The sequence below is a fragment of the Umezawaea tangerina genome (assembly GCF_003002815.1).
GTDB classification, from domain to species: Bacteria; Actinomycetota; Actinomycetes; order Mycobacteriales; family Pseudonocardiaceae; genus Umezawaea; species Umezawaea tangerina.
Window position 1 is genome coordinate 115343 of record NZ_PVTF01000017.1, and the last position, 56208, is coordinate 171550.

At 71.0% G+C, this 56208-nt stretch carries 57 protein-coding genes (2 of these 57 only partly in view); 40 read left to right on the forward strand and 17 right to left on the reverse strand.

Features of this window, described 5'->3' with window-relative positions; genetic code table 11:
- From CLV43_RS40645 to CLV43_RS40655, 3 genes are all read left to right on the forward strand, one after another.
- Nucleotides 1-399, forward strand: the 3' portion of a protein-coding gene (locus CLV43_RS40645) for a DNA glycosylase AlkZ-like family protein (RefSeq protein WP_342749853.1). The gene continues 609 nt to the left of window position 1, outside the view; the window shows 399 of its 1008 coding nt (coding positions 610-1008); its start codon lies off the left edge, out of view; it ends in the stop codon at nt 397-399.
- Nucleotides 400-532: 133 nt separating this feature from the next.
- Entirely contained in the window at nt 533-850 is a 318-nt protein-coding gene (locus tag CLV43_RS40650) for a MazG nucleotide pyrophosphohydrolase domain-containing protein (RefSeq protein WP_106195171.1), read from the forward strand.
- Nucleotides 851-998: 148 nt separating this feature from the next.
- Nucleotides 999-2993 (forward strand): protein meaA, encoded by a 1995-nt coding sequence (locus tag CLV43_RS40655; RefSeq protein WP_106195175.1) that lies wholly within the window; start codon nt 999-1001, stop codon nt 2991-2993.
- Here the strand turns inward: CLV43_RS40655 and CLV43_RS40660 are convergent.
- On the reverse strand, nt 2990-3520 hold the full coding sequence (locus tag CLV43_RS40660) for a cysteine hydrolase family protein (protein WP_106195177.1): 531 nt from the start codon (nt 3518-3520) through the stop codon (nt 2990-2992). The genes CLV43_RS40655 and CLV43_RS40660 overlap by 4 nt on opposite strands.
- A 71-nt stretch (nt 3521-3591) precedes the next feature.
- On the opposite strand from CLV43_RS40660, the gene CLV43_RS40665 reads away from it, so the two are divergent.
- Both CLV43_RS40665 and CLV43_RS40670 read left to right on the forward strand, forming a co-directional pair.
- Nucleotides 3592-4536, forward strand: coding sequence for a GlxA family transcriptional regulator (locus tag CLV43_RS40665; RefSeq protein ID WP_106195180.1), 945 nt, complete (start codon nt 3592-3594; stop codon nt 4534-4536).
- Between the two features lie 52 nt (nt 4537-4588).
- The gene (locus CLV43_RS40670) at nt 4589-5362 is read left to right on the forward strand and encodes an enoyl-CoA hydratase-related protein (protein ID WP_106195183.1); all 774 of its coding nucleotides are present in this window, start codon (nt 4589-4591) and stop codon (nt 5360-5362) included.
- A gap of 22 nt (nt 5363-5384) precedes the next feature.
- On the opposite strand, the gene CLV43_RS40675 is transcribed toward CLV43_RS40670, so the two are convergent.
- On the reverse strand, nt 5385-6053 hold the full coding sequence (locus CLV43_RS40675) for a Type 1 glutamine amidotransferase-like domain-containing protein (protein WP_106195186.1): 669 nt from the start codon (nt 6051-6053) through the stop codon (nt 5385-5387).
- 112 nt (nt 6054-6165) lie between these two features.
- On the opposite strand from CLV43_RS40675, the gene CLV43_RS40680 reads away from it, so the two are divergent.
- Together CLV43_RS40680 and CLV43_RS40685 are read left to right on the forward strand one after the other, a co-directional pair.
- Nucleotides 6166-6654 carry a MarR family winged helix-turn-helix transcriptional regulator gene (locus CLV43_RS40680; protein WP_211304798.1) on the forward strand — a complete coding sequence of 163 codons (489 nt, stop codon included), beginning with the start codon at nt 6166-6168 and terminating at the stop codon, nt 6652-6654.
- A 1-nt stretch (nt 6655) separates the two neighbouring features.
- Nucleotides 6656-7903, forward strand: coding sequence for an MFS transporter (locus tag CLV43_RS40685; protein WP_245887366.1), 1248 nt, complete (start codon nt 6656-6658; stop codon nt 7901-7903).
- Here the strand turns inward: CLV43_RS40685 and CLV43_RS40690 are convergent.
- Complete coding sequence (locus CLV43_RS40690; RefSeq protein WP_106195189.1) at nt 7900-8400, reverse strand: GNAT family N-acetyltransferase; 501 nt, start codon at nt 8398-8400, stop codon at nt 7900-7902. The genes CLV43_RS40685 and CLV43_RS40690 overlap by 4 nt on opposite strands.
- Nucleotides 8397-8933 (reverse strand): NUDIX domain-containing protein, encoded by a 537-nt coding sequence (locus CLV43_RS40695; protein ID WP_106195192.1) that lies wholly within the window; start codon nt 8931-8933, stop codon nt 8397-8399. Before CLV43_RS40695 ends, CLV43_RS40690 begins: the two co-directional genes overlap by 4 nt.
- Before the next feature lie 128 nt (nt 8934-9061).
- Between CLV43_RS40695 and nucS the strand changes: the two genes are divergently transcribed.
- Nucleotides 9062-9721, forward strand: a complete 660-nt coding sequence (nucS, locus tag CLV43_RS40700) for an endonuclease NucS (RefSeq protein WP_106195195.1) — start codon at nt 9062-9064, stop codon at nt 9719-9721.
- Nucleotides 9722-9739: 18 nt separating this feature from the next.
- Here the strand turns inward: nucS and CLV43_RS40705 are convergent, their stop codons facing one another.
- The 4 genes from CLV43_RS40705 to CLV43_RS40720 all read right to left on the reverse strand — a co-directional run bounded on the left by CLV43_RS40705 (nt 9740) and on the right by CLV43_RS40720 (nt 13207).
- The gene (locus CLV43_RS40705; RefSeq protein ID WP_106195199.1) at nt 9740-10864 is read right to left on the reverse strand and encodes a DUF4236 domain-containing protein; all 1125 of its coding nucleotides are present in this window, start codon (nt 10862-10864) and stop codon (nt 9740-9742) included.
- Nucleotides 10865-11018: 154 nt separating this feature from the next.
- Nucleotides 11019-11690, reverse strand: a complete 672-nt coding sequence (locus CLV43_RS40710; protein ID WP_106195201.1) for a TetR/AcrR family transcriptional regulator — start codon at nt 11688-11690, stop codon at nt 11019-11021.
- A 224-nt stretch (nt 11691-11914) separates the two neighbouring features.
- Nucleotides 11915-12115, reverse strand: coding sequence for a hypothetical protein (locus tag CLV43_RS40715; protein ID WP_106195204.1), 201 nt, complete (start codon nt 12113-12115; stop codon nt 11915-11917).
- A gap of 48 nt (nt 12116-12163) precedes the next feature.
- Entirely contained in the window at nt 12164-13207 is a 1044-nt protein-coding gene (locus tag CLV43_RS40720) for a hypothetical protein (protein WP_146175109.1), read from the reverse strand.
- Between the two features lie 220 nt (nt 13208-13427).
- Here CLV43_RS40720 and CLV43_RS40725 point away from each other — a divergent pair, with 220 nt between their 5' ends.
- Both CLV43_RS40725 and CLV43_RS40730 read left to right on the forward strand, forming a co-directional pair.
- The gene (locus CLV43_RS40725) at nt 13428-15119 is read left to right on the forward strand and encodes a sodium:solute symporter family protein (protein WP_106195210.1); all 1692 of its coding nucleotides are present in this window, start codon (nt 13428-13430) and stop codon (nt 15117-15119) included.
- Nucleotides 15120-15129: 10 nt separating this feature from the next.
- Entirely contained in the window at nt 15130-15396 is a 267-nt protein-coding gene (locus CLV43_RS40730) for a hypothetical protein (protein ID WP_106195213.1), read from the forward strand.
- A 90-nt stretch (nt 15397-15486) separates the two neighbouring features.
- Here CLV43_RS40730 and CLV43_RS50255 read toward each other — a convergent pair whose 3' ends face one another.
- The gene (locus CLV43_RS50255; RefSeq protein ID WP_281262203.1) at nt 15487-15615 is read right to left on the reverse strand and encodes a hypothetical protein; all 129 of its coding nucleotides are present in this window, start codon (nt 15613-15615) and stop codon (nt 15487-15489) included.
- A 163-nt stretch (nt 15616-15778) separates the two neighbouring features.
- Here CLV43_RS50255 and CLV43_RS40735 point away from each other — a divergent pair, with 163 nt between their 5' ends.
- The 7 genes from CLV43_RS40735 (at nt 15779) to CLV43_RS40765 (ending at nt 23662) form a co-directional block, all read left to right on the forward strand.
- The gene (locus CLV43_RS40735) at nt 15779-16792 is read left to right on the forward strand and encodes a DUF3558 domain-containing protein (RefSeq protein WP_170156238.1); all 1014 of its coding nucleotides are present in this window, start codon (nt 15779-15781) and stop codon (nt 16790-16792) included.
- A gap of 71 nt (nt 16793-16863) precedes the next feature.
- On the forward strand, nt 16864-18384 hold the full coding sequence (locus CLV43_RS40740; protein WP_106195218.1) for an aldehyde dehydrogenase family protein: 1521 nt from the start codon (nt 16864-16866) through the stop codon (nt 18382-18384).
- Nucleotides 18385-18771: 387 nt separating this feature from the next.
- Nucleotides 18772-19773, forward strand: coding sequence for a dihydroxyacetone kinase subunit DhaK (gene dhaK / locus CLV43_RS40745; RefSeq protein WP_106195221.1), 1002 nt, complete (start codon nt 18772-18774; stop codon nt 19771-19773).
- Between the two features lie 5 nt (nt 19774-19778).
- Nucleotides 19779-20417 (forward strand): dihydroxyacetone kinase subunit DhaL, encoded by a 639-nt coding sequence (dhaL, locus tag CLV43_RS40750; protein ID WP_106195362.1) that lies wholly within the window; start codon nt 19779-19781, stop codon nt 20415-20417.
- On the forward strand, nt 20414-21100 hold the full coding sequence (gene dhaM, locus CLV43_RS40755; protein WP_245887369.1) for a dihydroxyacetone kinase phosphoryl donor subunit DhaM: 687 nt from the start codon (nt 20414-20416) through the stop codon (nt 21098-21100). Before dhaL ends, dhaM begins: the two co-directional genes overlap by 4 nt.
- Before the next feature lie 108 nt (nt 21101-21208).
- Nucleotides 21209-22984, forward strand: a complete 1776-nt coding sequence (locus tag CLV43_RS40760; protein WP_106195224.1) for a 3-hydroxyacyl-CoA dehydrogenase family protein — start codon at nt 21209-21211, stop codon at nt 22982-22984.
- Nucleotides 22985-23029: 45 nt separating this feature from the next.
- Nucleotides 23030-23662, forward strand: coding sequence for a DUF3558 family protein (locus CLV43_RS40765; protein ID WP_106195227.1), 633 nt, complete (start codon nt 23030-23032; stop codon nt 23660-23662).
- Here the strand turns inward: CLV43_RS40765 and CLV43_RS40770 are convergent, their stop codons facing one another.
- Entirely contained in the window at nt 23663-23872 is a 210-nt protein-coding gene (locus tag CLV43_RS40770; protein ID WP_106195230.1) for an FmdB family zinc ribbon protein, read from the reverse strand.
- Between the two features lie 61 nt (nt 23873-23933).
- On the opposite strand from CLV43_RS40770, the gene CLV43_RS40775 reads away from it, so the two are divergent.
- Nucleotides 23934-24242, forward strand: a complete 309-nt coding sequence (locus tag CLV43_RS40775; protein ID WP_106195233.1) for a hypothetical protein — start codon at nt 23934-23936, stop codon at nt 24240-24242.
- Nucleotides 24243-24244: 2 nt separating this feature from the next.
- Complete coding sequence (locus tag CLV43_RS40780; RefSeq protein ID WP_106195365.1) at nt 24245-24991, forward strand: alpha/beta hydrolase; 747 nt, start codon at nt 24245-24247, stop codon at nt 24989-24991.
- Nucleotides 24992-25012: 21 nt separating this feature from the next.
- On the opposite strand, the gene CLV43_RS40785 is transcribed toward CLV43_RS40780, so the two are convergent.
- Nucleotides 25013-26308: a chromosome segregation protein gene (locus tag CLV43_RS40785; protein ID WP_106195236.1), complete on the reverse strand. Its 1296-nt coding sequence runs from the start codon at nt 26306-26308 to the stop codon at nt 25013-25015.
- A gap of 53 nt (nt 26309-26361) precedes the next feature.
- On the reverse strand, nt 26362-27708 hold the full coding sequence (gene ccrA / locus CLV43_RS40790) for a crotonyl-CoA carboxylase/reductase (RefSeq protein ID WP_106195239.1): 1347 nt from the start codon (nt 27706-27708) through the stop codon (nt 26362-26364).
- 168 nt (nt 27709-27876) lie between these two features.
- Between ccrA and CLV43_RS40795 the strand changes: the two genes are divergently transcribed.
- On the forward strand, nt 27877-28236 hold the full coding sequence (locus CLV43_RS40795) for an SPW repeat protein (protein ID WP_106195242.1): 360 nt from the start codon (nt 27877-27879) through the stop codon (nt 28234-28236).
- A 67-nt stretch (nt 28237-28303) separates the two neighbouring features.
- On the forward strand, nt 28304-28858 hold the full coding sequence (locus CLV43_RS40800) for a TetR/AcrR family transcriptional regulator (protein WP_106195368.1): 555 nt from the start codon (nt 28304-28306) through the stop codon (nt 28856-28858).
- Here the strand turns inward: CLV43_RS40800 and mce are convergent.
- The gene (gene mce / locus CLV43_RS40805) at nt 28842-29291 is read right to left on the reverse strand and encodes a methylmalonyl-CoA epimerase (protein ID WP_106195245.1); all 450 of its coding nucleotides are present in this window, start codon (nt 29289-29291) and stop codon (nt 28842-28844) included. The genes CLV43_RS40800 and mce overlap by 17 nt on opposite strands.
- A 119-nt stretch (nt 29292-29410) precedes the next feature.
- On the opposite strand from mce, the gene CLV43_RS40810 reads away from it, so the two are divergent.
- The 6 genes from CLV43_RS40810 (at nt 29411) to CLV43_RS50260 (ending at nt 38062) form a co-directional block, all read left to right on the forward strand.
- A complete protein-coding gene (locus CLV43_RS40810) occupies nt 29411-30598 on the forward strand; it encodes an acetyl-CoA C-acetyltransferase (RefSeq protein WP_106195248.1) in 1188 nt (395 codons plus the stop codon).
- Between the two features lie 3 nt (nt 30599-30601).
- A complete protein-coding gene (meaB, locus tag CLV43_RS40815) occupies nt 30602-31567 on the forward strand; it encodes a methylmalonyl Co-A mutase-associated GTPase MeaB (protein ID WP_106195250.1) in 966 nt (321 codons plus the stop codon).
- Nucleotides 31568-31653: 86 nt separating this feature from the next.
- Nucleotides 31654-32079 carry a pyridoxamine 5'-phosphate oxidase family protein gene (locus CLV43_RS40820; protein WP_211304799.1) on the forward strand — a complete coding sequence of 142 codons (426 nt, stop codon included), beginning with the start codon at nt 31654-31656 and terminating at the stop codon, nt 32077-32079.
- Between the two features lie 484 nt (nt 32080-32563).
- Complete coding sequence (locus CLV43_RS40825; protein WP_245887370.1) at nt 32564-34210, forward strand: GAF domain-containing sensor histidine kinase; 1647 nt, start codon at nt 32564-32566, stop codon at nt 34208-34210.
- Nucleotides 34207-34863: a response regulator gene (locus CLV43_RS40830; protein ID WP_106195259.1), complete on the forward strand. Its 657-nt coding sequence runs from the start codon at nt 34207-34209 to the stop codon at nt 34861-34863. Before CLV43_RS40825 ends, CLV43_RS40830 begins: the two co-directional genes overlap by 4 nt.
- A gap of 67 nt (nt 34864-34930) precedes the next feature.
- The gene (locus CLV43_RS50260) at nt 34931-38062 is read left to right on the forward strand and encodes an amidohydrolase family protein (protein ID WP_106195262.1); all 3132 of its coding nucleotides are present in this window, start codon (nt 34931-34933) and stop codon (nt 38060-38062) included.
- A gap of 388 nt (nt 38063-38450) precedes the next feature.
- On the opposite strand, the gene CLV43_RS40840 is transcribed toward CLV43_RS50260, so the two are convergent.
- The gene (locus CLV43_RS40840) at nt 38451-40031 is read right to left on the reverse strand and encodes an alpha/beta hydrolase (RefSeq protein WP_106195265.1); all 1581 of its coding nucleotides are present in this window, start codon (nt 40029-40031) and stop codon (nt 38451-38453) included.
- A gap of 152 nt (nt 40032-40183) precedes the next feature.
- Here CLV43_RS40840 and CLV43_RS40845 point away from each other — a divergent pair, with 152 nt between their 5' ends.
- The gene (locus CLV43_RS40845) at nt 40184-41182 is read left to right on the forward strand and encodes a hypothetical protein (RefSeq protein WP_245887372.1); all 999 of its coding nucleotides are present in this window, start codon (nt 40184-40186) and stop codon (nt 41180-41182) included.
- On the opposite strand, the gene CLV43_RS40850 is transcribed toward CLV43_RS40845, so the two are convergent.
- Nucleotides 41179-43377, reverse strand: a complete 2199-nt coding sequence (locus CLV43_RS40850; RefSeq protein WP_245887374.1) for a GH92 family glycosyl hydrolase — start codon at nt 43375-43377, stop codon at nt 41179-41181. The two genes, CLV43_RS40845 and CLV43_RS40850, sit on opposite strands and share 4 nt — an antisense overlap.
- A 248-nt stretch (nt 43378-43625) precedes the next feature.
- Here CLV43_RS40850 and CLV43_RS40855 point away from each other — a divergent pair, with 248 nt between their 5' ends.
- The 8 genes from CLV43_RS40855 to CLV43_RS40890 all read left to right on the forward strand — a co-directional run bounded on the left by CLV43_RS40855 (nt 43626) and on the right by CLV43_RS40890 (nt 50884).
- Nucleotides 43626-44609: a LacI family DNA-binding transcriptional regulator gene (locus CLV43_RS40855; RefSeq protein WP_106195374.1), complete on the forward strand. Its 984-nt coding sequence runs from the start codon at nt 43626-43628 to the stop codon at nt 44607-44609.
- On the forward strand, nt 44606-45613 hold the full coding sequence (locus tag CLV43_RS40860; RefSeq protein WP_106195270.1) for a class I mannose-6-phosphate isomerase: 1008 nt from the start codon (nt 44606-44608) through the stop codon (nt 45611-45613). The genes CLV43_RS40855 and CLV43_RS40860 overlap by 4 nt, the downstream gene beginning before the upstream one ends.
- Before the next feature lie 20 nt (nt 45614-45633).
- Complete coding sequence (locus CLV43_RS40865) at nt 45634-46398, forward strand: ATP-binding cassette domain-containing protein (RefSeq protein WP_106195377.1); 765 nt, start codon at nt 45634-45636, stop codon at nt 46396-46398.
- Nucleotides 46395-47396, forward strand: a complete 1002-nt coding sequence (locus tag CLV43_RS40870; protein ID WP_106195273.1) for an ABC transporter permease — start codon at nt 46395-46397, stop codon at nt 47394-47396. The genes CLV43_RS40865 and CLV43_RS40870 overlap by 4 nt, the downstream gene beginning before the upstream one ends.
- Nucleotides 47397-47405: 9 nt before the next feature.
- Nucleotides 47406-48383 (forward strand): ABC transporter substrate-binding protein, encoded by a 978-nt coding sequence (locus CLV43_RS40875; protein ID WP_106195276.1) that lies wholly within the window; start codon nt 47406-47408, stop codon nt 48381-48383.
- Between the two features lie 169 nt (nt 48384-48552).
- Nucleotides 48553-49467 (forward strand): ABC transporter ATP-binding protein, encoded by a 915-nt coding sequence (locus CLV43_RS40880; RefSeq protein WP_106195279.1) that lies wholly within the window; start codon nt 48553-48555, stop codon nt 49465-49467.
- Nucleotides 49464-50510 carry an ABC transporter permease gene (locus CLV43_RS40885; RefSeq protein ID WP_106195282.1) on the forward strand — a complete coding sequence of 349 codons (1047 nt, stop codon included), beginning with the start codon at nt 49464-49466 and terminating at the stop codon, nt 50508-50510. The genes CLV43_RS40880 and CLV43_RS40885 overlap by 4 nt, the downstream gene beginning before the upstream one ends.
- 44 nt (nt 50511-50554) lie before the next feature.
- Nucleotides 50555-50884, forward strand: coding sequence for a DUF3817 domain-containing protein (locus CLV43_RS40890; RefSeq protein WP_106195380.1), 330 nt, complete (start codon nt 50555-50557; stop codon nt 50882-50884).
- Here CLV43_RS40890 and CLV43_RS40895 read toward each other — a convergent pair.
- Together CLV43_RS40895 and CLV43_RS40900 are read right to left on the reverse strand one after the other, a co-directional pair.
- Nucleotides 50854-51957: an aminoglycoside phosphotransferase family protein gene (locus CLV43_RS40895; RefSeq protein WP_106195285.1), complete on the reverse strand. Its 1104-nt coding sequence runs from the start codon at nt 51955-51957 to the stop codon at nt 50854-50856. The genes CLV43_RS40890 and CLV43_RS40895 overlap by 31 nt on opposite strands.
- Before the next feature lie 41 nt (nt 51958-51998).
- Nucleotides 51999-52502 (reverse strand): MarR family winged helix-turn-helix transcriptional regulator, encoded by a 504-nt coding sequence (locus CLV43_RS40900; protein WP_106195288.1) that lies wholly within the window; start codon nt 52500-52502, stop codon nt 51999-52001.
- A gap of 48 nt (nt 52503-52550) precedes the next feature.
- Here CLV43_RS40900 and CLV43_RS40905 point away from each other — a divergent pair, with 48 nt between their 5' ends.
- The 4 genes from CLV43_RS40905 to CLV43_RS40920 form a co-directional block, all read left to right on the forward strand.
- Complete coding sequence (locus CLV43_RS40905; RefSeq protein ID WP_106195291.1) at nt 52551-52856, forward strand: MTH1187 family thiamine-binding protein; 306 nt, start codon at nt 52551-52553, stop codon at nt 52854-52856.
- Between the two features lie 427 nt (nt 52857-53283).
- Nucleotides 53284-55017 (forward strand): coenzyme B12-dependent isobutyryl-CoA mutase large subunit, encoded by a 1734-nt coding sequence (gene icmA / locus CLV43_RS40910; RefSeq protein ID WP_106195294.1) that lies wholly within the window; start codon nt 53284-53286, stop codon nt 55015-55017.
- 55 nt (nt 55018-55072) lie between these two features.
- Nucleotides 55073-55570 carry a hypothetical protein gene (locus tag CLV43_RS40915; RefSeq protein ID WP_106195297.1) on the forward strand — a complete coding sequence of 166 codons (498 nt, stop codon included), beginning with the start codon at nt 55073-55075 and terminating at the stop codon, nt 55568-55570.
- A 515-nt stretch (nt 55571-56085) separates the two neighbouring features.
- On the forward strand, nt 56086-56208 hold the start of the coding sequence (locus CLV43_RS40920; RefSeq protein ID WP_425445799.1) for a tetratricopeptide repeat protein. Its footprint extends 843 nt past the window's final position; 123 of the gene's 966 nt are visible here — the first part of the coding sequence; it begins with the start codon at nt 56086-56088; its stop codon lies off the right edge, out of view.

A 56208-nucleotide genomic window follows, 5' to 3' on the forward strand; every position in this document is an offset into this window, starting at 1 on the left:
GCGGACGTGCCGTTGTACATGCACCAGTGGCGTTTCGACGAGTTTCGTACGACTAGCGCGGCAGATCACCACACCGGTCTCAACTTCCTTGCGCACGAGGACGTAGCGCTCAAAGCCTACTTCGAGACGCGGCGGCGCTACCTGGGAGGGTTGGCGCCGCGGCGGGCGTTTAACCAGATTGGTGAGGTACTGCCGACGATCCTGTTCGAGGGGCAGGTGGTCGGTACGTGGACCTGGAACACGGTGACCAAAGCGATTGCCTGTGACGTGGTCCGTGGCGCTGTCCCGCCTTTCGTGCGAGCGGACGTCGGACGGCGAGCTCGCCACTTGTCGGAAGCTCTTCGACGAGGGTGGGCGCCCGTCTCGGCGAGGCGTCAGGCCTTCTCTGCGGTGCTGTGAAGTGAGGGCGGGGGATCGAGCGGCGTGTCGTCGGCGTGTCGGTGACGAGGTTGGAGTGGGAAGCGTTGGCCCGCCTGAACCAGTGCTAGTGTGCCCGCTTGGCCGCACCGTCCAGTATTCGCGAGGTTGGTAAATGCTTCCCCTGAAGCAAGCGTCAGCTCTTGACGACGTGCAGCGCTATGTCGCTGAGATGGAAGTGGAGCGCGGCTTTTCCGACAGTACCGTCCTAGAGCAAGGGCTCAAGCTCGGGGAAGAAGTCGGGGAACTGTTCAAGGCTATTCGCAAGCATGAGCAGATGTCGATTGATGCCACTGCGGTGACCGGTACCGTGGATGAGGAACTGGCCGACGTCCTGATCTACGTGTGCGCCATTGCCAATCGATTCGGCATCAGCCTGGATGAAGCGCTCCGGAACAAGGAAGCGCTCAACGAAACTCGTACCTGGGTGTAGCACGGCGTCATCGCTGTCCAGGGCCCAGCTACTCGGGTGCGTTTGCGGTCCTCCCGGACCGATTCAGTGAGCAACGGCACGTGGACGCGGTGTTACCGGTCAGTACGCTACGGGCAACAACGTCGTCACCGGCCTCCGGGAGGTTGTCTTGCCGTACCCGGCCGACCGCGAGCGCGACCGCCCGTGGGTCATGAGGACCTACGCGGGGCATTCGTCCGCCGCCGCGTCGAACGAGCTGTACCGGCGGAACCTCGCCAAGGGGCAGACCGGGCTGTCGGTGGCCTTCGACCTGCCGACGCAGACCGGGTACGACCCCGACGACGAGCTGGCCAAGGGCGAGGTGGGCAAGGTCGGGGTGCCGATCGGCCACATCGGCGACATGCGGCGGCTGTTCGACGGGATCCCGTTCGACGGCGCGAACACGTCGATGACGATCAACGCCACCGCGATGTGGCTGCTGGCGCTGTACGTGAGCGTGGCCGAGGAGCACGGGGCCGACCCGAACCAGCTCGCGGGCACCACGCAGAACGACATCATCAAGGAGTACCTGTCGCGCGGGACCTACGTGTTCCCGCCCGGCCCGAGTCTGCGGCTGATCACCGACGTGGTGGCGTGGACCGTGTCGAACGTGCCGAAGTGGAACCCGATCAACATCTGCAGCTACCACCTCCAGGAGGTGGGCGCGACGCCCGCCCAGGAGGTCGCGTACGCGATGTCGACGGCGATCGCGGTGCTGGACTCCGTGCGCGACTCGGGGCAGGTGCCGCCGGAGCGGTTCGGCGACGTGGTGCAGCGCATCTCGTTCTTCGTGAACGCCGGCGTGCGGTTCGTCGAGGAGATGTGCAAGATGCGGGCGTTCACCCGGCTCTGGGACGAGATCACCCGCGAGCGGTACGGGATCACCGACCCGAAGCAGCGGCGGTTCCGCTACGGCGTGCAGGTCAACTCGCTGGGGCTGACCGAGGCGCAGCCGGAGAACAACGTCCAGCGGATCGTGCTGGAGATGCTGGCGGTGTCGCTGTCGCGCGACGCCCGCGCCCGCGCGATCCAGCTGCCCGCGTGGAACGAGGCGCTCGGCCTGCCGCGGCCGTGGGACCAGCAGTGGGCGCTGCGGATGCAGCAGGTGCTGGCCTACGAGACGGACCTGCTGGAGTACCAGGACCTATTCGAGGGCTCGGTGGTCGTCGAGGCGAAGGTGGCCGAGATCGTCGCCGGGGCGCGCGAGGAGATCGACCGCGTGCAGGCGATGGGCGGCGCGGTGGCCGCCGTCGAGAGCGGGTACATGAAGTCCGCGCTGGTGGGCTCGCTGGCGGGCCGCCGCCGTCGGGTCGAGTCCGGCGAGGACGTGGTGGTGGGCGTGAACAGGTTCGCCACCAGCGAGCCGTCGCCGTTGCAGGCCGAAGGCGCGAAGGCGATCGAGACCATCGACCCGATGGTCGAGCTCCAGGCCGTCGAGGCGATCCGCGAGTGGCGGGCGAACCGCGACGGGTCGCTGGTGGACTCGGCGTTGACGGCGCTGCGGGCGGCGGCGAAGACGGACGCGAACCTGGTCGAGGTGACCATCGCGTGCGCCAAGGCCGGGGTGACGACGGGCGAGTGGTCGCAGGCGCTGCGCGAGACGTTCGGCGAGTACCGGGCGCCCACCGGGGTGTCAGCCGCGTCCGCGTCCGGCGAGGCGGGCACCGAGATCGCGCGGGTGCGCGACCGGGTGCGGGCCACGGGCGAGGAGATCGGCGAACGGCTGCGGATCCTGGTCGGCAAACCCGGCCTGGACGGGCACTCCAACGGTGCCGAGCAGGTCGCCGTGCGGGCCCGCGACGTCGGGTTCGAGGTGGTGTACCAGGGGATCCGGCTCACGCCCGCGCAGATCACCGCCGCGGCCGTGCAGGAGGACGTGCACGTGGTCGGGCTGTCGATCCTGTCCGGCTCGCACCTGGAGGTCGTGCCCGCCGTGGTCGACGGGCTCCGGGCCGCGGGCGCGGGCGACATCCCGGTCATCGTCGGGGGGATCATCCCGCCCGACGACGCCGGGAAGCTCCGGGACCGCGGTGTGGCGCGGGTCTTCACGCCGAAGGACTACGAGCTGACGCAGATCATGGACGAGATCGTCACCGTCGTCCGCGAGGCCCACGGCCTGTCCTAGAGCCCGGCCAGGACCTCCTTGGTGCTGGTGATCTCGGCGAAGCCGCCGCCGCGCAGGTTCGTGGCGGTGGCGGCGGTGAGCTGGTCGGCGGTGAGGTCCTCCAGGTCGAACGTGTAGGTGGCGTCGATCGGGACGACGACCCGGTAGCCGAGGTTGCCGCCGACGCGCGCGGTGGTCTCGACGCAGTGGTTGGTGGAGATGCCGACCACGGTGATGTCGGTGATGCCGCGGTCGGTCAGCCACGCGTGCAGGTCGGTCTCGCCGTGGAACGCGGAGTTGACCGTCTTGCCGAACAGCAGGTCCGGCACGAGGTCGTCCAGCTCGGGCTTGAACGCGTTGCCGGGCGTGCCCGGTGCGAGGGGGGACCCCGGCTTCACGGAGTCGTGGCGGACCGCCACGACCGGGCCCGGCCACGCCTTCACCAGAGCGGCGATGTTCGCCTCGGCGTCGGGGTTGTTGCGCGGACCCCAGAACTCCAGGTCGTCGAAGCCGCGCTGGACGTCGATCAGGACGAGTGCTGTTGTCATGGGACCACTCTCGCGGGTCGGGGACCGTTCGGGGAAGTGGCAGGAGCTGCGCCATGCGGTACTTTCCTGCCATGCGCACAGTGGGTGTCCTGGTGCTGCCGGGCAGTCGGGTGTTCGACATCGCGGTGGCCGGCGAGGTGTGGGGGATCGACCGCCGCGACTCCGGCGTGCCCCTGTTCGAGCTGCGGCTGTGCTCGCCGGGGAAGGTGACCACGGCGCTGGCGCCGATCGGCGCGATGCCCGCGACGCACGGCCTGGCCGGGTTGGCGGACTGCGACCTGGTGATCGTGCCGGGGCGCGGCGACCCGCGTGCGCCGGTGCCCGCCGCGGCCGTGAAAGCCCTGCGGGCCGGCCGTGGCACGGTGGCCGGGTTGTGCTCGGGCGCGTTCACGTTGGCCGCGGCCGGGTTGTTGGACGGGCGGGCGGCCACGACGCACTGGCGGCTGTTCGACGACCTGGCCGCGGCGGCGCCGAAAGCGCTGGTGCGCAAGGACGTGCTGTTCACGGAGGACGGTCCGGTCTACACGTCGGCCGGTGTCCTCGGCTGCGCGGACCTGTGCCTGCACCTGGTGCGCCGCGACCACGGGGCCGAGGTCGCGGCGGCGATCGCGCGGCGGATGGTGATGCCGCCCGCGCGGGAGGGCGGGCAGCGGCAGTACGTCGAGCCGCTGATGCCGGTCCGCGCGGCCAAGTCCGGGGTGGCGTCCACTGTGGACTGGGCGGTCGCCAGGCTGGCGGAGCCGATCGGCGTGGCCGACCTGGCCGAGCACTCGGGGCTGAGCGGGCGCACGTTCCACCGGACGTTCCTGGCGGCCACGGGGAGCACGCCGGGGCGGTGGTTGCAGACGCGGCGGGTGGAGCTGGCGCAGCGGCTGCTGGAGACCACGGACCTGACGGTGGACCGGGTCGCCGAGCGGTCCGGGCTCGGCACGGCCGCCAACCTGCGGCGGAGGCTGCGGGCGGAGCTGGGGGTCGGGCCGGACGCCTACCGGCGGACCTTCCGGGTGGCGGGCTAGTTCGGGCGGGGAGGGGGCTGCTCGGGCGTGCCGGTCAGGCTAACGTCGGGGCATGGCCGACTACCAGCACGTGCTCGTGGCGCATTCCGAGGACGTCGTGCGGATCACGATGAACCGTCCCCAGCGGCGCAACTCGCTGTCGTTCGAGCACCTGACCGAGCTGTTGGGCGCGTTCCACGAGGCCGCCGCGTCCGGGGCGTCGGGGATCGTGCTGGCCGCCGAGGGGCCGGTGTTCTCGGCCGGGCACGACTTCGGCGACGTGTCCTCGCGCGACCTGGACGGGGTGCGCGAGCTGCTGACGCTGTGCACGGACCTGATGCGGACGATCGAGTCGGTGCCGCAGGTCGTCGTCGCGAGGGTGCACGGGCTGGCCACGGCCGCGGGGTGCCAGCTGGTCGCGTCCTGCGACCTGGCCGTGGCGGCCGAGGAAGCCGGGTTCGCGTTGCCGGGAGGCAAGGCGGGGTGGTTCTGCCACACGCCCGCGGTGCCGGTGGCGCGGGTGATCGGGCGGAAGCGGTTGATGGAGATGGCGTTGACGGGGGACGTGGTGGACGCCCGCACCGCCGCGGAGTGGGGGCTGGTGAACCGGGTCGTGCCCGCCGCCGAGCTGGACTCCGCCGTCGACGACCTGCTGGCGCGGGCCACCCGCGGCAGCAGGTCCAGCAAGGCGGTCGGGAAGCAGACGCTGTACGCGCAGCTCGACCGGCCGGAGGCGGACGCCTACGCGATCGCGGTCGAGGTGATGGCGGCGGCCTCGCAGACGCCCGCCGCGCAGGAGGGGATGGCTTCCTTCCTGGGGAAGCGGGCGCCGGTCTGGACCGACTGACCGCCGCGCGGGCGGTCCCGCGTCACGGGTGGAACCGCCACCGGCCCTCGGAGACGACGTCCACCTCGTCGTCGACGACGCGGACGGCCGTGTCGTCGTCGATGAGGTAGAGCGGGAAGTCGGCCCGCTCGGCGAGGCGGTCGGCCCAGGCGTCGTCCCGCTCCGGGAAGCCGGGCGAGTGCAGGTGCGGCTTCAGGTACCAGTCGAACAGGCCGAAGGGCGGCCGCACGGTCGTCGCGCCGAGCACGTGGAGGTCCGCCACGTCCCCGATGACCTCAGCGGAGTGCTCCGTCAGGTTCCGACTGAAGATCATCGACCCGGCGCTGACCCCCACGTAGACGCGGTCTTCCAGCGCTTCCAGGAAGCCGTCGGCCAGGTCGTTGCCGGTGATGCTGCGCGCGAGGTGGTAGTGGTTGCCGCCGCCGACGTGGACGACGTCGGCGCGCAGCAGCCGGTCGAGCACCAGCCGCCTCGGCAGGCCGTTCAGCTCCAGGACGTCGAACTCGCGCCACCCCAGGCCGTGCACGCCGGTCATGTCCGCCAGCGACCACCCGTGGTCGCCGGGCTCGGCGACGGAGGCCGTCGGGACGTAGACGACGTTCGCCGACCCGAACGGCTTCCCCAGCAGGTCCCGCAGCCCGTCCCGCAGGGTGTCGTTGCGCAGGCCGCTGGAGGTCAGCAGGAGGTTCACCGGGCGAGCCAACCACGGTCGGCCGGGCCCTCGCAACGCACCCGTCGACCTGGTGCCAGGGGTGCGGGAAAAAATGTAACAGCACTTGTATAAGTGCTGTTACGATTCCCGGATGACCCAGGACCCCACAGAGGTGAGCCACTGGCGGCCGTTGCGGCTGCTCCAGGCGGCGATGGAAGCGGACATCGCGCGGCTCTACGCCGAGGCGGAGATCGACGGGCTGAAGCCGAGCTACGTGATGGAGCTGATCCGGCTGCACCTGCGCGGGCCGATGACGATCACGGAGCTGGCCGAGTCGGTGGAGCGGACGCACTCGGCGATGAGCCAGAAGGTGGCCGCGATGAGGAAGGCCGGGTTCGTGCGGACCACGGCGGGCGTGGACGCGCGCAGCAAGAAGGTCGAGCTGACGGAGAAGGCGGCGGGGATCGTCGACCGGCTGGCGGCGGAGTGGCGGGCCACCGAGGCGGTGACGGCCGAGATCGACGCGGAGATCCCGTACCCGTTGAGCAGGTTGGTCAAGGACATGGAGGAGGCGTTGCGGCGCAAGAGCTTCCACGACCGGATCGCCGAGAAGCTCGCGGAGGACGAGACGTGGCGGTGAGGTGCGGTCGGCGCTCCCCGTGCGGCGGTGCGCGGTGAGGCGGGCGCTGCTGGACGTGGCGCCGTTGCGGGAGTCGGTGGCGTTCCGGCGGTTGTGGGTCGGCCGGGTGTTCTCCGGGTTCGGCTCGCAGATGACCCTGGTGGCGGTGATGTTCCAGGTCTGGAGCGCGACCGGCAGCACCGTCTGGACCGGTGCGGTGGGGCTGGCGCAAGCCGTGCCGGTGATCGCGTTCGGGCTGTTCGCCGGGTCGCTGGTGGATCGGGTGGACCGGCGGAGGTTCTACCTGGTCACGTTGGTGGGGCAGGCTTCCTGCTCCGCGCTCCTCGCGGTGCAGGGGTTCCTCGGCGGGACACCGGTGGTCCTGGTGCTGGCGCTGGTGGCCGTGCAGTCCTGCTTCGTCGCGGGTGGTGGACCGGCGTCGCGGACGTTCATCCCGCGGTTGTTGCCCAAGGGGCAGCTCGCGGCCGGGTTGGCGTTGAACCGGATCGCGTTCCAGGGGGCGATGCTGCTGGGCCCCGCGCTGGGCGGGGTCGTGGTGGGGTGGCTGGGGGTCGGCGGGTGCTACCTCGTCGACGCGGTGACGTTCGGGGTGGCGTTCTACGGCGCTTTCGGGCTGCCGGCGATGGTGCCGGAAGGCGAGCTGTCGCGGCCGGGCCTGCGCGGGGTGGGGGACGGGTTGGCGTTCCTGGTGCGCAACCCCGTGGTGCGCGGGGCTTTGCTGACCGATCTGGCCGCGACCGTGCTGTCGATGCCCATCAGCCTGTTCCCCCTCGTCAACGAGGAGCGGTTCGGCGGGGATCCGCGCACCTTCGGGCTGTTCCTGACGGCCATCGCGGTGGGAGGCGTGGTGGCGTCGGTGTTCTCGGGGGTGTTCACGCGGTCGCCGCGGCCGGGGGTGGTGATGCTGGTCGCGTCGGCGGGGTGGGGTGTCACCTTGGCGCTGTTCGGGATGTCGGTGAACCCGTGGCTTGGCTTGGGTTTCCTGGTGCTGGCCGGTGTCGCGGACACGGTGTCGGTGGTGTCGCGCGGGGCGCTGGTGCAGTCGCACACGCCGGACGCGCTGCTGGGGCGGGTGTCGGCCGCCGAGCAGATCGTGGGGCAGGCGGGGCCGGACGTGGGGAACCTGCGGGGCGGGCTGGTGGCGAGCGCCACGTCCGGGGTGACCTCGCTGGTCGGTGGTGGGGTGCTGTGCGTGGTGGCGGTGGTGCTGGTCGGTGCCACCACGCCCGGCCTGCGACGCGCTGCTTAGGGGATCCGCTTGTAGAAGATGGTGGTGGGCCTGGGTTTCGCCTCGGGGTCGAGGGCGTAGTCGGGGATGGTGCCGACCTCGGTCCAGCCGAGGTGGGCGTAGACGGAGTGCGCGGGGCTGCCGGTCTCGGTGTCCAGGACCAGCAGGGTGACGCCCGCGGCGGCCGCTTCCCGCTCGGCGGCCCGGACCAGCGCCCTGGCGACACCCCGGCCGCGGGCGGAGCGGTGGACCAGGAGCTTGGCCAGTTCACCGCGGTGGCGGGCGTTGGGCAGGGTGGCCAGGCGGACCTGGACGGTGCCGACGACCTCCCCGTCCACCCGTGCGACCCAGAGCAGCAGCGAGCCGTCGGCGACGGCCGGGGCCAGGCCCTCCCACCAGGACACGGCGTCGGCGCGGTCCAGCGGCAGCACGAAACCGACGGAGGCACCGCCCTCGACGGCGTCGACGAGGACGTCCGCCAGGTCCTCGGCGGGCGGTGCCGCGACGCGTTCGATCACGGCTGCGCGTGCTCGTGCAGCAAGAGCATCGTGTACGCGGCGATCGACTGGGCGTCGGTGATCTCGCCGCGGGTGATCATCGCCTCGAACTCGCCGCGCGGGAACCACGCCGAGCGCATGTCCTGCTCCTCGTGCTCGCGCTCGTGGAAGCCCTCGACCAGCTGCGTCGCCAGGAACACGCGGCCGCGCTGGCTGGTCATGCCGGGTGCCACGTCGAGGACGCCGAGCTCGACCATCCTCCCGGCGCGCAGGCCGGTCTCCTCGCGCAGCTCCCTGGTCGCGAGCACCAGCGGGACCTCGTCGTTGCGGTCGGGCGCGGTGCCCTGCGGGAACTCCCAGCGGCGCATGCCGATCGGGTACCGGTACTGCTCGACCAGCCGCATCCGCTCGCCGTCCAACGGGATGATCAGCGCGAAGTCCGGCTTGTCCACCACGCCGTAGATGCCGGTGCTGCCGTCCGCGCGGCGGATCGGGTCCTCGCGGACCGTCATCCACGCGTTCGAGTACACCTCGCGGGATCCGAGCGTGTCCAAGTCACTCTCCCTCTGCCGGGGCCGTAGTCGTCCGCCCGAAGTACACCACCACGGCCCCCACCGGGGTTTCCCCGAGGGGAACGACACCTGCCTGTTGATCTCCCCGTGGACCCCGTAGCCTGTCGCGGGTGCGCCTCGTCATCGCTCGTTGCCAGGTCGACTACGTCGGACGGCTCACGGCCCACCTGCCCATGGCCAACAGGCTCCTGCTGATCAAAGCGGACGGCTCGGTGTCGATCCACTCCGACGACCGCGCGTTCAAGCCGCTGAACTGGATGAGCCCGCCGTGCTGGCTCATCGAGGACCCCGGCATGTGGATCGTGCAGAACAAGGCGGGCGAGAAGCTGATCATCACCTTGGAAGAGGTGATGCACGACTCCAAGCACGAGCTGGGCCGCGAACCCGGCCTGGTCAAGGACGGCGTCGAGGCCGACCTGCAGAAGCTGCTCGCCGAGCACGTCCACACCCTCGGCGAGGGCTGGTCGCTCGTGCGCCGCGAGTTCCCCACCCCCATCGGCCCGGTCGACCTGATGTGCCGCGACCACGCGGGCGCGTCGGTCGCCGTGGAGATCAAGCGGCGGGGCGACATCGACGGTGTCGAACAGCTCACCCGCTACCTCGAGCTCCTCAACCGCGACCCGCTCCTCGCACCCGTGCGCGGCGTGTTCGCGGCGCAGCAGATCAAGCCGCAGGCGCGCACGCTGGCCGAGGACCGCGGCATCCGCTGCGTCGTGCTCGACTACGACGAGCTGCGCGGCATCGAGTCGGACGAGTTCCGCCTCTTCTGACGGCCTTCCGCCGCCGGGCTACCGCGGGGTGTTGTCGCGGTCGAGCAGGTCGTCGACCTCGACGCTCTCCACCAGCGCTCGGATCGCCGGTTCCCGGTCCAGGTCGAGCGGCTGGAGCTCGTGCGTCGTGCGCTTCGGGTTGCTCACGACCTCCGTGGCGGCGTCGTGGAGAACGGCGTTCGCGTCGGCGTCGTCCCAGCGCACCGCGGCGAGGGCGGACCGCTCGAAGCGGGCCGCGAGCAGCACACCGATGCGGGCCGCCCCGAACGCGTCGGTCCGCGACCGCTGCAGCGCGACGACCCGGACGGCGGTGACGCCCGGTGCTACCGCCAGTGCTTCGCGTGCGGTCAGGAGCATGTGCGAGGCCACCAGCACGGTGTGCAGCGAGCACCGCTCCGTCTTGGTGAGCTTCTTCAGGCTGAGGTTCCCCGCGGCCGTCGTGGTCGGCTTCTTCTCCGGCACGATGTCGATGGTGGGCACGAGCACGACGGTGGTGAGCTCCGACCCGGCCACGCCCACCGGGGCGGCCGGTGCCTCGTTGTCCTCGAACGCGGCGGTGAGCACCTCGATGACGGTGTCCTCGTCGTTGGCCGTGAGGGCGTTCCACCACTGGTCCAGTTCGGCCTGGTGACGTGTCCTGCTCGCACCGCGCTCGCGTTCCAGCCGCTGGATCTCGGCGCCCGCGACCACATCGGCCCGAGCCTTGGCCTCGCGGCGTGCGGCGCGCTTGAACAGGCCGATCCCGGCGAGGGCCTGCTTGCGGTGCTCGGCCAGCACCGCCTGCGTGGCGACGGCAGGGGGTTCGGGTGCGACCGGTCGCTGGGCCTGCGGGAAGTCCTGCCGGTGCAGGTTGAGGATGTTGTGCAGGGCAGTGCGCAGCTGTTGGGCCGCCTCGGCCTTGGCGGCTTGGGCGAGTGCTCGCTGGGATGTCCCCGTGCCGCTTCGACGCGTGCTCCCGCCGCTCGAGCGTCGTCGGGTGCCCGACAACGAGGTGTAGAACCCGACGGGTCCGGCGCCGCTGGAGAACCCGGTTCGGCCGCCGCCGACGTGCAGCCGTGCGGCTCGTGGCCCGACGCTGGTCCGGATCCCGCGGCTGGAGGCCCGGATGCGGACACCGGGCGCGAGCTTGACCGAGAACCCCATCACTACCTCCGCCTAGGACGACTGGGAGGTAGATCGAGGAACGCGCTCGCGGGGTTACAGGCGGCGGACAGGCGTGTTGCCACCCCCGACCCGCGTCCGTTCCGCCTCCCCCGCACGGGAGCGCGGAGCCGGACGGCCCCGACCGCCGGTCAGGTCAGCCGTGCAGGTTGTCGCGGCGGTCCCTGGCGTCGGCGGGGTGCTGGTAGCCGCGCAGGATGGGGATCGGGGCGGTCATGGGGGCGTCGTCGGCGTCGGGCTCGGGGTGGGAGGTGGTGGTGGCGCGGGGGCCCAGGTGGGCCTTGAGGAGCAGGGTGAGCTGGGTGCGGGCCTCGTCCAGGGGGCGGGTGGACTGGGCGGCTCGGGACAGGACGATGGCGCCTTCCAGGGCACTCAGCGTGAACGTGGCCAGGGACGCGGCGACGGTCTGGTCGAGGCCGGACTGGACGAGGACGCCGCCGAGGCGGTTCTCCCAGGCGGCGAACACGCGGCCGGCGGCCGGGGTGGGGGAGAGGGCGGCGGCGACGATGGGGCAGCCCGCGTCGTAGGACGAGGACGCCAGCTGCTGCTCCCACCAGGAGATGAGGCCGTCCACGAGCTGGAGCGGCTCGTCGCCGAGGGTGTCCAGCAGCGCCACCATCTGGCGGCCGGCCTCCTGGGTGGCCTGCTCGACGAGCTCGGCCTTGCCGCCGGGGAAGTGCTGGTAGATCGACTGGCGGGCGGTGCCGCTGTGGTTGAGCAGGTCCGTCAGGCCGGTCGCGTGGACGCCGCGCCTGCGGATCAGGGCGATGGTGCTGTCGATCAGCCGTTCTCGTGGGCCTGCTGTCATGTCCCGTCCAAGGTGTCTGCGATCCCCCGGTGCCGGGAAGGGCGACCTCGACGTGGGCGTCGGAGGGGGAGGAGCTGTCGGGGATGTCCGCGTGGGGAGCATTGCTGGGGTTGACCTCTCTGACGGGCGGGGCGCCGGGCGACGGGGGTCGGCGACCCGCGGCTGTCGGACGGCGGTGGCGAACGGAGGGGCGGACCGGTCCGGCACACCGGTGCCCGCGGTCCTCAGCTCGCCTGCCGTTGTTCTTCGGGGTTCTGCAGGTACCGGAGCACCGGGGCCGGGTGCAGCCACTTGGAGACGGCCTTGCGCACCCTGGCGACGGTGCGCCGTCTGATCCGTCTTCGGTGGAACCGGCGGGACAACGCGGCCGCGGCCGCCGCCGCGGCGGCCACGAGCAGTGCCGAGATCACCCAGTAAGCCGTCATGACGCCTCACCTCGTCGAGTCCCCCGACTCGGATGGGGAGTCCGGCGGTCAGGAGGCCTGTCCGGACATGTCGTCGGCCGCGTGCGCGGGCTTGCGCGGCTTCATGACGCGCACGGTCGACGGCTGGTAGAGCTCCTCCAGGACCCGGTACACGGTGTCGCGGCCCAGGTCGAGGTGCATGGAGAGGTGGTCGGCCAGGTCCGCCAGGTCCGACGTCGTGGGCGAGCCGAGTCTGGAGGCCAGCATGGCCGTCTCCTCCTCGGTGAGGTCCAGCCCGCCGTCGCGCATGGCGAGCCGGGTCAGGACGCCCCCGATGACGTCGAGCTTGTGGTCGATGACCGACAGCCGGTGCTCGTGGTGCTCGAACTGGGTGCCGTTGAACGACTCGCCCGCCACCCCCGCGCTCATCGACATGATGCGGTCGTACATCCGCTCCTGCTGCCACGGCTCGAGTCCCATGAGGAAGTCCTCTCCTTCGAAGGCGTCGAGATCGATGTACGCCTTGAGCAGGTCGGCCTCGATCCGGCCGGGGAAGATCCGTTCGCCGTCGGACCGGTGGAACGCGATCCCGTCGCGCATCCCCGTCTCCGGGCCGCGCAGCACGAAACCCGCGGCGGCGCCGATGTCCTGCGCCACGTGCACCAGGTCGGCGTAGCCGGAGCACCAGGTGCGGTCGAAGCCGATGACGTCCGCGACGCCGTCGAGGTAGGACAGCGCGGTGGACAGCGGGATCTCGTCGCGGTCGACCTCGTCGAGCCTGCGGTCGCAGGTGAAGATCAGCGGGAGGTTCTCGGGGTAGCCCTCGATGCGCGCGTCGGCGAGCGCGGCGCGGGCGTGCGCCTGACCCGCGTCCCACCCGCCCGCGAAGTCGTCCACGCCGACGCGGTGCCGCAGCAGCACGACCCGGCCGGCCGCGCGGTGGCGGTCGAGCGAACCGGGGTAGTGGCTGACGCACTTGGGGCTCGCGGGGTAGCCGATGCCGCGGATGAGGAACCGGACGTCGTAGCCACCACCGCGGGTGTACTCGTCCAGTTCCCATGGCGTCAGTTCCCGTGCCGAGTACGCGGCACCGTTCGCGGTCAGGAGTGGCACACCGATCACCTCACGTCACTGTGGCGGGGCTTCGTGGGGAAGTACGGGGATGTGCGGTGTCGCGTTCAAATCCCGACCGGTCGATCACTGATCGGCGCGCAGGTCCGAGGTGAACTAGCGTCCGATCAAGGCGGTGTCAACGCTCTCCGGTAGCGTCCACTTCTGATGTTTCTTGTTTGAGTTTGTTCGTTCGGTTGGCACGTTTGGGAGGTGGGCGAAGGTGCCCGTACTGGCTCAGGCGGATCTTCGGCTCGACGCGAATCCGCTCGACTACGTGTTGCTGGTGATCTACTTCGCGGTGGTCCTCGGCATCGGCGTCATGGCGAGACGCTCGGTGTCCACGAGCTTGGACTTCCTGCTGTCCGGGCGGTCGCTCCCGGCCTGGGTCACGGGTCTGGCGTTCATCTCCGCGAACCTCGGCGCGATCGAGCTGCTGGGCATGGCGGCCAACGGCGCCCAGTACGGCCTGCCGACCGTGCACTACTACTGGATCGGCGCGATCCCGGCCATGGTGTTCCTCGGCCTGGTCATGATGCCGTTCTACTACGGCTCGAAGGTGCGCAGCGTCCCCGAGTTCCTGCGCCGCCGCTTCGGCACCGGCGCGCACCTCGTCAACGCGCTGAGCTTCGCGCTCGCCCAGGTCCTCATCGCGGGCGTCAACCTCTACGCGCTGGCGCTGCTGCTCAACCTGCTGCTGGGCTGGCCGATCCCGCTGTCGATCGTGATCGCCGCGCTGGTCGTGCTGACCTACACCACCCTCGGCGGCCTGTCCGCCGCGATCTACAACGAGGTGCTCCAGTTCTTCGTGATCGTCGCGGCGCTGCTGCCGCTGACGATCGTCGGCCTGCACAAGGTCGGCGGCTGGAACGGCCTGGTCGACAAGCTGACCGCGAAGGGCGCGGGCGAGGAGCTGGGTGCCTGGCCCGCCACCGAGCTGACCGGCATCTCCAACCCGGTGCTCAGCGTCATCGGCATCGTGTTCGGCCTCGGCTTCGTGCTGTCGTTCGGCTACTGGACGACGAACTTCGCCGAGGTGCAGCGCGCGCTGTCGGCGAAGAGCATGTCCGCCGCCCGGCGCACGCCGATCATCGGCGCGTTCCCCAAGGCGCTGATCCCGTTCATCATCATCATCCCCGGCATGATCGCGGCCGTGGTGATCCCGCAGGTGCAGGCGCTCAACGAGGGCGGCGACGCCAACGGCATCACCTACAACGAGACGCTGCCGCTGCTCATCCGCGAGCTGCTGCCCAACGGCATGCTCGGCATCGCGATCACCGGTCTGCTGGCGTCGTTCATGGCCGGTGTCGCGGCGAACGTCAGCTCGTTCAACACGGTGTTCACCTACGACCTGTGGCAGGACTACGTCCGCAAGGACCGGCCTGACGAGTACTACCTGCGGGTCGGACGGCTGGCGACCCTCGGCGGCACGATCATCGCGATCGGCACGGCGTTCATCGCCTCCGGCTACGGCAACATCATGGACTACATCCAGGCGCTGTTCTCGTTCTTCAACGCGCCGCTGTTCGCCACGTTCATCCTCGGCATGTTCTGGAAGAGGATGTCCGCGGCGGCGGGCTGGATCGGCCTGGTGGCGGGCACGCTCGGCGCCGTCGTGATCTTCGTGATGGCGGACCCGAAGCTGCTCGGCGTGCTCGACCTGCCGGGCCAGGGCGCCAGCTTCGTCGGCGCCAGCGTGGCGTTCGTGCTCGACATCGTGGTCAGCGTCGTGGTCACGATGTTCACGAAACCCGTGCCGGAGAAGCAGCTCGGCGGGCTGGTCTACAGCCTCACGCCGAAGGCGGACCGCACGCACTCCACCACCGGCGACGACGCGGGCTGGTACCGCTCGCCCGCGCTGCTCGGCGGCGGCGTGCTCGTCCTGACCACCGCGCTCTACATCATCTTCGGCTGAGGAGGCAGAGATGGCCGAGAAGGGGCAGAAGGCGGGTCTGTTCGACCTGCGCCTGATCATCGCCGTGCTGTTCGGCATCTACGGGGTCGTGCTGACCGTCGTGGGTCTCGCGTTCACCAGCGACGAGGACCTCGCGAAGGCCGACGGGCTCAACATCAACCTGTGGTCCGGCATCGGGATGTTCGTGCTGGCCGCGGTGTTCGCGGCCTGGACGTTCACCAAGCCGCTGGTCGTGCCGGAGGAGGTCCCGGAGGCCGAGCCGGGCGGGGTGCACTAGCCCCCGGCTCCGCGACCGGTCACGACCGGCGAAAGCCGGAGCTTTCGGACGCCGCGCGCCGGTGGGGGGTCGGGGCTCAGCCCCGGCCCCTCACGACCTGCGCTTGTGGTGCGGGTAGATGGGGTTGAACGCCTCGACGGTCCAGTCGTCGATCCAGCGGAACGCGCGGCCGACCGTGCGGCCCATCGTCGAACGCCTGATGCGGTGCTTCGCGGTCATGCTGTCCTTCCTGTGGGAAAACCTTCCACCCTGTACATCGCGTCGATCTTCTGAATCGTTCCCGAACCTGTCCGTGACCCCGCCCACGCCCACGGTGTCCGGTTGGACACCAACTGCCGGGTTCGCTCGGTGTCCGGCCCGATCGCTCGCTACCGTGCACCTCGTGCCCCGTCTCGCCCGCCGCGTTCCCGCGGTCGCCGCCGCCCTCTGCGCGCTCACCATGCTGGCCGGGTGCGGGTCGGACGCGCTGGCGAAGAAGCCGCCGTTCCCGCGCAGCACCGTCCAGGCAGCCAAGGGGATGACCGACCCGTCCACCGACCCCGGATCGGGTTCCACCGGCTCGGGCAAGCCGGTCGACCCGGCGTTCGCCGTGGACAAGCTCCGGCTCGTCGACCCGTGCAAGCTGCTGGACGCCGACACGCTCAAGGAGCTCGGCAAGCCTGACGAGGCGGTGCCCGGCGGGTTCACCCGGTGCTCCAACTTCATGAAGGACAAGGCGGGCAAGGACCTCTCGATCACCATCGAGGTCGGCCAGACGCTGACCAGCGAGGTCGAGAAGGCGGACAAGAAGCTCGCCGGGCTCAACAGCTACGAGCAGGTGCTGGAGGGCAGCGCCTGCTTCGTCACGGTGATCACCCAGGAGGATCCGGGCATCGGCATCACCGTGCAGGTCGGCTACAAGGACGGCGACGGGTGCGAGCCCGGCCGCAAGATCGCCGAGTCGGTGGTGAAGCTCGCCAAGGGCAAGGCCGTCGCGCGGACCGCCGCCAAGGGCTCCCTGATCACGCTGGACCCGTGCGAGCTGCCCTCCGACGCCGCCGTCGCCGACGCGGCGAAGGAGTCGCCCCGCGTCTACCCGTACGGCCTGCACAACTGCTCGTGGGTCGGCTCGGACGCCGAGGTCACCCTGGACTTCCGCGGCGGCTACGTGCCCAAGGACGACAAGTTCGACCCCAAGCAGGTCGACGTCGACCTCGGCGGCGTGAAGGCCTACCAGGTGGAGAGCAGCACGTCCTACCCGTCGTGCACGCTGCGGTGGGTCCAGCTCAAGGGGCAGGACAACGACGGCGAGGTCGTCGAGGTGAAGTCGGCCGGACCCAAGAAGTCCGAGTTCGACCGGTGCGCGAAGGCGCAGGCGTTCGCCAAGGCGCTGCTCCCCAAGATCCCGAAGGCCTGACTGGGGCTCACGGGGGCGGCGAATTCCCCTACTCTTGGGTAACCGGCCGCACCGCACACCTTGGAGGGCTCATGACGCAAACCGCCCCAACGGGGTCCGACTCAGCCGAGTCCGCCGTCGTGGACGCCGAAGCGCGGTTCGCCTCGTTGGACCCCCGCACCGGCGAGGTCGTCGGCCACCACCCGGTGCACACCGCCGAGGACGTCCGGGCCGCCGTGCTGGCCGCGCGCTCCGCCGCCGTCGGGTGGGCCGAGCTCGGGTTCGACGGCCGCCGCGCCCGGCTCGACGCGTGGCGCAAGCTCCTGGTCCGCAGGCTCGACGAGTTCCAGGCGCTGATCAGCAGCGAGACCGGCAAGTCCGCCGACGACGCGCGCACCGAGCTGACCCTGGTCATCGACCACGTCCACTGGGCCACCCGCAACGCGAGCCGCGTGCTCGGCAAACGCCGCGTGTCACCGGGCATGCTCATGTACAACCACGCCGCCAGCCTCGAGTACAAGCCGCTCGGCGTCGTCGGCGTGATCGGCCCGTGGAACTACCCGGCGTTCACGCCGATGGGCTCGATCGCCTACGCGCTCGCGGCGGGCAACGCCGTGGTCTTCAAGCCCAGCGAGTTCACCCCCGGTGTCGGCGAGTTCATGGCCAGGACGTTCGGCGAGGCCGCCGCGGAGCACGCCGGGGTGTTCCAGGTCGTCACCGGTTTCGGCGAGACCGGCGCCGCGCTGTGCCAGGCGGGTGTGGACAAGGTCGCGTTCACCGGGTCGACGCCGACCGGCAAGAAGGTCATGGCTGCCTGCGCCGAGTCGCTCACCCCGGTGCTCGTCGAGTGCGGCGGCAAGGACGCGCTGATCGTCGCCGACGACGCCGACGTGAAGGCCGCCGCCGCGGCGGCCGTGTGGGGCGGGATCTTCAACGCGGGCCAGAGCTGCGCGGGTGTCGAACGGGTCTACGTCGCGGAGCCCGTGGCCGACGAGTTCATCGAGCTGGTCACCAAGCAGGCCGCCAAGCTCCGTCCCGGCGGCGAGCCCAACGCGTCGTTCGGCCCGATCACCATGCCCCGCCAGGTCGAGGTCATCCAGGCCCACGTCCAGGACGCCCTCGACCGCGGCGGCCGCGCCGTCGTCGGCGGCCTCGACTCGATCCGCCCGCCCTACGTCGAGCCCATCGTGCTCGTCGACGTCCCCGAGGACTCCCGCGCCGTCACCGAGGAGACCTTCGGGCCGACCTTGGTGATCACCAGGGTGCCCGACGCCGACGAGGGCGTCCGCCTCGCCAACGCCCTGCGCTACGGCCTCGGCGGCTCGGTCTTCTCCCGCACCCGCGGCGAGGAACTGGCCCGCAAGATGCACTGCGGCATGGTCTCCGTCAACGCCGTACTCGCTTTCGCCGCCATGCCCGGCCTCCCCTTCGGCGGCATCGGCGACTCCGGCTTCGGCCGCATCCACGGCGACGACGGCCTCCGCGAATTCGCCACCCCCCAAGCCGTAACCCGCCTCCGCTTCCGCGCCCTCCTCAACCCCATGACCTACGACCGCGGCACCCGCACCGTCCGCCACGTAGTCCGCCTGGCCCGCCTCCTCTACGGCCGCTAACAGCAGCCGACCCACCCCCCCACCCACCCGGCCCACCCCGATGGGTGCAGCCCGCCAGCGCGCATCCGGCGCGGAGCGCCTGGGGCCTTGTCGGCGCCAGCCGATGCCCTGTGTCAGGCGCAGCCTGATGCTGGCGAAGCCAGACCCCCTCCCGCCCCCGATACACAGCGCCCTCCTGCCTCACCCTTGTTTGTCAAGATGGCTTTATCGTCTTGACAACCAAGGGTGAGGCATTGAGACAATCGCGCACCGGGGGCCGGGCTTCGCACTTCCCCCCAACCCCACCCCCGACACCCCCACCCCACCCGATCGAGGCACTTCGACCGTTACGGCAAACGCCCACGTGGGGTACTAATGGCATTCGGTCAGCGACGATCGGAGGGCACGATGAAGAAGATCATCAACGATCCGTCCACTGTGGTCGAGGAGTCCTTGCGGGGGATGGCCTCGGCGCACCCGGACCTCATCAGGGTCCAGCTCGACCCCGCCGTGGTCGTGCGGGCGGACGCCCCGGTGTCGCGCAAGGTCGCCATCATCTCCGGTGGTGGTGCCGGTCACGAGCCCATGCACGGCGGGTTCGTCGGCAAGGGCATGCTCGACGCGGCGTGTCCCGGTCACGTGTTCACCTCGCCCACGCCCGACCAGGTGCAGGCGGCGCTCGCCATGACCGACGGCGGTGTCGGCGCTCTGCTGATCGTGAAGAACTACACCGGTGACGTGCTCAACTTCGAGACCGCGGCCGAGCTGGCCGAGGCGGACGGCGTCGAGGTGCGCACCGTCGTGATCGACGACGACGTGGCGGTGACGGACTCGCTGTACACGGCGGGCAGGCGCGGGGTCGGTGGGACGCTGCTGCTGGAGAAGATCGTCGGTGCGGCGGCCGAGCGCGGGGTCGACCTCGACGGTTGCGAGGCGTTGGCCCGCAAGGTGGTCGCCCAGGTGCGGTCGATGGGGCTGGCGCTGGCGTCGGGCATCGTGCCGCACGCGGGCGTGCCCAGCTTCACCCTGGCCGACGACGAGATCGAGCTCGGCATCGGCATCCACGGCGAGCCGGGCAGGCGCCGGGTGCCGTTGGGGACGGCCGACGAGATGGTCAAGAGCCTGCTGGACCCGATCCTCGAGGACCTGCCGTTCGCCGAGGGCGACCGGGTCCTGCTGTTCACGAACTCGATGGGCGGGACCCCGCTGATCGAGCTGTACTTGGCGCACGGCATCGCGGAGCGGTTGCTGGCGGAACGGGGAGTCGTGGTGGAACGGCGTCTGGTCGGGCCCTTCGTGACCAGTCTGGAGATGCAGGGCATGAGCCTGACCCTGCTGAAGCTGGACGACGAGCTGGTCGACCTGTGGGACGCGCCCGTGCACACCGCGGCGCTGCGCTGGGGGGTCTGACCGTGGTGGCCTGTTCCGCGCACGGGGTGGCGGTCGTCATGCGGGCGGCGAGCCAGGTGCTCGAGGAGCACCGGGTCGAGCTGAGCACGCTCGACCGGGAGATCGGCGACGGCGACCACGGCGAGAACATGAACCGCGGGTTCGGCGCGCTGGTGACCGCGCTGGAGCGGGACGCGCCGGACTCGCCGGGCGGGGTGCTGAAGCTCGCGGCGACCACGTTGATCTCCAAGGTCGGCGGGGCGGCCGGGCCGCTCTACGGCACGGCGTTCCTGCGCGCGGCGACGGCGGTGAAGGACGCCGCCGAGCTGGACGCGGACCTCGTGGCGAAGGCGCTGCGCGCGGCGCTGGACGGCGTGGTCGCCCGCGGCAAGGCAGAGCTGGGCGACAAGACGATGGTGGACGCGCTGCTGCCCGCCGTCCGGGCGGCCGAGGAGGCCGCCGGGCGCGGCGAGGACGTGCCCACCCTGCTCAAGGCGGCCGCCGAGGCGGCGGCCGAGGGCGCGGACTCGACGGTGCTCCTGGTCGCCCGCAAGGGCCGCGCGTCCTACCTGGGCGAACGCAGCGTCGGGCACTTGGATCCGGGTGCGCGCTCGACGTCGCTGCTGCTGCGGACGTTCGCCGACGTGGCGAGCGGGGTCCGGTGACCACGCGGGTCGGCCTGGTCCTCGTCTCGCACAGCAGGCGGTTGGCCGAGGGGGTCGCCGAGCTGGCGGCCCAGATGGCCCCGGACGTCGTCGTGGTCGCCGCGGGCGGTGACGGCGACGGCGGTCTCGGCACGGACTACGCGACCGTCACCGGTGCCGTGGTCGAGGCGGACGCCGGCGCGGGCGTGGTGGTGCTCTACGACCTCGGCAGCGCCAGGATGGTCGCCGACATGGCGGCCGAGGACGCGGAGGACCGCCAGGTGGTCGTCGTCGACGCGCCGATCGTGGAGGGCGCGGTCGCCGCCGCGGTGTCCGCGCAGGGCGGCGCGGGCCTGGCGGTCGTCGCCCAGGCGGCGGTGGGCGCGGCGCCCGGCGCGCCGAACCCGGCGGTCCGGCCGTCGCTGCGGCTGGTGACGAACGCCTCCCGGCTCGACGTGGTGCTGACCAACGAGGTAGGGCTGCACGCCCGGCCGTCCGCGCTGCTGGCGCGCACGGTCGCGGAGCTGGACGCGGACGTCGTGGTGCGGTTCGGCGGCGAGGAGGCCGACGCGAAGAGCGTGCTCGCCCTGATGGGCCTGGGCGCTCCGGAAGGCGCGCGCATCGAGGTCGTGGCCAGCGGCAAGGACGCCGACGAGGCGCTGCGGCGCGTGGAGGAACTGGCGGAGCGCGGATTCGACGAGTGAATCGATGACTTGCTCGATCCCGATGGTGAAGCTCACCCGGTGGGACGGCCGGACCGTGGCATAGTCGCGACAAGTTACCGTTCGGTAGCCGTGGCACGGGAGGTCGTTGTGGCGCGCCAGTTCAGCACGGTCGGAGTGGTCGGACTCGGCACGATGGGTGCCGGTATCGCCGAGGTGCTCGCCCGCACCGGCCTCACCGTGATCGCGGTCGACGTGAACGAAGAGGGCCTGGCCCGCGGGCTCGGCCACCTGGAGCACTCGACGTCGCGGGCGGTGGCGCGCGGCAAGCTCGACGAGGCCGGGAAGGCCGTGCTGCTCGGCCGGATCACCACCACGACGGAGCTGGCCGACCTCGCGGAGTGCGACCTGGTGGTCGAGGCCGTGCCGGAGCGGATGGAGCTCAAGGCCGCCGTGTTCGCCGCGCTGGACGGGATCTGCGGTCCCGACACGGTGTTCGCGTCCAACACGTCGTCGCTGTCGATCACCGAGATCGGCGTGCACACCGGGCGGCCGGGCAAGGTCGTCGGCATGCACTTCTTCAACCCCACGCAGGTGTTGAAGCTGGTGGAGGTCATCCGGTCGGTCGTCACCGAGCCCGAGGTCGTCACCGACGTCGTCGCGCTGGTCGAACAGCTCGGCAAGGCGCCCGTCGTGATCGGCGACCGGGCCGGGTTCATCGCCAACGCGCTGCTGTTCGGCTACCTCAACCACGCCGTGCGGATGTACGAGTCCCGTTACGCCACAAGGGAAGACCTCGACGCGGCCATGCGGTACGGCTGCGGCTACCCGATGGGACCGTTGGCGCTGCTGGACCTCATCGGGCTGGACACCGCCTACGAGATCCTCGACACGATGTACCACCAGTCCCGCAACCGGCTGCACGCCCCGGCGCCGCTGCTCAAGCAGATGATCACCGCCGGGCTGCTGGGCCGCAAGAGCGGCCGCGGCTTCTACACCTACGACGCCCCCGACTCGCCGACCGTCGTGCCCGACGCGCACACCCCCGCCGCCGCGGCCGACGACGACTCGGTGCGCGAGGTGCGCCGGGTCGGCGTGGTCGGCACCGGCACGATGGCGACCGGGATCGTCGAGGTGTTCGCCAAGCGCGGCTACGACGTCGTGCTGCGGGCCCGCACGGCCGACAAGGCCGACGCCGCGCTGGCCAAGGTGCGCAAGTCGTTGGACCGGGCCGTGTCCAAGGGCAAGCTGTCCGATGTGGACGCCGCCGCCGCGCTCGGCCGCGTGAGCACCGCGGTGGAGTTCAAGGACCTGGCCGACTGCGACCTGCTCGTCGAGGCCGTGGCCGAGGACCTGACCGTGAAGAAGGCCGTGTTCCAGGCGCTGGACGAGGTGTGCAAGCCGGGCGCGGTGCTGGCCACCACCACGTCCTCGCTGCCGGTGGTCGAGTGCGCCGCGGCCACCACCAGGCCCGGTGACGTCGTCGGGCTGCACTTCTTCAACCCGGCGCAGGTCATGAAGCTGGTCGAGGTCGTCGACACGATCGCCACCGACGCCGACGTCGTCGCGACGGCCCGCGAGGTGTGCCTCGACCTGGGCAAGGTGCCGGTGCACTGCGGCGACCGGGCCGGGTTCATCGTCAACGCGCTGCTGTTCCCCTACCTCAACGACGCGGTGAAGATGCTGGAGGCGCACTACGCCGACGCCGCCGACATCGACAACGCCATGAAGGTCGGCTGCGGGCTGCCGATGGGGCCGTTCGAGCTGCTCGACGTCGTCGGCCTCGACGTGTCGCTGGCCATCGAGCGCTCGCTGTACCTGGAGTTCCGGGAGGCCGGGTTCGCGCCCGCGCCGCTGCTGGAGCACCTCGTCACCGCGGGCAGGCTGGGGCGCAAGACGGGCAAGGGCTTCCGCGACTACGGCTGAGGGCCGCCGAGCGCGCAGGTACCGTCGTTTGGCATGGTGGTGGGTATGCGGCGCGCGTTGATCTCGCTCTTGGTCGTGGTGCTCGGGCTCACCACAGGATGCGCCTACACGGTGCGCGGAACCCCGGTGGCCGAGCAGCGGCTGGACATAGACTCCCCCTTCTCCACCGACAGCGGCAACGACCCGTCGTCGTCGGTGGACCCCTCGGAGTCCGCGCCGCCGACGACCTCGGGCAGCGGCACGCCCCCGACGTCGTCCTCCGACACGCCCGCGGACCCGGTGTCGAACCTGTGCGGCCTCGTCGGCTGGGGTGACATGCCCTACACCGGCACGGACAAGGCGGGCCCGCCCACCGACCGCGACTACGACCCGACCTACGACCAGTCGTGCAAGTGGCAGACCAAGTCCGGCAGCCTCGACGTCGGCGTGACGCTGCGCTACCGCGCGGGCAAGCCGCTGGCCCTGCAGCAGAACACCGGCGAGTACGACCTCAACGGCCACAAGGTCACCTACCTCGACCGCTCCACCGACGCCGAGGTCCAGCCGTCCTGCGTACTGGTCCTCGACTACGCGGCGGGCGGTCTCGGCATCATCGTCATCGACGGCTCGAACAAGTACGGCCCCATCTGCGACCAGGGCAAGCACCTCGCCGAGGTGCTGCTGTCGAAGGAACCGTAGTCAGCCGCAGCAGCCCCCGCCGCAGCAACCGCCGCCGCCCCCACCACCGGCGGGCGCCGCGGCGTTCCCCGCGAGACCCAGCACGGACAGCAGCTTCACGGTGTCGGTGTGGCCGTCGGGGCACGTCGCCGGGTCGGACGACTCGGCCATCGAGCGGTTGACGTCGAAGGTGGAACCACAGGACTTGCAGCGGAACTCGTAGGTCGGCACCCGCCCATCATCCCCGCCGGGTGGCGGGTCCGACCAGCACCCATCGGTACTCTGGTGCCCCGTGCCCCGCCGCAACCACCCCAAGCGACCCTCGTCGGACGGCGGCGACGACTCCCGCCCGCTGGGTGGCGGCGTCGGCTGGGCCCGCAGCGAGTCGGCACCGGACGGCGAGTGGCTGGTCCGCAACGTCCCCGGTGCGCAGACCACGAAGTTCTACCGGTGTCCCGGTTGCGACCACGAGATCCGCCCCGGCACGCCGCACGTGGTCGCCTGGCCCGCCGCGGACTACGGCTCGGTGGAGGAACGCAGGCACTGGCACCAGGGTTGCTGGAACTCGCGCGGCCGTCGACGGCCCGCTGGACGGTGGTGAACGTGGTCCGCGTCTCGGCCAACACGGTGTTGCCCGCCCGCCGCGAGGACGTGCGGTTGAGGACCGCCGACGGCCTGTCGCTGGTGGGGGAGCTGTCCCTGCCCGCCGACCGCGAGCCGCGCGCCACGCTGGTGCTGCTGCACCCGTTGCCCACGCACGGCGGGATGATGGACTCGCACCTCTACCGCAAGGCCGCCTGGCGGCTGCCCGCGCTGGCGGACCTCGCCGTGCTCCGCTTCAACACCCGCGGCACCGCGAGCGAGGCGGGCCGCAGCGAGGGCGCGTTCGACGACGGGGTGGGGGAGCGGCTGGACGTGGCCGCCGCGCTGGAGTTCGTCGCGACCCGCGGGCTGCCGGACGTCTGGCTGGTCGGCTGGTCGTTCGGGACGGACCTCGCCCTCATGCACGGGTGCCTGCCCGAGGTGCGCGGAGCCGTGCTGATCTCCCCGCCGCTGCGGTGGAGCACCCCGGAACAGCTCGGCGTGTGGGCGGCCTCGCAGAAGCCGGTCGTGTGCCTGGTCCCCGAGTTCGACGACTACCTGAAGCCGGACGAGGCCGAGCGGCGGTTCGGCGTCGTCCCCGCCGCCGAGGTCGTCGCCTTCCCCGGTGCCCGGCACCTGATGGTCGGCCACTCGGAGAAGGTGCTCGACGCCATCGTCGACGCCGTGGCCCCGGAGGTGCGCACGCCGCTGGCCCGCGACTGGGACGGGCCCTGCGAGAAGCGCCAGGTCGTCATCGTCGAGGCGTAGGGACCGCCACCTGCCCCGATGTCAGCGGCGGTTGGCCGCCGGGGTCGGCTTGCTGATCTTCCGCGTCGCCTCGTCGGGGCTCACGACGGGCTCCGCGTCCGCGGGCTTGGCGTCCGCGGGCTTGGCCAGGTCGACGGTCTCGCCCACCGGCGCGGCGATCTCCGTCTTGGCCTCGGCCTGCTTGGCGTCCACCGGCTTCGGCTGCTCCACCGGCTTCGCCTGCCCCGCAGGCTTGGGCTGTTCCGCGGGCTTCGCCTGCGCGGGCGCCGTCGGAACGGGTGCGGCCTGGGCCTCCGCCTTGGCCGCGGCATGCTCCTTCTCCACGTCCAGCGGGTCCAGCAGCGGCGCGATGTCCTGGAGCGCGGTGCGCGCGCTGCGGAGCTGCTGCGCCAAGCCGTTGCGCAGCTGCGCCAACGCCTCGACCTGCTTCCCCGCCTGCGTCACGCGGCGGTTGGCCTCCTCGGTGGCCTCCCGGACCCGGCGGTGCGCCTCGTCCGTGGCCTCCTGCACCCGTGCGGTCGCCTCGGAGATCGAGTCGTGCCGACGCCGGTTCGCCTCCTCGGTCGCCTCCCGCACCAGCCGCTGCGCCTCGGCGTTGCTGGCGGCCTGCTCCTGGGAGATCTGCGCCCGGATCCGGGCCGACTCCTCCTGGGACTCCCGCAGCCGCCGGTCCGCCTCGGCCTTGCTGGCGGCCTCCTGCTCGGCGAGCGTGCTCATCGCCTCGACCCGGCGGGCGGCCATGGCGATCTCGAAGTCCTCCTCGACCGTCAACCGCCGCTTCTCCGCCTCCTCGACCACGACGGCCGCGGCCTTGGCCGCCTCCGCGGTGATCTTCTCGGCGTCGGCCTGCGCCTTCTCCAGCACGCCGCGGTGCTCGGCCTCCAGGTCGGCGCGCCGCTGGTCGAGCTCGGCGATCAGCTTCTCGTAGCGGGTGCGCAGCACCCCGGCCTCGCCCTCGGCCTTGGTGCGGATGTGCCCGCCCTCGGCCTCGGCGCGCGCCTTGATCTCGTTCGCCTCTTCCTGGGCGAGGCGCAGCATGCGCTGCAACCGCTCGCTCAGGCCTTCCAGCGTGCTCGGCGGCATGGAGAGCCGGTCGACCTGGCCGCGCAGCTCGGCCATCTCGGAGCGGGCGGCCTCGAGCTGGCGGGCCAGGTCGTTGGTCTGGGAGACCGCGGCGTCGCGGTCGGCGGCAAGCAGTCGGAGGTCCGAGTCGAGCCGCTCGAGGTGGTCCTCGACCTGGCCCTTGTCGTACCCGCGCTTGGCGATGTCGAAGCCGGATCCCAGCGGGACGAGGTCACGATCGTCGGCGAGGCCCATGGCACCACGCTACCCGTTGGGGGGCCTCGCCCGTCACCCCGACATGGTCTTGCTTACACGCCGCGGAACCGGTTGATGTGCGGCAAATGCGCCGCTCGCAGCTCGTGGTCGCGCACGCCGAGGCCTTCGGCGGGCGCGAGGCACAGCACGCCGACCTTGCCCTGGTGGGCGTTGCGGTGCACGTCGTGCGCGGCTTGTCCGGTTTCCTCCAACGAGTACACCTTGGACACCGTGGGGTGGATCTTCCCCTTGGCGACCAAGCGGTTCGCCTCCCAGGCCTCGCGGTAGTTCGCGAAGTGCGAGCCGACGATCCGCTTGAGGCTCATCCACAGGTACCGGTTGTCGTACTGGTGCAGGAACCCGCTCGTCGAGGCGCAGGTGACGATCGTGCCGCCCTTGCGCGCCACGAACACGCTGGCGCCGAACGTCTCGCGGCCGGGGTGCTCGAACACGATGTCCGGGTCGTCGCCGCCGGTCAGCTCGCGGATCCGCGAGCCGAACCGCTTCCACTCCTTGGGGTCCTGCTCGTGCTCGTCCTTCCAGAACCGGTAGCCCTCGGCGCTGCGGTCGATGATCAGCTCCGCGCCCATCGACCGCACCAGCTCCGCCTTCTCCGGGCTGGACACGACGCAGATCGGCGTCGCGCCGCCGTTGAGCGCGAACTGCGTGGCGTAGGAGCCGAGCCCGCCGGACGCGCCCCAGATCAGCACGGTGTCGCCCTGCTTCATGTTCGCGCCGTTGGCGGACACCAGCTGCCGGTACGCGGTCGAGTTGACCAGGCCGGGGGAGGCGGCCTCCTCCCAGGTGAGGTGGTCGGGCATCGGCATGAGCTGGTTGGACTTCACCAGCGCCAGCTCGGCCAGGCCGCCGAAGTTCGTCTCGAAGCCCCAGATCCGCTGCTCCGGGTCCAGCATCGTGTCGTTGTGCCCGTCGGCGTGCTCCAGCTGCACGTCCAGGCAGTGCGCGACCACGCGGTCGCCGGGCTTCCAGGCGTTCACGCCGGGGCCGGTGCGCAGCACGACGCCCGCCAGGTCGGAGCCGACCACGTGGTAGGGCAGGTCGTGCTTCAGCGCCAGCGGCGAGGACTTGCCGTACCGCTTGAGGAACCCGAACGTCGACATCGGCTCGAAGATCGACGTCCACACGGTGTTGTAGTTGATCGCGCTGGCCATCACGGCCACGAGCGCCTCGCCGGGGCCGAGCTCCGGGGTCGGCACGTCGTCGAGGTGCAGCGACTTGCGCGGGTCCTTGTCCTTGGTGGCGACGCCGTCGAACATCGCGGTGTCCTCCTCGTGCACCGTGACGCCGCGGTAGCTCTCGGGCACGGGAAGGGTCGCGATGGCGTCGAGCTCGTCGGCCAGGATCGCGTCGAGGATCTTCTGCACGGCGTGTCCTCCCATGTGAGGAGTATCGGGCTGAGGAGCGGAAGTCGCTGGGTGCGGGACGTTACCGACGAGTAACCGATTCAGATCGGGCGATGTGAGGCAGGGCACGGAAAGTAATGTTGACCGGGCGGCCAATCAAGGCGGAGCATCGGAGGTGTCCCTGAAGGACGTGGAGGTTTGGCCATGGACAAGGCTTGGACGAGGTGGCAGGACTGGGCCGAGGTCGTGCTGGGCGTCGTGGTGCTGCTGACCCCGACGGTCGCGGACACGACGACGGGCGCGATGTGGACGATGATCGTGCTCGGCGCGCTGATCGCGATCGACGGACTGGTGTCGCTCGCGGCTCCCGCGGTGGTGTACGGCGAGTGGTTCCAGATCGTGCTGGGAGCGCTGCTGTTCATCTCGCCGTGGGTGATCGGCTACAGCGACCTGACCGGCGCCGCGTGGACGTCGTGGGTCGCCGGGGTGCTCACCGCCGCGGCGGGCGCGGTCGCGCTGCCCGCGGCGAACGCGGCGCACTCGGGGCTGGCGGGCCAGCACTGAGCGGTCGACGACCATCCGGGCCCACAACCCAGCGGTTGTGGGCCCCTTCGCGGGTGAGGAGCCCTTCATGGCCGAGGACGAGTCGGCGCGCGAGCGCATCCTGGTGGCCGCCGGGGAGCTGTTCGCCGAGGCGGGCTTCGACGCCACGCCCACGTCGCGCGTCGCGGAGCGCGCGGGCGTGCCCAAGGGCCTGGTGCACTACTACTTCCGCCGCAAACCCGACCTGCTCACCGCGCTGGTGCCGCGCCTGCCGGACGCGGCCGTCGACCTCGACGACGTCGTCGTCCCCGGCGACGTCGCGGCCAGCCTGGCGAGGCTGGTGGCGGTGCTGGACGCCCGGATCGAGGCGTCCCCGCTGCTCTCGCACCTGCTGTGGCGCGAGGCGGACACCCACCCGGACGTGCGCGACGCGCTGCACGAGCGGCACCGCGTGCTGGCGGGCCAGGTCCGCGCGGTCATCGTCGCCGCGGCGGGCCCGGCGGCGGCCGACCGGGACGTCGACAGCGCCGCCGCGCTGGTGGCGCTGGCCGTGAGCTACCGGCACTCGGTGGCCCGGCACAACCCGGACGCGGACCGGTTGATGGACCGCGAGCTGGCGTTCGTGGCTAGTGCGCTCGGCTAGCCGGTTCGACGAGCTCGATCAGCACGCCGCCCGCGTCCTTCGGGTGCACGAAGTTCACCCGGCTGTCGGAGGTCCCCCGGCGGGCCTGCTCGTACAGCAGCCGCAGACCCTTGCCGCGCAGGGCCTCCGCGGCGGCGTCCACATCGGACACCCGGTAGGCCAGCTGCTGCAAGCCGGGACCGGAGCGGTTGATGAACTTGGCGATCGTCGACGTCTCGTCCAGCGGCGCGAGCAGCTGCACGGCCGGGCCGGTGCCGTCGTCACCGGGCGCGCGCAGCATGGCCTCGCGGACGCCCTGGTCCTCGTTCACCTCGCTGTGCGCGACCTCGAGGCCGAAGTTGTCGCGGTAGAACGCGATCGCGACGTCGAGGTCCGGCACCGCGATGCCGACGTGGTCGATGGCGGTGACGAGACCGCTGAGTGCTTCCTGCATCGGGCCAGACTAGTGACGGAATCGGTGCAGGGGCAGTTGTGCGACGCCTCACAGGGGTACCGATCGGTAACCCTGGGTATCGTGCGAAGTTAACGTCCGCTCACCGCCTGGAGGCTGTTGTGTCCGGTTCCGTCATCGTCGCCGGTGCCCGTACCCCGATGGGCAGGCTGCTCGGGCAGCTCAAGGACTTCACCGGCGCGCAGCTCGGCGGGGTCGCGATCAAGGCGGCGCTCGAACGGGCCGGTGTCGCCCCGGAGCAGGTGCAGTACGTGATCATGGGCCAGGTGCTGACCGCGGGCGCGGGCCAGATCCCGGCCCGGCAGGCCGCGGTGGCCGCGGGCATCCCGATGACCGTGCCCGCGCTGACCGTCAACAAGGTGTGCCTCTCCGGCGTGGACGCCATCGCGCTGGCCGACCAGCTGATCCGCGCGGGCGAGTTCGACATCGTCGTGGCGGGCGGCCAGGAGTCGATGACGCAGGCGCCGCACCTGCTGCAGAAGTCGCGCGGCGGCTTCAAGTACGGCGACGTGACCATGCTCGACCACATGGCCAACGACGGCCTGTTCTGCGCGTTCGACCAGGTCGCGATGGGCGCGTCGACGGAGAAGTACAACAGCCGCTACGAGCTGACCCGCGAGCAGCAGGACGCGTTCGCCGCCCGCTCGCACCAGCGCGCCGCCGCCGCGATCGAGAAGGGCCTGTTCGCCGAGGAGATCGCGCCGGTGAGCATCCCGCAGCGCAAGGGCGAGCCGGTCCTGGTGAGCACCGACGAGGGCGTGCGGCCGGACACCAGCGTGGAGACGCTGGGCAAGCTGCGTCCCGCGTTCGCCGCCGACGGCACCATCACCGCCGGTTCCGCCTCGCCGATCTCCGACGGCGCGGCCGCGGTGGTCGTGATGAGCAAGGCCAAGGCCGAGGAGCTGGGGCTGAGCTGGATCGCCGAGATCGGCGCGCACGGCGTCGTGGCCGGTCCGGACGCGAGCCTGCACGAGCAGCCGTCCAACGCGATCAAGGCCGCCTGCGCCAAGGAGGGCATCGACCCCGCCGACCTGGACCTCATCGAGATCAACGAGGCGTTCGCCGCGGTCGGCATCGTGTCCGCGCGGCAGCTCGGCGTGTCCGAGGACAAGGTCAACGTGAACGGCGGCGCCATCGCGCTCGGGCACCCGATCGGCATGTCCGGGGCCCGCATCGCGCTGCACCTGGCGCTGGAGCTGCGGCGCCGCGGTGGCGGTGTCGGCGTGGCGGCGCTGTGCGGTGGTGGTGGTCAGGGCGACGCGCTCGTCGTGCGGGTGCCTAAGGTCTGAGGTGTGACGCGGACTGTTGAGGTATCCGACCTGGTCGACCGCGCGCGGGATGGGCAGCCGCGCGCGGTCGCGAGGCTGATCTCGCTCGTGGAGGACGCCAGTCCGCACCTGCGCGAGGTCGCCGAGATCCTGGCCCCCCTGACCGGGCGGGCCCGTGTGATCGGCCTGACCGGTCCGCCGGGTGTCGGCAAGTCGACTTCCACGTCGGTGCTGGTCGCCGCGTACCGCAAGCAGGGCAAGCGGGTCGGCGTGCTCGCCGTCGACCCGTCCTCCCCGTTCTCCGGCGGCGCGCTGCTCGGCGACCGGGTCCGCATGCAGGACCACGCCACCGACCCCGGTGTCTTCATCCGCTCCATGGCCACCCGCGGCCACCTCGGCGGCCTGTCCTGGGCCACCCCGCAGGCGCTGCGCGTCCTCGACGCCGCCGGCTTCGACATCGTCCTCGTCGAGACCGTCGGTGTCGGCCAGTCCGAGGTCGAGGTCGTGTCGCTCGCCGACACCACCCTCGTGCTGCTGGCTCCGGGGATGGGCGACGGCATCCAGGCCGCCAAGGCGGGCATCCTGGAGGTCGCGGACGTCTTCGTGGTCAACAAGGCCGACCGCGACGGCGCCGACGCCACCGCCCGCGACCTCAAGTACATGATCTCCCTCGGCCGCCGCGACCGCGAGGGCCCCTCCTGGCGACCGCCGATCGTGAAGACCGTCGCCGCCAAGGGCCAGGGTGTCGACGAGGTCGTCGCGGCCGTCGACGGCCACCACGCCTGGATGGCCGAGCACGGCGAGCTGGAACGCCGCCGCGCCCACCGCGCCGCCAGCGAGATCGAGGCCATCGCCGTCGCCCGCGTCCGCTCCGGTTTCGGCGACCCGCGCGGCGGCGCGGCCCTCGAACAGCTCGCGAAGCGGGTCGTCATCGGAGAACTTGATCCCTATGCTGCCGCTGATCACCTGATCGAAGGACTCCAGTCCTGAGGCGGGCCTTCCGCCTCTAGGCAACGGTGGGTGAACGGCCGACCGTGGGTGTCCCCCCGCGCTCATCCCCCGAGAGAGGTGCGAACGTGGACTCCGCAGACGTGGATTCCGCCGGCTTCGAAGTGCTCTCCCGCCAGGACTGCCTCGGACTCCTCGCCTCGGTCGCCATCGGCAGGCTCGTCTTCACCAACCGCGCCCTCCCCGCGATCCAACCCGTCGCCTTCACCCTCCACGACGAAGACGTGGTGATCCGCCTCCCCGAAGGCAGCACCGCCCTGGCCGCCGGCAACGCCGTCGTCGCCTTCGAGATCGACAACGTCTCCCACGACATGCGCGAAGGCTGGACCGTCACCGTCGTAGGCCACGCCCACGAAGTACGCGACCCCGACCAGCTCACCCGCCTAGCCGCCTTACAACTGCCGTCCCACGGCAAAAGCCCCACAGACCACTACCTGATCATCACCGTCGAAGTGGTGAACGGCACCCGCATCCCCCACCCCCGCCAGGGCTGAAGCAAAGCCGGCCAGCCACCCACCACCCACCCACCCCCGCCCCGTTGGGCGCAGCCCGCCAGCGCGCATCCGGCGCGCAGCGCCTGGGGCCTTGTCGGCGCCAGCCGATGCCTTGTCCGCCGCGAAGCGCGGATGCCCCGTCCAACGGCGAAGCCGAGGATGCTTTGTCCAACGGCGGAGCCGAGGATGCCTTGTCGAGCGCAGCTCGATGCTGGCGAAGCCAGACTCCCCCTCTGCCCCCGATCCACAGCGCCCTCCTGCCCGATCTTCGTTGTCAAGACAGCTTTATCGTCTTGACAACGAAGATCGGGCATTGAGACAATCGCGCGCCGGGGGCTGGGCTTCCCACTTGGTGACTACGACGCAACCGATGCCCAGACTTCCCCGGACCCGAACCCCCACTACGCCGTCCGAGCACCATCCCCTCCCGCCGACTACGGAGAGCAGTTACCCTCGTCCACGTCCCCACGAAAGGGATGGTCACGTGGTCGGTTCGGGCGGTTCGGACGCGCACGCGCTGCGACTAGACACCCTCCTGCGCCAACTCGCCGAGCGCACGCCGGAGGCCCTGGTCTCCCAGGAGCGCCTGCACCGGCTCCTCGACGCCCTCGTCTCCCTGTCCAGCGACCTCTCCCTCCCCGACGTCCTGCGCCGCGTGGTCGACTCCTCCTGCTCCCTCGCCGACGCCGACCACGCCTCCCTCACCGTCATCAGCCCCGACCGCCGCCTCCTCGAGTACACCCACACGAAAGACACCCACACGAAGAACACCAACAGCACCCCGCACGCCGAGACGGACACCGACACCCTCACCCTCGACGTCCACGTCAAGGGCTCCCCCTTCGGCACCCTCCGCCTCTCCCGCCACGCGACCCGCACCCCCTTCACCCCCGTCGACACCGAACTCGTCACCGCCATCGCCCACGCCGCCGGCATCGCGATCGAGAACTCCCGCCGCTACGAGCAGACCCGCCAGCGCGAGGTGTGGCACCGCGCCTCGAACGAGGTCACCAGCGCCCTCCTCACCGGCATCTCCGGTCGCGAGGCCCTGAACCAGGTGGCCGAGCAGGCCCGTGGGGCCGCCGACGGGATCGTGGCCGCGCTGGTGCTCCCGGACGCCCGCGGCGACCTCGTGCTGGAGGTGGTGGACGGGGCTCTCGGCAGGCACGCGCACGGTTACGCGGTCCCGACCAACGCCGTCGTCTGGGAGGTCTTCTCCGAGGGGCGCGGCAGGGTCGTGGACAACGCCGTCCAGGACGGCCCGTGGCCGCTGGACGTGGATCCCCGCCTGGTCGAGGACTTCTCCCAGGTGGGGCCGATGGTCCTGGTGCCGATGGCCGCGGGCGACCGCGTGCTGGGCGTCCTGATGGTGGCCCGGCAGACCGGTCACCACCCCTTCGACGCCGCCGACGTGGAGCTGGTGGAGTCGTTCGCCTCCCAGGCCGCGCTCGTGCTGGAGTTCACGCGCGTCCAGGAGGACAGCAGGCGGCTGGCGATCCTGGAGGACCGCGACCGCATCGCCCGCGACCTGCACGACCTCGTGATCCAACGGTTGTTCGGACTGGGGCTGGGGTTGCAGGGCCTCAACGGCACGGTCGACCAGCCGGTCGTGGCGGCCAGGTTGGGCGGGTTCATCGAGGAGGTGGACCACACGATCCGCGAGATCCGGCGCACCATCTTCTCCCTGCACGAGCCGCCCAGCGGCGGCATCAGCCTGCGGGGGCAGCTGCTGCGCGCGGTGCGGGAGTCCGCGCGGCTGCTGGGGTTCGAGCCCAAGGTCGCGCTGGACGGCCCGCTCGACTCGGTCGTGCCGGACCAGGTGCGCCCCGACCTGCTGGCCAGCCTGCGGGAGGCGCTCGCCAACGCCGCCCGGCACGCGGGCGCGACGTCCGTGTCGGTCTCCGTCGCCGTGGACCGCGCGGCGACCAGGGTGGAGCTCGTGGTGCGGGACAACGGGAAGGGCCTGCCCGAACGGCAGGTCCGGCACAGCGGTGGGCTCGTCAACATGTCCGCGCGCGCCGACCGGTGGTCCGGCCGGTGCGACGTGGAGTCCGAACCCGGCCAGGGCGTGTCCGTCGTGTGGTCGGTGCCGTTGGTGCAGCAGTACGACCAAGGCCAGGAGGGCCCATGACGATCACCGTGCTGCTGGTGGACGATCACGAGATCGTGCGCCGCGGCCTCCAGCAGCTGCTCGCGGTGGAGGCCGACATCACCGTCGTCGGCGAGGCGGACACCGCCGCGGCCGCGATCGCGCTCGCGCCGGTGCTGAAGCCGGACGTCGTGATCATCGACGTGCGGCTGCCGGACGGCAACGGGGTGACGGTGTGCCGCGAGATCCGCTCGACGGCGCAGCCGCCGCCCGCGTGCCTGATGCTCACCTCGTACTCCGACGACGAGGCGCTGTTCGGCGCGATCATGGCGGGCGCGGCCGGGTACATGCTCAAGCAGGTGTCCGGCAACGACCTGGTCGCCGCCGTGCGCACGCTGGCGGCGGGCGGGTCGCTGCTGCACGCGGGCGTGACCGCGACCGTGCTGCAACGGCTGCGCAGCGGGCCGGAGGAGGACCCGCGCTACGCGACGCTGAGCCCGCAGGAGCGGCGGATCCTGGACCTGATCGCCGAGGGGCTGACGAACCGGCAGATCGCGCACCGGCTGTACCTGGCCGAGAAGACGGTCAAGAACTACGTGTCGTCGCTGCTGCACAAGCTCGGTTTCGACCGCCGGACCGAGGCGGGCGTGTACGCCGCACGAAGGCGTGACAGCGGGTCGAGTCCGGCGATCTAGTTACGATTGACATGTCAACCTGGGTACGGTGGCCGTGGATCACCATCGCTCATCCCGGGGGACTGACATGGACTCTGATCACTCGAACCTCACCCGTCGCGGCCTGCTCCGCGGGGCGGCCGTGCTCGGCGGTGCCGCGTTCGTCGGCGTGCCCGACGCGACGTCCACCCCGGCGTCGGCCAGCGCGTCCGCCGTCGAGGAGGCGGGCGGCCACCGCTTCACCGCCCGCGAGGGCACCGGTATCGCTCCCGCCCTCTCGCCCGACGGCAAGCTGGTCGCGATCGACCTCTACACCGCGATCTGGGTGCTGCCCTCGGGCGGCGGCCGGGCCCGCAGGCTCACCGACGTGGAGCAGGACGCCACCCGGCCGCACTTCTCGCCGGACTCGAAGACCGTGGTGTTCCAGTCCTACCGGGACGGCAACTTCCACCTGTGGACCATCGGGGTCGACGGCCGCGGCCTGCGCCAGCTGACCACCGGTCTCAACGACCACCGCGAGCCGCGGTTCTCGCCGGACGGCACGAAGCTGGTGTTCACCAGCGACGTCGGCGGCAGCTACAACCTGTGGCTGCACGACCTGGCCACCGGCAGGCAGACCCAGCTGACCAGCACCGACTCCGACGAGGGCGAGCCGAACTGGTCGCCCGACGGCACCCGCGTGGTGTGCACGGTCGACGGCACCGCGATCGACGCCGTCGACCTCGCGGGCGGCAGGCAGCGGCTCGTCGAGCCGGTCGCCGACACCCGGCTGCTCGGGCCGGGCTTCGCGGCCGACGGCAGGCTGAGCTACACGAGGCTGCGCGGCGCGAAGACCGACCTCGTGGTCGACGGCCGGGTCGTGACGCGGGACGAGGACCTGTTCTGCTTCCCGGTCGAGTGGGTGTCGGCGAGCACGGTCCTCTACACCGCCGACGGCGGCCTGCGCACCCGCGACCTGACCACCGGCGCGAAGTCCGCGGTGCCGTTCGACGCGACCGTCGAGTACCGGCCGCACGAGAACCGGCGCGCGAAGCGGGACGTGTCCTCGCGCGCGGAGCACGCCGTGAAGGGGATCGCGGGCCCGGTGCTGTCGCCGGACGCGAAGACCGTGGCGTTCCGGGCGCTCAACGCGCTGTGGCTGCTGCCCGTCGGCGGTCGGCCGCGCAAGGTCGTGGACGACGGGTACTTCAACTCCGACCCCGACTGGCACCCCGACGGCACCGCCCTGGTGTACGCGAGCGACCGCGGCGGCACGGCCGCCCTGTGGCGCCACGACGTGGCCTCCGGCGCGGACACCCGGCTGACCGCGCTGGCGGGCGCGCAGGTCACGCCGCGCTGGGCGCCGGACGGCAACCGGATCGCCTACCAGGACGCCGACGGCGCGACCTGGGTCTACGACGTCGCCGCCGCGACCACCCGGCAGGTGCTGCCCGCGCTGTTCCAGCCCGGCCGCCCGACCTGGTCGGCCGACGGCAGGACCTTGGCGCTGGCGGCCGTGAAGCCGTTCTCGAAGCGGTTCCGCGAGGGCACGAGCCAGGTCCTGCTGGTCGGCCTGGACGACGGGAGCGTCCGCTACGTCGAGCCGATGCCCTACCGGTCGCTGTCGACCAGGGGCGACGACGGCCCGGTGTGGTCGCCGGACGGCAGGTGGATCGCGTTCGTGGTCGAGAGCGTCGTCTGGGTCGTGCCGGTCGACGCGCGCGGCACGTTCACCGGCGAGCCCCGGCAGCTGACCCGCGAGGCGAGCGACGCGCCGTCGTGGAGCGGCGACTCGAAGTCGTTGCTGTACCTGAACAACGGCAGGCTGAAGCTGATCGGCCTCGACGGCGGCCGCGCGCGGACCGTCGAGCTCCCGCTGACCTGGACCCGGTCCCGCCCGCGCGGCCGCACCGTCATCCGGGCGGGCGCGCTGTGGGACGGCAAGAGCGGTTCCCTGCGCCGCGACGTCGACGTCGTCGTCGAGGGCGACAGGATCGCGGCCGTGCACGACCGCCGCGAATGGGCGGCGGGGACGACCGTCGTGGACGCCTCCGGGCTCACGCTGATGCCCGGCCTGATCGACGCCCACAACCACTGGCACCTGCGCGGACGGCAGTGGGGCGCACGGCAGGGCAGGCTCTGGCTGTCCTACGGCATCACCACCACCCGGTCACCCGGCGACCCGGCCTACCAGATGCTGGAGACCAGGGAGGCGCTCGACTCGGGCGCACTGCTGGGACCGCGCTACCTCGCCACCGGCGAAGCCGTCGACGGCAGCCGGGTCTACTACAACTTCATGCGCCCCACGACCAGCGAGGCCCAGCTGGCGCTGGAGCTCTCCAGGGCCGTGGAGCTGGACTACGACCTGATCAAGACCTACGTGCGGCTCCCCGTCGCCTCGCAGCGCAAAGTGGTGGAGATGGCCCACCGCAAGGGGATGCCGCTCAGCTCGCACTACCTGTACCCGGCGGTGGCGGTCGGCATGGACGGCATGGAGCACACCGGTGCCACGAACCGGCTGGGCTACTCGCACACCACGAGCAGGCTGGGGCGCACCTACCGGGAGACGACGGGGCTGTTCGCGGCATCCGGGATGTCGGTGACACCCACGCTGTTCAACTCGGCGATCCTCTACCGCGAAGACCGGTCGCTGTTCGAAGACCCGCGGACGAAAGCGCTGCTGCCGCCCTGGGAGTACGCGAAGCTGGCGGCGAAGGTGGCGGACGCGGGCCGGGAGACACCGACGAACGAACAGGTGGCGGCGGCGCTGCAGGGGAACGTCGCGATGCTGCTGGCCGTGCACCGCGGGGGAGGGTTCGTGATCTCCGGGACGGACTCGCCGCTGGACGACGTGGCGTTGAGCCTGCACCAGAACCTGCGGGCGATGGTCCGGTACGGGTTCACGCCGCTGGAGGCGCTGACGACCGCTACGCGGAATCCCGCGCGGTGGTTGGGGTTGGGGGAGCGGTTGGGGACGGTGGAGGCGGGGAGGTTGGCGGACCTGATCGCTGTGGAGGGGGATCCGTTGAGGGACATCAGGGCTGTGGCGGCGGTGAGGGTTGTTGTGGTGAACGGGGTTGTGCATCGGGTGGAGGAGTTGGCCGGGGGGTTCGGGGGTGGGGTTAAGGCTGCTGGGGTTGGTGGGGTGACTGGGGTGACTGGGGTGGCGTATGGGAGTGCGGATCCTGGGTTGTTCTGGTGGCATGGGGAGTCGGAGTCGGATGTGCATTACTGCCATTGATGCAGTGCTGTTGATGCAGTGCTGTTGATGTGAGCTGCCGTTAGGAGTGGGGTTGGGGAAGGGGGAAGCCCGGCCCCCGGCGCGCGATTGTCTCAATGCCCGATCTTCGTTGTCAAGACGATAAAGCTGTCTTGACAACGAAGATCGGGCAGGAGGGCGCTGTGGATCGGGGGCAGAGGGGGAGTCTGGCTTCGCCAGCATCAGGCTGCGCCTGACCAAGCATCCTCGGCTTCGCCGTTGGACAAGGCATCCGCGCTGCGCGGCGGACAGGGCATCCTTGCTGCGCGGCGGACAAGGCCCCAGGCGCTTCGCGCCGGATGCGCGCTGGCGGGCTGCGCCCATCGGGGTGGGGTTGGTTGGGTTGGGTTGTTTTTGTTGTTTTTGTTGGTCAGTTGAGCAGGTGTGCGTATTTCTGGAGTGGGTCGCCCACGGGGTGGGTGGTTTGGGTTGTCAGTCCTGTTGTTGGTTCTGGGATTGGGGTGCCTGGGCAGGTCAGGTCGTGTTGGGGGGTTTTGCCGTCGATGATGAAGGATTCGACGATGGTGTCGACGCAGGTGTTGCCGAAGGCGTAGATGCCGTGGTCGCCCTCGTCGGTGACGGTGAGCAGGCGGGAGCCTGCGAATCGTTGGTGGGCGCGTTGGGCGCCTTCCAGCGGGGTGGCGGGGTCGCGGACGGATTGCACCATGAGGATCGGGGGGACGCCGTGGCCGGTGGGGGGTTTGAGTTGTAGGGGTGGGCGGTGCCAGAAGGCGCAGGGGGCGGCTAGTTGGTAGTAGCCGACAAGGGGGTAGAGCGCGCCCTGGCGGGCGGATTCGCGGGTGAGGTAGGCGCGGTCGCCGTGGAACGGGGTGTCGTTGCAGATGACGGAGTAGAGGGTGGCGTTGGGGGCGTCGGGGAAGCGGCCGAGGGTGGTGGACGACGTGGTGAGGGCTGGTTGGTCGACGAGTTGGCGGATTGCCGAGAGCTGTTCGGCGCCGGTCTGGAAGGACGTCTTCGAGTACTGCACCCGGACGAGGAACAGGTCCAGGAGCATCGCGGTCAGCTGTGAGCCGTCACCCAGCGGGAGCGGGTTCGCGGCCAGCCTCGCCCGTGCGTACTCGTAGTTCTGCCTGACGGTCTCGCCGGTCGTGCCGAGGTGGTACAGGTCGTCGTGACGTGCCACCCACGGCAGGAAGTCGGTGCGGAAGCGGCGTTCGAAGGCGTAGCCGAAGGACTCGAAGACGGTCTGGAACGTCGAGGTGAACTCGGCGTTCGAGTCGATCACGAACTTGTCCACGCGCTGCGGGAAGTAGGTCGCGTAGTAGGCGCCGAGCCAGCTGCCGCCGGAGTAGCCGACCCAGTTGACCTTGTCGCGGCCGAGCAGGTGCCGCAGCAGGTCGAGGTCGCGGACGGTCTGCTCGGTGTTGACGACCTCGCCGAACTCGCCCGAGCTGGCCTGGCAGGCCCGCGCCTGCTGCTCGGCGTTGTCGTTGAGCTGCTTGAGGTTGGCCCTGCTCCGGTCGCGCGGGTCGGCCAGCGTGCTCCAGTCGTACCCGCCGCAGGTGACGTTGGAGCTCTCCCCGGTGCCGCGCACGTCGATCCCGATGACCTCCATGCTCGCCAGCAGCTTGGGCTGCCCGAGGAACAGCAGCGGCATCGTCCGGCCCGGACCGCCCGGTCCACCGGGGTTGGTCAGGACGCTGCCCCTGGCCTCGCCGCCCACCGGCCGGAGCCTGCTCACGGCGATCGTGATGTCGGTCCGCGCACCGGTCCGGCGCCAGTCCCTCGGCACCTGGTAGGTGCCGCACTCCAGGCGTTCGCCGCCGGGTGGCAGCCCCTCCGGCGGGTTGGCCGGGTCGAAGCAGGGTTTCCACTCGATCCGCTGGTCCAGGTACCGGTCGGGCACCCTGGCCTCCTGCGCCTGCGCGGGCAGTCCCCCGCCCAGCAGCGCGCCGACCACGGCCATCACCATCAGTGGTGTTTTTCGCATCCATCCCCCTCAGAACGTGCGAGCCCCCACCTCATCGCCGCGGTGAGGTCCGCCACAACGGTCGAAAGTCGACACCTGGTGGATCGGAAGGACTACGCCATTTCCCGGCCGACGACCTGGGCAGCCCAGCCGCGGGTAAGTACTGTCGTGGGGTGGGGATCTTCCGAAGAAAGCGCCCGGTGGCGGTCGCCCGCGAAGTGGTCCGGGATCACACCTACGACGACCCGATCGTCGACATCGCGGCCGAGGAGATGGACGCGGGCCACCTGCGCGCGGCCACGACCGTGCTCGCCGAGTGCCGCGACCAGCCGGAGCTGCGCGCGTTGCGGCTCGAGGTGCTGCGCGACCACGCCGTCGGCCACGCCGACGAGCTGCTGGAGCTCGCCAAGGGCAACACCGACCCCGACCTGTGGCTGCTGGCGGGAGCGTCGTTCATCGGCGAGGCGTGGGCCGTGCGCGGCACCGGCCGGGCCGAGGACATCGGCGAGGACCGGTTCAAGATGTTCTTCGCGACCCTGCGCAAGGCCGTGTCGCCGCTGCACGAGGCAGCGAACCTGCTGGAGCGCGACGCCGTGCCGTGGGCGCAGCTCCAGACCACCGGCATGGGGCTCCAGGTCGACCGGGGCCAGAAGGACGAGGTGTGGCGCGAGATCGTCGCGCGCTGCCCGACGCTGTACCCGGCGCACTGGGTGCGCGCGCAGATCCTGGCCCCCAAGTGGGGCGGGTCGACCGAGGAGATGATGGCGTTCGCCAAGGGCAGCGTGGACGCGGCCGCCCCCGGTGACCCGGTGGTCGCCATGTTGCCGCTGGCGCACTTCGAGGTGTTCCTGGAGAAGTTCGCCGAGGCCGTGCAGTCGCGCAGCGCGCTGAAGGTGGCGTCGCTGAAGATGCGGTACTTCGGCAAGGTCCACGAGGAGATCGCCGAGGCGGCGGACAAGTGGGCCATCGCCGTCCCGCGCGCCCACCCGCGGGCGTTGCAGGCGCACAACCTGTTCGCGGCCGCCTTCGCCCTGGCCGACGACGGCCCGCGCGCCAAGCGCCACCTGCTCGGCATGCGCGACCACGTGCACGACATCCCGTGGACCTACGTCGCCTACCTGGCCTCCGACGTGGAGAAGGAGTACTCGGAGCTGGCGAACAAGTACCTCTAGCTCGTCGCCCAGGTCGCCTCGGCCGGGTCGTCGGTGAGGGTGAACGCGAGCGTCGCGCCGGACCGGAGGGTCTCGACGTCGACCCACGCCTCGTCGCGGTCGGTGCCGTCCACGGTCAGGGCGCGCACGTACTGCAGCCGCGTCGGGTCCGCCCCCGGCGCCCGCACCTCCAGGTCGGCACCCGGCAGGTGGAGCACCGCGCGGGCGTAGCGGGGCGCGTGCAGCACGAACCGGCCGGTCCCCGGCACGACCGGGTACAGGCCGAGGGCGCTGAGCACGTACCAGGCGGACATCTGGCCGAGGTCGTCGTTGCCGGTGACGCCCGCGGGGCCGTCGACGAACAGGGTGTGGGCCGCGCGCACCACGGCCGAGGTCTTCCACGGCCTGCCGATGAGCGCGTACATCCACGGGACGTGCAGGTCGGGCTCGTTGTTGGGGTTGTAGCGGAACTGGTTGTAGTACTCGTACGGGCCGACGACCCACTTGTCGCGGGCGGTGCCCGCCGGGTCGGCGACCAGGTCGGGGTAGGCGAAGAAGTCGTCCAGCCTGGCCTCGGCCGCCTCCTGGCCGCCCAGGCGCTCCACCAGGCCGGGGACGTCCTGCTGGACCAGCCACTGGTACTGCCAGGCGGTGCCCTCGTGGAAGCCGTCGTCGCCCTGCGGGGTGAACGAGGGCAGCCAGCGGCCGTCGGCGAGCCTGGGGCGCGGGAAGCCGGTGAAGCCGCGGTCGGTCACGGTCGGGTCCCACAGGGTGCGGTGGTTGAGGCCGCGGGCCTCCAGCGCGGCGGCGTCCTCGTCGTGGCCCAACGCCTTCGCCATGATCGCCAGCGCCGAGTCGGCGAGGGCGTACTCGAGGGTGGCGGAGGCGCCGTGGTGCGGGTCGACGTCCTGGCCCTTGCGCGGGAAGTCCTTGTCGTACTGGACGAAACCGCGCGCGAGGTAGGTCGGGTTGCCCGCGCGGCCCTCGAACGGCGAGGACGCGCCGGGCACGCCGGTGGCGTTGCTCCGCAGGGCCGCGTAGGCCTGCTCCTGCATCCCCTCCAAGGCGCCGAAGCGCCAGAGGTCGACCAGGAACGGGGTGACCGGATCGCCGGTCATCGTGTTGGTCTCCTGGTTCGCGTACGCCCAGCGCGGCAGCCAGCCGCCCTGTTCGTGCACGGCGAGCAAGGACCGGGCGACGTCCCGCGCCCGCTCCGGTCGCAGCAGCGCGAGGAGCTGGTTGTGGCCGCGGTAGGTGTCCCAGAGCGAGAAGTACTCGTGGTAGGTCCACCCGTCCGCCTCGTGCACCTCCCGGTCGAAGCCCCGGTAGCGGCCGTCGACGTCGTTGCCCGTCAACGGTTGCAGCAGCACGTGGTAGAGCGCGGTGTAGAAGACCGTGCGGTCGACGGGGTCGTCGGTGTCGATCTCGACCGACCCGAGCTCCTCGCGCCACGCGGCCTCCGCGAGCGCGCGCAGCTCGTCGAACGACCTCCCGCGCGCCTCGGCCAGGTTCAGGTCGGCGCCCGCCGGGTCCACTTGGGACAGGGCGGTGGCCGCGGTGACCGGGCCGGGGTCGAAGCCCACCCACGCGCCGCGCAGACCGGACGCCCCCGAGGCGCCGCCCCAGATCCCGGAGGTCCGGAAAGGACGGTCGAACGTCGTGGTGAAGTGCGTGACGTACGGCTTGCCGCCGCAGAACGCCTGCGCCGTCACGGTTCCGGCCAGCGTGCGGTCGTCGACGACCCGGATCGCGCTGGCGAACACCGGCTCCTTGTCGTTGGCCTGGCCGACGTTCACCAGCACCGTGCCCGGCACGCCCTCGGGGAAGGTGAACCGCTCGACGCCGCAGCGCGGGGTCGCCGTGCACTCGACCTCGATGCCGCCCGCCAGCTCGACCCGGTAGTAGCCGGGCTTGCCGACCTCGCCGTCGTGGGAGTAGCGCGAGCCGTACAGCGCGTGGTCGAACGTCTTCGGCAGCGGACCGGTGACCGGCAGGATCGACACCAGCCCGCCCTGCTCCCAGCAGCCGGCGCCGGACAGGAAGAAGTGGCCGAACCCGCGGATCACCGGGTCGTCGTAGCGGTAGCCCGCGTAGTGCGACCCGATCGGGCTCGACTGGGCCTTGCCGAACGGCATCGAGGCGCCGGGGAACGTGTTCCCGTCGTCCTTGGTCCCGATGAACGTGTTCACGGCGGCGATCGGCTCGGCAGGGGTCACCCGGTCATTATCGTGATCCCGATCACCGGCGCCACCCGGCGGGACGTGGACCCCTGCTGACACCGTTGTCGACCGCCGCCCGCACCATTCGGTCTGCTGCGGATGGGCGCTTGACCTGCTTGACCGGTTCGGAACCGTTGACAGGAGGCGTGGGATCGGTGTGAAATGCCGCCACTATGACAACGTTGTCCGCGAGTGGTGCGCCCCCGATGGCGGGCGCGGCTGGGCGCAAGGTGCGTCGCGCGACCATGAACGACGTCGCACGGCTGGCAGGCGTCAGCATCAAGACCGTGTCCCGTGTCGTCAACGACGAGCCGGGGGTGCACCCGGCGACCGCCGAGCGCGTGCTCGCGGCCATCGACCAACTCGGTTTCCGCCGCAACCTCAGCGCGCGCAACCTGCGCCGCGGGTCGTCGACGGGCACGATCGGGCTGGTCCTCGAAGACGTCGCCAACCCCTTCTACTCCGGGGTCACCCGCGCCGTGGAGGAGATCTCCCGCCTGCGCGGCCGCCAGGTGATCACCGGCTCCTCCGACGAGGACCCGGCCCGTGAACGCGAGCTCGCGCTGGAGTTCTGCTCCCGCCGGGTCGACGGGCTGCTGATCGTGCCCGCCGGGCTCCAGCACGGCTACCTCGTGCCCGAGATGCGCGCGGGCACACCCGTGGTGTTCCTGGACCGGCCCGCGGGTGACGTCGTCGCCGACACCGTCCTGGTGGACAACATCGGCGGCACCATCGAGGCCGTGGCGCACCTCGCGGCGCACGGCCACCGGCGGATCGCCTTCCTCGGCGACGCCCCGGACATCTTCACCGCCAACGAACGCCTGCGCGGCTACCGCGAGGGCTGCGTCCGGTCGGGGGTCGGCTACCAGGAGGACCTGGTGGTCATGGGCCCGCACGACGAGCGCAGCATCGCCTCCGCGCTGCACCGGTTGAAGGGCTTCCGCGAGCCGCCGACGGCGCTGGTGGCGGGCAACAACCGGATCACCGTGCACGTGCTGCGCGCGCTCGCGAACGTCGTCGAGCGGCCCGCGCTGGTGGGCTTCGACGACTTCGAGCTCGCCGACCTGCTCTCCCCGCCGGTGAGCGTGATCGCGCACGACGCGAGCGCGCTCGGCAAGGCCGCCGGGGACCTCCTCTTCGCCCGACTCGACGGCGACAGCTCGCCACCGCGCCGCGTCGTGCTGCCGGTGCGCTTGGTACCACGTGGATCAGGGGAGGTTCGTGCGTGAGCTCCGGTGACAGACCAGTCCTACTACCGGCCAACCAGCCCAGGCAGTTCTACCGGGGTGGCGCGTCGATAGCGGCGCTGCGCGGTGACGCGTCGGCCGACTTCGGCCCGGAGGACTGGGTGGCGTCGACCACGACCCTCTACGGCCGCGACGACGCCGGGTTGACCGTGCTGCCGGACGGCACGCTGCTGCGCGACGCCGTGGCGGCCGACCCGACCGGGTGGCTGGGTGCCGCGCACGTGGCCGAGTTCGGGGCGGACACCGCGCTGCTGGTGAAGCTCCTGGACGCGGGGCAGCGGCTGCCGGTGCACTGCCACCCGTCCAACGCCTTCGCCTCGGCGCACCTCGGTTGCCGCCACGGCAAGACGGAGTCGTGGATCGTCGTCGGCACCAGCGGGCCGGAGCCGACCGTCTACATCGGATTCCGCGACGACGTGACCGACGAGCGGCTGGAGTCGTGGGTGGCCGCCCAGGACACCGACGAGATGCTCGCCGCGCTCAACCCGGTCCAGGTGGCCGCGGGCGACACGGTGTTCGTGCCCGCCGGGCTGCCGCACGCGATCGGCGAGGGCGTGTTCATCGTCGAGCTCCAGCAGCCGACGGACTTCTCGGTCACGTTGGAGTGGAAGGGATTCCTCGCCAACGCCGACATCGGCCACCTCGGGCTGGGCTACGACACGGCGCTGGAGTGCGTCGACCACTCCGGGTGGGCCAAGACGCTGGACTCGCTGATCCGCCGCACCGGTGGCGACCCGGCCGAGGTGGTGAACCTCTTCTCCGAGCAGGCCGACCCGTTCTTCCGGGCCGACCGGCTCCAGGTGAGCGGGTCGCTGGTCCTCGAACCGTCGTTCGCGGTGCTCGTGGTGCTCGACGGCGAGGGAACGCTCGGCGACGTGCCGCTGCGCAAGGGCAGCACGGTCGTCGTCCCGCACGGTGCTGGTGAGGAGGTGCTCAACGGTGAGCTCGTCGCGATCCGATGCAGGCCGCCGAGGGTGGCGGGGTAGTCAGGGAGCGCGGGGTGGCCGTGGCTGACCCGCTGCTGGACGCACGTGACCTGGTCAAGCACTACGGCGGCGTGGAAGCCCTGCGGGGAGCCTCGTTCACCGCGTACGCGGGTGAGGTCGTCTCGCTGATCGGCGACAACGGCGCGGGCAAGTCGACGCTGGTGAAGTGCCTGTCCGGCGTCGAACGGCCGGACTCCGGCACTGTGGCGTTCGACGGGCGACCGGTCGAGCTGGACTCGCCGGTCGCGGCGCGGGCGCTCGGCATCGAGACCGTGTTCCAGGACCTGGCCGTGGCTCCGGACCTGGACCCGGCCGCGAACCTGTTCCTGGGCAGGGAGCTGCGCAAGCCCGGTGTGCTCGGCTGGTTGGGCGTGCTGGACAAGAAGGAGATGCGGCGGCGGGCGATCGGGTCGTTCGACGACCTGGGCGTCACGCTGCAGAGCATCGACGTGCCGATCGGCTCGCTCTCGGGCGGGCAGCGGCAGAGCGTCGCGGTCGCCAGGTCCGTGGTGTGGGCCAGCAAGCTGGTCTTCATGGACGAGCCGACGGCCGCGCTCGGCGTGGTGCAGCGCGAACGCGTCCTCGACGTGATCCGCCGCGTCCGCGACCAGGGCATGGCCGTGGTGCTGATCAGCCACAACATGCCCGAGGTGCTGGCGGTGTCCGACCGCGTCGAGGTGCTGCGGCTCGGGAAGAGGGTGGCCCGGTTCCGGGCCGCCGACACGACCGTCGAGGAGCTGGTCGGCGCCATGACCGGCGCGCTCTCCCAGGAGGACGCCGGATGACGCCCCAGCGGAAGTCCCTCGCCAAGCGGCTCGTCGGCACCAACACGCTGTGGATCGCGCTGGTGCTGCTGCTCCTGATCGCGGTGTTCGGCGCGTTGCGGCCGGACGCGGTGCTCACCGTGTTCACCCTCCAGACCACGCTCGTGGAGACGTCGGTCCTGCTGGTGCTCGCGGTCGGCATGACGTTCGTGATCATCACGTCCGGGATCGACCTGTCCGTCGGGTCGGTGCTGGTGTTCTCCGGCGTCACGTCGGCGATGACGATGAACTCGCTCAACGGCGGCGACGCCACGAACGCGGGCTGGGGCGTGGTCGTGGTCGGGCTGCTGGTGGCGTTGGCCAGCGGCGCGGCCTGGGGCCTGCTCAACGGGCTGCTGATCGCGAAGGCCAAGATCCCGCCGCTGATCGTGACGCTGGGGTCGTTCGGTGCCGCGCTCGGCGCCGGGCAGCTGATCTCCAACGGCTCCAACGTGAGCGGCGTGCCGAACGTGCTGAGCAACAACCTCGGCACCGGCACGACGTTCGGCGTCCCCAACCTGGTGATCCTGGCGGCGGTGGTGACCGCGCTGGGCGCGCTGCTGCTGGGCACCACCAGGTTCGGGCGGCACACCTACGCGATCGGCTCCAACGAGGAGGCCGCCCGGCGGGTCGGCATCGGGGTCACCCGGCACCTGATGGCGGTCTACCTGCTGGCCGGTGTGCTCGCGGGGCTGGCCGGGTTCATGGCGATGGCGTACTTCCGGGTCGCGTCGGTCACCGGGCACGACACCGACAACCTCAACGCCATCGCGGGTGTGGTGCTCGGCGGCACGTCGCTGTTCGGCGGTGCCGGTTCGATCGTCGGGACGATCTTCGGCGTGTTCATCCCCGCGGTGCTGCGCAAGGGTTTCGTCATCGTGGGCGTCAACGTGTACTGGCAGCCGATCGCCGTGGCGATCGTGCTGGTGGCCGCGGTGTGGTTCGACCAGTCGCGCCGCAAGGCGCGAGACCGAAGCTAGGAGGAGAACGTGTCAAAGAGGACAGTTCGCACTCTGGGACTCGCCGCCGCGGCCCTGCTGCTGACGGCGTGCGGGAGCAGCGGGCAGATCGGCGACTCGGGGTCGACCAGCACGGCCAAGAAGATGGTGCTGATCCCCGGTGTGGCGGCCGAGCCGTTCTACATCTCGATGGAGTGCGGCTTCCGGGAGGCCGCGAAGTCCGCCGGGTACGAGGTGGACGTGCAGGCGCCCGCCAAGTTCGACGCGCCCCTGCAGACGCCGATCGTGACGGGCGTGCTGGCCAACAAGCCCGCGGCCGTGCTGATCGCGCCGACGGACGACAAGGCGCTGGCCGGGCCGATGAAGCAGCTCAAGGACGCCGGGATCAAGGTCGTCGAGGTGGACACCAAGCTCCAGGACACCTCGATCGCGTCGGCCACGATCTCGTCGAACAACGAGCAGGGCGGCGAGAAGGCGGCCGAGACCCTGGCGAAGCTGGTCGGCGACAAGCCGGGGTCGGTGCTGGTGCTCAACACCAAGGCGGGCACGTCGACCACCGACGCGCGGGCCAAGGGGTTCGAGACGGCGATCAAGAAGTACCCGAACCTGAAGTACCTGGGGCAGCAGTACACCGACAACGAGCCCGACCAGGCCGCGTCGAAGGTGACGGCGACGCTGTCGGCGAACCCGGACCTGATCGGCGTGTTCGCCACCAACCTGAACACCGGTGAGGGCGCGGCCACGGGTCTGCGCAACGCGGGCAAGACCGGTGCGGTCAACCTCGTCGGGTTCGACGCGAGCCCCAAGCAGGTGCAGGACCTGCAGGCAGGGGTGGTGCAGGCGCTGATCGCGCAGGACCCGGCGACCATCGGGAAGCTCGGGGTCGAGCGGGCCGTGGCCGCGATCGAGGGCAAGGAAGTCAAGAGGGACACCGAGACCGACCTGGTGGCCATCACCAAGGCCGACGCGTCGGCCAACGAGAAGTACTTCTACAAGCAGGCCTGCTGACGGGTGCCGGGGTGGGCCGGGGCGGCGAGGAAGCGCCCCGGCCCACCCCGACCGCCCTCGGGGTCGGGTAGTCGGTCGGTCGCACGGCGTGAGCGGCCGGAGTCTTGATGTGGTGCGACTTTCGTCGATCCGGTGACCGGTCGGTGCCCGCACCGCCTACGGTCCACGCATGACAGGGGTACGCGCGTTCGCCGTGGAAGCGGTGGACATCCGCAAGAGCTACGGCGAGCTGAAAGCGGTCGACGGGGTGTCGTTCACCGTCGACGAGGGGGAGTTCTTCGGGATCCTGGGGCCCAACGGCGCCGGGAAGACGACGACGCTCGAGATCGTGGAAGGACTGCGCGAACCCGACGCGGGCACGGTGGCGCTGCTGGGCGAGAGCCCGTGGCCGCGCAACCTCAAGCTGCTGCCGAGGGTCGGCGTGCAGCTGCAGGCGTCGAGCTTCTTCGAGAAGCTGACGGCGCGCGAGCAGCTGGAGACCTTCGGCTCGCTCTACGGGGTGAGCAAGTCGATCGTGGCCGACATGCTCGAGCTGGTCGGGCTGCTGGACAAGGCCGACGTGCAGGAGAACAAGCTGTCCGGCGGCCAGCGCCAGCGGCTGTCCATCGCCTGCGCGCTGGTGCACGACCCGGACGTCGTGTTCCTCGACGAGCCGACCGCCGCCCTGGACCCCCAGGCGCGGCGCAACCTCTGGGACGTGCTGCGGGCCATCCAGGCGCGCGGCAAGACCATCGTCTACACGACGCACTACCTGGACGAGGCCGAGATCCTCTGCGACCGGGTCGCGATCATGGACCGGGGCCGGGTGCTGGCGATGGACTCGCCCGCCGCGCTCGTCCGCGGCCTGGACGCGCCGACCCGGATCACCCTGCAGCCCGGCGCTCTGCCCGCCGAGACCGCCCGCGGGATCGAGGGCGTCGACGACGTGCACGAGGAGGACGCGTCGATGACGATCTCCACGCGCAAGCCCGCCGTGGTGCTGTCGGCCCTGGCCGAGCGCGGCGCGCTCGACGGCCTCCAGGTGCGGACCGCGACCCTCGAGGACGTCTTCCTCGACCTCACCGGACGGGAGTACCGGGCATGAGCACCGCGTTCAAGAGCCTGTCCGTGGCGATGGTCAAGGGGTTCCTGAGGGACCGGATGGCCCTGTTCTTCATGTTCGTGTTCCCGCTGATGTTCCTGGTGGTCTTCGGGCTGCTGTTCCGGGACTCCGGCGCGGACAAGATCAAGCTGGCCGTGGTCGGCGACGGGCCGGTGGTGGCCGCGCTGGAGCGGACCGGGGCCGTGGAGGTGCAGCGGTTCGACGACCAGCAGGCCGCCGTCGACAAGGTCAAGGACGGCGACCTGCCCGCCGCGCTCATCCTCAGCGGCAACGACGTCCGGCTGCGGTTCGCCGCCAGCGACCAGGTCGCGGCGGGCACCGTGAACGGGCTCGTGTCCGGCGTGGTCGACAAGGTCAACCTCGGCGCCACCGGACAGCCGCCCGCGTTCAGGCTGGACCAGCAGCCGGTCGAGGACGCCTCGCTCAAGCCGATCCAGTACCTGACGCCCGGCATCCTGTCCTGGGGCGTGTCGATCTCCGCGGTGTTCGGGTCCGCGCTGACGCTGGTGTCGTGGCGCAAGAAGCAGGTGCTGCGCCGCATCCGGCTGGCCCCGATCAGCGCGTTCACCGTCCTGACCTCCAGGGTCGTGGTCAGCGTGGGTGTGGCGGTGCTCCAGGCGGCGCTGTTCGTGGCCGTCGCGTCGACCCCGCCGTTCGGGCTCAAGCTGTCCGGCGACTGGTACCCGGCGCTGCCTCTGCTCGTGCTGGGCACCCTGGCGTTCTTCGCGATCGGCATGCTGGTCGGCGCGTTCTGCAAGTCGGAGGAGGCCGCGAGCGGCGCGGCGAACATGCTCGTGCTGCCGATGTCGTTCCTGTCCGGCACGTTCTTCCCGATCGAGAACGCGCCCGGCTGGCTCCAGGCGGTGTCGAAGGTGCTGCCGCTGCGGCACATGAACGACGGGATGCTCGACATCCTGGTGCGCGGCAAGGGGATCGGCGCGCTCGTCGTGCCGTCCGCGGTGCTGGTCGGCTTCACGCTCGTGGTCGGCTTCGTCGCCTCCCGCGTGTTCCGCTGGGAGGACTGACCCCGAGGGGCTGGTGAGCGCGCTCACGCCGCACAATGGACGGCATGCTCACCAGCTCCGTCGGTCGCTTCCGCCTGCTCGCGATGGCCGAGGCGGTGTCCTGGGCCGGTCTGCTGATCGGCATGCTCTTCAAGTACGCGCTGGTCGAGAACGAGATCGGTGTGAAGGTCTTCGGGCCGATCCACGGTGTGGTCTTCGTCGGGTACGTCGTCGCCGCGCTGTTCGCGAGCGTCCAGCTGCGCTGGGAGCGGCGCACCGCGTTCCTCGCGCTGCTGGCGAGCATCCCGCCGTTCGGCACGGTCGTGTTCGAGCGCTGGGCTGGCCGGACCGGCAGGTTGGACGGTCAGGCGGGCGCCGAGGACAGCGCCGCCTGAGCCCGGCGGATCTCGTACTCCGGGTCCCCGGAGTGGTAGACCTGCTCGCTCTCCTCGATGTTCGCCTGGAACTCCCGGTAGCGGACCGCGTTGAACACGTGCACCAGCGGGATCGCCAGCTCCAGCGCGGCGGCGGGGTCGCTGTCCGGCACGTGCTCCAGCCAGGCCGCCGTCCACACCTCGGCGAGCAGCGGCCGGATCTCCGGCACGAGGTAGGTCCACAGCCGCGCCGCGTCCAGCGCCGGGTGCCCCCAGTGCGCGTCGGCCCAGTCGATCACCTGGTGGGTGGTGCCGTCGGACTGCCAGTTGCCGGGGTGGAAGTCCCCGTGCAGCAGCGTCGCGGGCAGCCCGGTGCCGAGCAGCGCGTCCGCCCGTTCGCGGGAGCCGTCGACCTCGGGTGACCAGTTCGGCACCTCCGGCAGGCCGGGGTGCCGCTCGCCCGCGAGCGCCGCCTGGACCGCCACCAGCCTCGGCACCACCGACCGGATCTGCTCCGGCGTGGGCGCCCAGCAGGGCGCGCCGGGGGCGTCCGCCAGCAGCACCCGCAGCGGCGCGGTCGCGACCACCTCGGGCACCAGGGTCGGGTCCAGCCCGGACACCAGCCGCAGCGCGATCGGCTCGGCGGCGAAGAACGGCGGCAGGGCCTTGACCCACACCCGTCCGGCGCCGGTCTCGATCCAGAACACGCAGGACAGGTTCCACGTCTTCTTCTGCCGCACCTCACCCGTCCTGGTGACGTGCTCCCCGGCCCACGCCAGCAGCTCGGCCGGCCCACCGGGTTTCGCCCACGGCAGCCGCAGCGGGGTGTCCGGGAACGCGTGGACGGGCTCGGTGACCAGCGCGCTCCGGTCCGGCTCCCCGTGCGCCTCCACCTGGTAGGTCGCTGTGCCCCCGTGGGTGCCCTCGCCGACGCCCTCCACCAGGCGCAGCACGCTCGTCGGCACCCCCAGCACCCGTTCCAGGTGCTCGGTCACCAGTTCGACGTCCGACCACCACCGGCTCCCCACGGTGAACGGCCCGAGGGCTCCCGCGTACTCGCCGCCGACCGTGACCAGGGCTATGACCTCGCGCATCCGCACAGGGTGGCCGAACCGCCCCCGGCCGCGCGACGCATTTAGTCCTCGAAGTCCCCGACCGCCCGCCGCACCTTCGCCAGCAGGTCGGTCAGCTGCTCGGTCTGCCGGTCGGTCAGCCCCCGCAGCCCGAAGTCCACCCCGGTCACCGCCTCGGTCGCGACCTCCCGCCGCGTCCGCCCCGCCTCGGTGATCTCGACCAGCGTCGTGCGCCGGTCGGTCGGGTGCGGGTTGCGCCGCACCAGCCCGTCGGCCTCCAACCGGTCCACGATGTTGGTCACGCTCGTCGGGTGCAGCTGCAACCGCTCACCCATCACCCGCATCGGCAGGCTGCCCACCTTGGAGAACGTCAACAGCACCAGCGCCTCGTACCGCGCGAACGTCAACCCGTGCGGCTTCAGCGCCGCGTCGACAGCCGACTGGATGATTTGCTGTACCCGCATGACGCTCGTGACCGCCGCCATCGAAGTCGCCGGTCCGATCCGCTTCTCCCACAGCTCGGCCGCTCGTGCGATCGGGTCGAAAGGCAGTGGCTGGGGCGTCATGGCGCCGAAGCTACCAGTGGGTACTAGTGACAGGTCCAGGAGGCACGCGTGCTCATCGCGTTCAGCGTCAGTCCACTCGGCGGCGACTCCGACAGCGTCGCCAAGGCGGTCGCCGAAGCAGTCCGAGTCGTCCGCGACTCCGGCCTGCCCAACGAGACCAACGCCATGTTCACCCTCGTCGAAGGCGACTGGGACGAAGTCATGGCAGTCGTCAAACGCGCAACCGAAGCCATCCAATCCACCGCCCCCCGCGTCAGCCTCGTCCTCAAAGCCGACATCCGCCCCGGCTTCACCGGCCAACTCACCGCCAAGGTCGCCCGAGTGGAAGCCCACCTCAACAACGACCCCACCTGACCAGAAACCACAACCCGGCAACGAGCAACCAGCCACTAACCAATGGTCAGCTGCCCAACAACGCTGGAAGCGGCCAACAAGCGGCCCAACCCAGCTGGAAGCGAGCGGTGCTCGTCCGCTAGTGCGGTCGGCTTGACTTGGGGTTTTTGGGCTTAAAATCGGTCGGCGGGCAGGCTCTACCACCTGCCCTTTTTCGCCCGACGAAGCCCAAAAAAGGGGCCCCAAGTCAAGCCGACCGCACCCAGGTCCGCTGTAGCGATACCCCCGTAGTCCGTGGAAGCGACACTCCCGAAGACCACCACACCGACACCCCCACAGCAGCTCAAACATCCCCCTGTGACCCCCAACACCATCCCCTCCAACCCAATGGCGCCCAATAGTCGGACGTCCTACTATCCAATGCATCGACGACGATGCGGAGACCGCCATGCCAGCTCCCGGTTACGACGCCGACCACGCCGACCACCAGGCCGGCCACCGGCGCTGGCAGGACGCCTACGCCAAGGCCGAGTCCACCGGCCGGGTGCGCGACGCCGACTTCACCACCCTCTCCGGTGTCGAGGTCGACCCCGTCTACGGTCCTCGTCCCGGTGAGACCGTCGAGGGTTTCGAGCGCATCGGCTGGCCGGGCGAGTTCCCGTTCACCCGCGGCCTGCACGCCACCGGGTACCGCGGCAAGAACTGGACCATCCGCCAGTTCGCGGGCTTCGGCAACGCCGAGCAGACCAACGAGCGCTACAAGATGATCCTGGCGCGCGGCGGTGGCGGTCTCTCGGTCGCGTTCGACATGCCCACGTTGATGGGCAAGGACTCCGACGACCCGCGCTCGCTCGGCGAGGTCGGCCACTGCGGCGTGGCGATCGACTCCGCCGCGGACATGGACGTCCTGTTCGGCGACATCCCGCTGGAGCGGGTCACCACGTCGATGACCATCTCCGGCCCCGCCGTCCCGGTCTTCGTGATGTACCTCGTCGCCGCCGAACGCCAGGGCGCGGACATCTCCAAGCTCAACGGCACGTTGCAGACGGACATCTTCAAGGAGTACATCGCCCAGAAGGAGTGGCTGTTCGCCCCCGAGCCGCACCTGCGGCTGATCGGCGACCTGATGGCGTACTGCCAGGACAACATCCCGGCGTACAAGCCGCTTTCCGTGTCGGGGTACCACATCCGCGAGGCCGGTGCGACGGCCGCGCAGGAGCTGGCGTTCACGCTCGCCGACGGTTTCGGCTACGTCGAGCTGGGTCTGTCGCGGGGTCTCGACATCGAGAAGTTCGCGCCGGGCCTGAGCTTCTTCTTCGACTCGCACCTCGACTTCTTCGAGGAGATCGCGAAGTTCCGCGCCGCCAGGCGGATCTGGGCCCGGTGGATGCGCGACGTGTACGGCGCCACGACGGCGAAGGCGCAGCAGCTCCGGTTCCACACCCAGACCGCGGGTGTCTCGCTGACCGCCCAGCAGCCCGACAACAACATCGTCCGCACCGCCGTCGAAGCGCTCGCCGCCGTCCTCGGCGGCACGAACTCGTTGCACACCAATGCTTTGGACGAGGTGCTCGCACTGCCGAGCGAGAAGGCCGCCCAGATCGCGCTGCGCACCCAGCAGGTGATCATGGAGGAGACCGGCGTCGCCAACGTCGCCGACCCGCTCGGCGGCTCCTGGTACGTCGAGGCGCTCACCGACAAGATCGAGGCCGAGGCCGAGAAGATCTTCGACCGGATCAAGGACATGGCCGCCGTCGCCGTCCCGTCCGGCGAGCACGAGATCGGCGAGATGACGTCCGGCATCCTGCGCGGCATCGAGGACGGCTGGTTCACCGGCGAGACCGCCGACTCGGCGTTCACCTACCAGGTCGCATTGGAGAAGGGCGACAAGAAGGTCGTCGGCGTCAACGTCCACACCGAGTCCATCTCCGAGAACCTGGAGATCCTCCGCGTCAGCCACGAGGTCGAACGCGAGCAGAACCGCGTCCTCGCCGCCCGCCGCGCCTCCCGCGACCAGACCGCCGTCGACCGCGCGCTGGCGCGGATGGTCGAGGTCGCCCGCGGTTCCGGCAACCTCATCGAACCGATGCTCGAAGCCGCCCGCGTAGAAGCCACGCTCGGCGAGATCTGCGACGTCCTCAAGGAGGAGTGGGGCGGCTACACCGAGCCCGCCCGCTTCTGACGAGCGCCGTTCGTTGTGCCATTGTTGATGGTCCACAACGTTGACAGGAGCTCACATGCGAACGATCCTCGGTTTCGCGGTGCTGTTCGCGCTCGCCGGTTGCGCGGGCGGCGGAACCGGCGGATCTCCTTCCACCACACCGACCCCGCCTTCGGAAACCACCACGACGACCTCCGCCCCGTCGGGCGATCTCGACGTGTCGCTGGAGAAGGGGCGCGGGGTCGCCCTGGACAACACCGGCGCCTGGTACGTCCACGGTGGATCGTTCGACTTCAGCATCGTGATCGCCGGGGAGTCTTCTGGCGAGGTGCTAGCCGTCGCCGTCACACTGCCCCTGCCGCAGTTGGACGTCACCACCACCGACGGCGACGGCTGGTCGTGCCAGGACAGCGACACCGGCCTGCTGTGCACAAACGCCACCAACGGCAAGTGGTCCCCCTTGAAGGTGACCTCCAGCGTCAAGGAAACCGCACGGGGCACCATCACCGCCAAAGCAACCGGCCCCGGCACAGGCGAAGCCAGCACCGAAATCGCCCTCGACACCAGCAGCTAACACCCCAAGCCCGCCCGCCTAGCCAGCCACCAACCCAACGACGCTGGAAGCAGCACACAAGCGGCCCATCGACGCTGGAACCAAAGCCAACGGCCCACGACGCTGGATGCGACAAGCCGCCTTACCCAACGATGCTGGAAGCGAGCATGCTCGTCCGCTCGTGCGGTCGGCTTGACTTGGGGTTTTTGGGCTTAGACTTGCGGCGGCGGGCAGGCTCTACCACCTGCCCTTTTTCGCCCGACGAAGCCCAAAAAAGGGGCCCCAAGTCAAGCCGACCGCACCCGGAGACAGCTGTAGCGACACCCCCGGAGTCCGCTGCACCGACACCCCCCAGAGTCCGCGGCACCGTCACCGTGCGCCCCCCACCACCCCCACCGCCGAACACCCAATACCAGAACTCCCCACCCCGCGGGAGACACGGTCCGGTGAACTCCCGGTGCTCGTGCGGCGCAATCCTGTGCCACTCCACCCGGTCCGTGCACCGGCCCTCACCCGCTCGTGCCAGGATGGACGACGTGACAAGGCCAGACCCTCGTAAAACCGCAGCACTGTCCGCCGCGTTGTCCGGGGCGGTGGACCTGGGCGCGCTCAAGGCGCGCGCCGACGCGGCCCGGCAGCGGCCCGCCGCGCAGTCAACA

What these genes read in the sequence shown, in the direction of transcription:
- CLV43_RS40650 (WP_106195171.1), top strand. Translation starts at nt 533, where the DNA reads ATGCTTCCCCTGAAGCAAGCGTCAGCTCTTGACGACGTGCAGCGCTAT.
- CLV43_RS40660 (WP_106195177.1), bottom strand. Translation starts at nt 3,520, where the DNA reads ATGACAACAGCACTCGTCCTGATCGACGTCCAGCGCGGCTTCGACGAC.
- CLV43_RS40665 (WP_106195180.1), top strand. Translation starts at nt 3,592, where the DNA reads ATGCGCACAGTGGGTGTCCTGGTGCTGCCGGGCAGTCGGGTGTTCGAC.
- CLV43_RS40670 (WP_106195183.1), top strand. Translation starts at nt 4,589, where the DNA reads ATGGCCGACTACCAGCACGTGCTCGTGGCGCATTCCGAGGACGTCGTG.
- CLV43_RS40680 (WP_211304798.1), top strand. Translation starts at nt 6,166, where the DNA reads ATGACCCAGGACCCCACAGAGGTGAGCCACTGGCGGCCGTTGCGGCTG.
- CLV43_RS40705 (WP_106195199.1), bottom strand. Translation starts at nt 10,864, where the DNA reads ATGGGGTTCTCGGTCAAGCTCGCGCCCGGTGTCCGCATCCGGGCCTCC.
- CLV43_RS40710 (WP_106195201.1), bottom strand. Translation starts at nt 11,690, where the DNA reads ATGACAGCAGGCCCACGAGAACGGCTGATCGACAGCACCATCGCCCTG.
- CLV43_RS40715 (WP_106195204.1), bottom strand. Translation starts at nt 12,115, where the DNA reads ATGACGGCTTACTGGGTGATCTCGGCACTGCTCGTGGCCGCCGCGGCG.
- CLV43_RS40730 (WP_106195213.1), top strand. Translation starts at nt 15,130, where the DNA reads ATGGCCGAGAAGGGGCAGAAGGCGGGTCTGTTCGACCTGCGCCTGATC.
- CLV43_RS50255 (WP_281262203.1), bottom strand. Translation starts at nt 15,615, where the DNA reads ATGACCGCGAAGCACCGCATCAGGCGTTCGACGATGGGCCGCACGGTC.
- CLV43_RS40740 (WP_106195218.1), top strand. Translation starts at nt 16,864, where the DNA reads ATGACGCAAACCGCCCCAACGGGGTCCGACTCAGCCGAGTCCGCCGTC.
- dhaK (WP_106195221.1), top strand. Translation starts at nt 18,772, where the DNA reads ATGAAGAAGATCATCAACGATCCGTCCACTGTGGTCGAGGAGTCCTTG.
- CLV43_RS40765 (WP_106195227.1), top strand. Translation starts at nt 23,030, where the DNA reads ATGCGGCGCGCGTTGATCTCGCTCTTGGTCGTGGTGCTCGGGCTCACC.
- CLV43_RS40785 (WP_106195236.1), bottom strand. Translation starts at nt 26,308, where the DNA reads ATGGGCCTCGCCGACGATCGTGACCTCGTCCCGCTGGGATCCGGCTTC.
- ccrA (WP_106195239.1), bottom strand. Translation starts at nt 27,708, where the DNA reads ATGGGAGGACACGCCGTGCAGAAGATCCTCGACGCGATCCTGGCCGAC.
- CLV43_RS40795 (WP_106195242.1), top strand. Translation starts at nt 27,877, where the DNA reads ATGGACAAGGCTTGGACGAGGTGGCAGGACTGGGCCGAGGTCGTGCTG.
- CLV43_RS40800 (WP_106195368.1), top strand. Translation starts at nt 28,304, where the DNA reads ATGGCCGAGGACGAGTCGGCGCGCGAGCGCATCCTGGTGGCCGCCGGG.
- mce (WP_106195245.1), bottom strand. Translation starts at nt 29,291, where the DNA reads ATGCAGGAAGCACTCAGCGGTCTCGTCACCGCCATCGACCACGTCGGC.
- CLV43_RS40830 (WP_106195259.1), top strand. Translation starts at nt 34,207, where the DNA reads ATGACGATCACCGTGCTGCTGGTGGACGATCACGAGATCGTGCGCCGC.
- CLV43_RS50260 (WP_106195262.1), top strand. Translation starts at nt 34,931, where the DNA reads ATGGACTCTGATCACTCGAACCTCACCCGTCGCGGCCTGCTCCGCGGG.
- CLV43_RS40840 (WP_106195265.1), bottom strand. Translation starts at nt 40,031, where the DNA reads ATGCGAAAAACACCACTGATGGTGATGGCCGTGGTCGGCGCGCTGCTG.
- CLV43_RS40855 (WP_106195374.1), top strand. Translation starts at nt 43,626, where the DNA reads ATGAACGACGTCGCACGGCTGGCAGGCGTCAGCATCAAGACCGTGTCC.
- CLV43_RS40870 (WP_106195273.1), top strand. Translation starts at nt 46,395, where the DNA reads ATGACGCCCCAGCGGAAGTCCCTCGCCAAGCGGCTCGTCGGCACCAAC.
- CLV43_RS40880 (WP_106195279.1), top strand. Translation starts at nt 48,553, where the DNA reads ATGACAGGGGTACGCGCGTTCGCCGTGGAAGCGGTGGACATCCGCAAG.
- CLV43_RS40885 (WP_106195282.1), top strand. Translation starts at nt 49,464, where the DNA reads ATGAGCACCGCGTTCAAGAGCCTGTCCGTGGCGATGGTCAAGGGGTTC.
- CLV43_RS40890 (WP_106195380.1), top strand. Translation starts at nt 50,555, where the DNA reads ATGCTCACCAGCTCCGTCGGTCGCTTCCGCCTGCTCGCGATGGCCGAG.
- CLV43_RS40895 (WP_106195285.1), bottom strand. Translation starts at nt 51,957, where the DNA reads ATGCGCGAGGTCATAGCCCTGGTCACGGTCGGCGGCGAGTACGCGGGA.
- CLV43_RS40900 (WP_106195288.1), bottom strand. Translation starts at nt 52,502, where the DNA reads ATGACGCCCCAGCCACTGCCTTTCGACCCGATCGCACGAGCGGCCGAG.
- icmA (WP_106195294.1), top strand. Translation starts at nt 53,284, where the DNA reads ATGCCAGCTCCCGGTTACGACGCCGACCACGCCGACCACCAGGCCGGC.
- CLV43_RS40915 (WP_106195297.1), top strand. Translation starts at nt 55,073, where the DNA reads ATGCGAACGATCCTCGGTTTCGCGGTGCTGTTCGCGCTCGCCGGTTGC.